This is a genomic window from Pedobacter sp. 05T44 (assembly GCF_056395985.1).
The window spans coordinates 114047-158904 of the sequence record NZ_JBFTKO010000013.1; the positions used below are offsets into that span (position 1 = coordinate 114047).

A 44858-nucleotide genomic window follows, 5' to 3' on the forward strand; every position below is an offset into this window, starting at 1 on the left:
TGTTGAATTTCTGTATTTCATTGTTAACTCCCAGCCTTTTGTGTCAATGGTTGCCGAATTTCTGGTTGGCGATGAAGCACCCAGAACAGAAGGATATTTTAAGCCATCAATTAAAATGTCAGAAGTCCTTCTTCTGTACCAATCAAAATTGACTTCAAAGTTTTTAAATGCTGTCAAATCAAATCCAAAATCAATTGTAGTTGCTGTTTCCCAGGTTAAATCCGGATCAACCAGGCCCGGAGGTGTAACCCCCACAGGTCTTACACCATTTAATAGGTATTGAAGCTGACTATTCGTTCCATAGTTTAAGATGTATATGTAATTGGCTACGTTCTGATTACCCAAACTACCATATGAAGCTCTTAACTTAAAATCATTGATATATGGTTTTATGCCTTTCGCAAAAGATTCCTCGCTTACGCGCCATCCCGCAGAAAATGAAGGAAAAAACTTATAACGTATGTCAGAAGGGAACTTAGAAGTACCATCATAGCGACCATTTGATTCAAATAAATATTTGCCATCATAGTTATATGTAAAACGATAAAACAGACCACGAACTGCCCATTCCTGTTCACTATCGCCTACTGTTCTTTCTCCTTGTGCCTGCCCAAGAACCGGAACATTTGAATTGATCATGTTTCTTTGGGCCGATACGCTTTGGTCGGTATACCATTCCTGGTTAAAACCCACTGTTCCATGAAAATTATGCTTATCCGCTATTGTCTTGGCATAATCGGTAAAGATATTTATGGTGTACTTATTAGAATTTAAATTATACCGGTAAACATAATCAGGATCAGTATGAACTGCAGTAAATGAACCTACTGTACTTTCCAGGCGCTCTAAACGTGGCAAAATTGTTTTTTGAATGTTGCTATTGCTTAGATAAGAAAAGTCTCCTTTTAAAGACCATTCCTTTGTAAGTGTAAAAGTTGGTGCAGCTGCTAATAAAATATTCGATTTAGTTTCCTTGTCAGACGAACCATACTCCATAAAAGACAATATATTATCTGTATATTTTTGTGGCAGATTTAAAGATGAGGGAACATGTATCGGCATATTCACATTTCGGTTAGGCTCCTGCGACATTGCTGTCCACCAGCCCCCTTTGCCCGATGGGCTAACCGGTTCTATATAAGTTGAACTGTTATAGGCTGTTCTGAAATCCATTTTAAACCACTGGTTTACTTTTGAACTTACATTTAACAAGGCGTTATAACGTTTAAAATTATCTGTATTAATCTTGTATAATCCGTCCTGGTCCTGATAACCAATAGAGCCATAAAATGATGTTCTATCGTTTCCACCCGACAATGACAAGTTATGCTTTTGCATAGGCGAAGACTTTAACAAGGCTTCCTTGTATGGATTTACATTGCCTCTCCATAGAATATTGGTTTTATTTACGTCGGCATCTGCAAAATAATAAGGTTCATTATTTATAGGGTCATCCATATACTCCTTAATCTTCTGCAGTTTCAATATTTCATTTGAACCGGCCGAAATACCTTCCAGCTCCGAAGCTTTAATACTTGCCTCCTGAATGGTATAGGCATCCAATATGTCCGGAACAGCTGTAGGTGAGCTCCATTGAAAGGAATTAGAATAATTCACTTTTGTTTGTCCGCTTTTGCCAGATTTGGTCTTTATCAAAAGTACACCAAATGCTCCTCTGGCTCCATAAATAGCGGCAGAGGCTGCATCCTTTAACAAGGTAACAGACTCTATATCTTCCGGATTTAATTGGTTAGGATCCATCTCAATCCCATCCACCAGTGTAAAAGGCTGCCCAGATGAAAACTTAATCTTATTACCATCATTCTTATCCTTATAAAAGGAAGTAGCTCCCCTGATATTGTAAGATGCAGAAGTATTAGGACTGCCATTAGAAATACTAACATTAAAATTAGGCATCACTCCTTGCAGCGCCTGACCAAGGTTCGCCGTTGGCCTGTTTTCAAGCATCTTTGAATCGATCTGACTAACTGCACCTGTTAAATTTGCCTTCTTCTGTACGCCATATCCCACTACCACTACTTCATTAAGTTTATTGTTCTCCTCCTGCAGGGCAACTTTTAAACTTGTATGCTCATTTTCAATAACAATACGTTTAGTGGTAAAACCAATGGCAGTAAATACCAATACGTCATTAACATTAGCTGTAATCTGGAAATTCCCGTTTACATCACTTGCGGTGGTGGTATTAGATTTTTCTACCTTAATGTTCACACCTGGTACCGGAAGGTTACTGGCGTCAACAACCTGGCCTTTTATTAAAGCTTTCTGCTGGCTCTTTTTAAAAGGAATTGTCTTTGGTAATGACAATTTAAGCGGGTCAGTCTTTCTTTCCGCGTGTGCGTCTAAAACTATGCTATTACTGAAAGTCAGCCAACAGATAAGTCCAGTCGCATAGAAGCGTAGATTTTTTGATTTCATGAATTCATTGTTTAGGTTTAAAGATTAGTTTGATGTTTTGGTTATAGTGGTTCATTCTGCAAACGTTTTCATATCACCTCCCTCAGTTGATAATGTTTGCATTTAATGGAATCAAAACTGGCTGTTAATTCTTTCAAAAAAGATGAAAATTCTAAATCATATGGTAGAAAATTCAAAACTAAAGGAGTATTTTCACACCTTTAATTGATTATGAAGGCATTTTGTCTCTTCTTCCTTCTACTTTTACCATTTCATAACTATGCCCAAAAGGGAGCTGCCTTCAGCAATCTTAGCATGGAAAATGGTCTGTCTCAAAGTTCCGTTATAAGTATCGCTCAGGACCAAAAACATTTTCTATGGTTTGGTACCAGACGAGGGTTGAACAGATACGACGGTTTTCAGTTTAGGATTTATACCAACAATCCAAAAGACAGTAAAAGCATACCTCATAATGTAATCGATTGCCTGTTGGCCGACTCCTTTGGTCAGTTGTGGATCGGTACAATTAATGGGCTAAGCCGATACGATAATAAGAACGACAACTTTATCAAAGTCAAAATTCTAAACGACACCATAAATTGCATCTATGAGGATCCTCAGAAAAATCTGTGGGTAGGTACTTACAACGGGCTTGGTTTACTAGACAGGAAAAGCGGCAAATTCAAAATATTCCGTTTTAATAAACTTGATAAAAACCAACGGATAAATAACATATATAGTCTGTTTAAAGATCATGAGCAGAACCTGTGGGTTGGAACAGGCTATGGATTAATACGAATGACCATAAATAACGGCCAGTCCAGGGCAGTCCTCTTCAAAAATTCAGCTCACTCCTCTACCAGCATCAGTGCTAACTATATCACCAGTATCACCAGCGATAAAGCCAACAACATCTGGATTGGTACCGACAAGGGTTTAAACTTATACCAAACAAGGGGTACATTCGCGCACTACACCCATAACTCAAACAACATCCACACCCTTGTTCATAACGACATACGCGACATCATCTGCAATAAGGACGGAACACTATGGATAGGAACACAAGAAGGCTTAAGCATATTAAACCCCAAAACAAAAATATTCACCAATTACAAACACAATCCTGATCAGAATGGAGGTCTTACCCAGAATTCACTACACAGCATTTTTCAGGATGTTAGTAACACCGTCTGGATTGGAAGCTTTTACGGTGGGGTCGATGCCCTTTTCCCCTATTCTACTGGTTTTAAAACTTATAGAGCAAGTGGACTGATTTCCAGCCTGAGCAGCAACATCGTCAGCACAATTGTTGAAGATGACCGCCACAATCTCTGGATCGGAACAGAAGGCGGTGGGCTCAACCATTTTAATCGTAGCAATAATACCTACACTCATTATAAATCCATTCCCGGTAACAACAATACATTACCCTCTAATCTGGTTAAAACGGTCCTGCGGCAAAAGAACGGCAACCTGATTATTGGCATGCACGAAGGTCTCATTAGCATTTTTAATCCGGCAACTAAGGCCTTTACCCGGCAAATAACCAATGTAAAAGACACCAGTAACAATCGGGGCAGTGCAGATATTATGACCATACTTGAAGATAGTAATGGTATGATCTGGGTCGGCTCCAGAGACGGGCTCAATAATATAAGTAGCTCTAGTGATCACACATTAAAAAGCCCCATTGAGAAAAAACTACTTTCCAGATATGTCCAAACACTCTTTGAAGACGCCGACAAAAACATTTGGATAGGCACAACCAAAGGGTTGCATCTTTACTATCCAAAAACGGGAAAGCTAGCGTATTTCACAAAAAAAGAAGGAAATGCCGATAGTTTGCAGTCAGATTACATCAACTGTATCATACAAACCTCAAATGGAAAATTTTGTCTTGGAACCTATTTTGGCGGGGTTTCCTTATTTGATTCCCGAACAGGGAAATTTAAAACCTATACACAAAAAGATGGTTTGTGCAACAACAATGTACTTGGCATTATTGAAGATAAAGAGGGTAATTTATGGATCAGCACGGATAATGGACTGTCAATACTCAATCCGATAACCGGAAAATTCAAAAATTACACTAAAAGCGATGGCCTTGCAGGAAACGACTTTAATATGAGGTCCTTTTTTAAGGACCATAACAATGAATTCTTTTTTGGAGGTTATAATGGTCTTACTTCGTTCTTTCCCAACCAGATAGAGATCAATACTCATATCGATCCTATTGTATTTACAGAGTTAAAGCTTTTCAACCAACCTGTCGCTGTAAATGGCCCGGATCAATTGCTAAAAGAAAATATTAATACTACCAAAAACCTTAGGTTCAAACATAATCACAATAATTTTAGTCTGGGTTTTGCCCTGCTAAATTACATCAGACCAGACAAAAATAAATATACTTATAAGTTAGCAGGGTACGACAAAGACTGGATCAATTCAGACATTCCAAACGCCAGCTATGCTAATCTTCCATCCGGAGAATATACATTTGTAGTTAAAGGAGTTAACAACGACGGCACACCAGGCCAGGCATCAGCAAGCATTAATATCACCATATTACCTCCTCTATGGGCTACCTGGTGGGCATATTTATGCTACCTGCTCCTATTTTCAGTCATACTCTTCCTTACCGTGAGGTATCTTTTTATACGTGCATTATTAAAACGATCAGAAGATGTGCAAAAGATGAAGTTAAACTTCTTCACCTATATCGCCCATGAGATTCGAACTCCGTTAACATTAATTCTTGCACCATTAGAAAACCTTGCTAAAACATCACAGGATAATCTGGAAATTCATCAACAGGTTATTCCAATAAAAAACAATGCCGACAGGCTAATGAGGCTTATAACGGAATTAATGGATTTTAGAAAGGCTGAAACCGGTCATCTGAAATTACACGTAACTAAGGGTAACATTGTCGCATATGCAAATGAGATGTTCCTCGCATTTCGGCACAATGCAATTACTCGTAACATTCAATACGATTTTCTCCATCAATATGACCAAACCATAGTATATTTTGATAAAGCACAGATGGAAAAAGTACTCTTCAACCTGCTTTCTAATGCATTTAAGTTTAGCAACAACGGCGGAAAGATTACATTATCTATAAATGAATATGACCAATTCGTAGAAATTAAAGTTGTAGACAATGGAAAGGGCATTCCGTATGAAAGCCAAAACAAACTTTTTAGTGATTACTTCCAGGTAGACGAGCAAGAATCTAACCATATTGGTTCTGGGATAGGTCTGGCCTTGTCCAAAAGCATCATTGAAGCTCATCATGGCAAAATAGAAATCCTAAGTAATCCAGCCACCACTCAAGAGCCTGGCTATACTTGCTTTATTGTTAAGCTTAAAAAAGGAAATTCGCACTTTAAGCCAAGCGAACTTAGTGAAGTTAAAAGTGCAGACTTCCCGTCCAAACTGTACGTACAACAATTTGTTGAAGAGGAAGCCGCTGAGCAAAATAAACACCCCAAAGCCCAGGAAACCATTCTGATCGTAGAAGATAATGCAGAGATTATGCAACTCATAGCCGGTGCTATTGGCAAACAATATCACACAAGGGAGTCTGTTGATGGGCTTAAGGGATGGGAAACAGCAATTGAATTGCTACCTGATCTGATCATCTGCGATGTAATGATGCCAATAATGGATGGATTAGCCTTATGCAGTAAGTTAAAAACAGATGAACGTACCAGCCATATTCCCGTAATTCTCCTTACTGCCAGGTCATCGCACATCCATCAGTTAAGCGGACTGGAAACCGGAGCCGATGCTTATATCACTAAGCCTTTCAGCATGGATCTGTTGCTGCTAAACGTGCGTAACTTATTGCAATCAAGAGCAACAATGCGCCAAAAATTTGTTCAGCAGGTAAACCTACAGCCTCAAGACATAACCATCAACTCTACAGACCATGCATTTATGACTAAAATCCTGGGTTATATTGAAAGTCATCTGTCTGATGAAAATTTTGGCGTACCCGAATTGGCCCAAAAAATTGGAATGAGTCAGCCCGTACTTTACAAGAAAATCCGGACAATGACAACCCTTTCTGTAAATGATTTTATCAAAACAATTCGATTGAAAAAGGCCGCTCAACTGTTAGCTGAGCATAGGTATACCATATCAGAAATTTCTTATCTGGTAGGTTTTAACGATCCAAAATATTTTAGCAGAGAATTTAGAAAACAATATGGTCATACGCCACGAGAATATATAAAGAACCTCTAATCCCAGTACTTAAATTTCAATTCCGTTAATGTCAGTGGTCAATATCTCACTCATATAATCAAAAAATGGGCGCATATTTTTAAAGGTTAGCGTTGCCTGCGCTAAAAAGCGCTCATTTAAAACCTCTTCATCAGAAAACCTTCTAATGAGCAAAAACTGCTTGTATCGTAATAAATCAATGTTTTCATGATCGGCATTGAAACCCTTAGGCGAGGTTTTCAATTGCTCTCCTTTCAATGTTTCGAATGTTGAAATAAAGGAGCCACTCTGTATGATCTCTCTTAATGGCGTGGCATCAAAACCAATATGTTCCCTTATTTGTTTTAAATCCTGTGCCGATGGCCCCCAGAATCCGCCTGCAATAAAACTATTCCCCTTCTCTATATGAAAATAGTATCCTCCCCTGCGGTACTTGGTGGCGCGCCTGAAACTACCACTCCAGTGGGTTTTGAATGGGGTTTTATCTTTAGAAAACCGGGTATCCCTATAAATACGATACACGCTTTTTCGTCCGGAAGGAGTTTCTATTACATCGTCTACATTTAGGTCCTGTAACAAGCCGTCAGCAAAGACTTCTATAAGCGCTTGCTCTTTTAGAAATTCTTCTTTATGCTCGTTAAACCACTCTCTATTGTTGTTTTCTTTTAATTGATCTAAAAAATTTAAGCTGGAAGAATGTATCTGAGGTTTTGAATGAAGCTTTGCCATATGCAAAACTAAATAAAACGATCGCCAAAACGAATATCGGCTGAACACTTTTGCGCAAATACTACATACTTAAACTTAGAATAACGGCAAGGCAACTTAGAATCAGGATAATAAAAACAGCTTTAAATAAGATATAGGTACTCATGAGATGTAATTTAAATTCATATTATTTTATTACCCGAAATTAAATCTTCAGCTAAATACGTGCATAGTAAAAATCGACCGAATTTAAATAATTCTATTTCTGCTTTTTCTCTGTAATAGCCTTAAAGCCCGTTTCAAGTACCTCCTTTAGCAATTCTCTACTATAGCTGTTTACGTATAGGCAGATATAAGGATAGTCTTTATAGTGCGGCGTAATGAAACAGCTTTCCGGATATTCCTCCAGGAATCTTTCTCTGCTTTCAAAATCCGTCCTTACAGCAAGCCATTCCCCATTCTCGTGCAGCCTGCAAAGCAAATTCTTTTTGATTTTTATTGAAGGGGTATCATAATGCGACAAGCTATCCGAAGCGTCAGGAAATTGTAGCGCAATTTGCCTTACAGGTTCAAAATCAACTGGATTGAAATTTATAGCCTTCATACCTATTAAAGATAGGAGATCAATTACAAACAACAACTGATTGTATAAAAATTGTAAGTTTTCAATGTTTAAACCAGCGTAATTAGGTAATACATTAATTTTATGTCAGCAATGACAGAAAGGATATATTTCATCAGTGGCTTGGGGGCCGACAGGCGCGCATTTAAAAAGCTTGTTTTCCCACCTAATTTCGAACTGGTTTATCTGGATTGGATTCCTGCATTAAAAAATGAATCGCTCGAGGCATACGCGCTCCGATTGGCAGCTAAAATAGATGCCTCTTCTCCATTTTACTTAGTTGGCCTATCCTTTGGTGGCATGCTGGCTACTGAAATTTCTAAGCAATTGAAGCCGTCACATACTTTTCTCATTTCCAGTACACCCGTTTTTAAGGAATTACCATGGTATTATCGGATGGCAGGTAGTTTAAGCTTACAAAAAGCAATCCCTGTCAGCCTTTTAAAACGAGGGAACAACATTGGTTTGAAGTTCCTTGGCGCTAAAACACATGAAGAAATTAAACTACTGAAACAACTTGTGATAGATAGTGACCCTATTTTTATGAAATGGGCGTTAACTTGTATCTTAAGCTGGCGGAATAAAGAAAGGCCAATAAATTTAACCCATATTCATGGAACGGCCGATAATATATTGCCATTCAGATATAACAAACCTGATATACGGATTGAAGGCGGTGGACATTTTATGGTTTATGCCAATGCAGATGTCATCTCTAAATTAATACTAAAACAAATTGCAGATTTATAAATATAATATGTTAAAAGAATCCCTAAAAACCCTCTTTACAAGAGATTTGAATAAAGTAAAGCTTGAAATTGAACAATATCAGAACGATAAAAACATTTGGCGAACTGAAAATGCGATAAGCAATTCTGCAGGTAATTTATGCTTGCACTTAGTGGGAAACCTGAATACTTTCATTGGTGCAGAACTTGGTAAAACCGGATATATCAGAAATAGAGAACTTGAGTTTTCACTAAAGGATGTTCCAAGAAATGAATTGATTAAACAAATTGAGGATACCATTAAAGTAGTTACAGACTCCATCGACCAGTTAACCGAACAAGACCTGAAAAATGAATATCCGGAGGTAAAAGTTTTAGAGAATGACAGATCAGTAAAGTACATGTTGATTTACCTCAGCTCACATTTAGCTTATCACCTTGGTCAAATCAACTACCACAGACGCCTGTTAGATGTCTAGCTCAAGAGAGCTTTCTAATACTGAACAAATTGAATAAACATACCAATTTGAATAATGGTTAAATTAGTTCTAGTGCTTTTTAAAGCATCAGGCATACCCTGAAAGGCCTTTAACGAGTAAGGAAATTTATCTTATTGTAAACAAGTATGAAAAAGTTAGAACTAAACAATTTAGGTGTTCAAGAAATGAACTCTGTTGAAATGACAAAAACTGATGGTGGCGGCATAGTATGGAGCTCTTTAGGTGCTTTATTAGGTAATGTTACTACTACTGTAAACGCTGTTCTTGGTGATACAACACAATTTTTATCTAAGCAACTAGCAACTGTTTTCAGTTTTATCCGTACTCTATAGGGGAGTTAGATTTGAAGGCCGGATGATTGAATGTACTCATTGAATTGTCCGGTCTTTTTTTTGCCCATAAATATCTAAATATTATTGCTGAACTGTAGAATTAAAGTAACTCATTTTAGTTATATTAGTAATGCAATACTTATGAGGACTTTATCTTTTCTGATCCTTCTGTTGGTCATTACCGGCTGCGACTTTAAAAATAAGTCTGCTGATACGCACACGATAGCCCCTATTGAAGGCAGCAAAAATCAATATATAACCACAAAGGAATATACAGGTGTAATCTTTGCTCCAGATACTTCGGCCAATGCCGATGAGGGCAGTGTCCAGTTTATGCCAACTGCTGAGGATATTGAAAACGCAGAGCGCATCTTCAAAATGTGCCTAAAAACAAGTAAAATCGATAAAGATGGTGTCATTGTAGATTCTACCAGAATCCAGGCACCGTCAGGGTATTTCAGACAATATCTTGGATACAAAAATAAAAACGGCGAAAAGGTTATTCTTTTAAACTGTTTTATTAAAAGTGCTGTGAGTAAAGATGAAACCTGGAAGAAAGAAATCATCGCATTTAAAGATGGTGGAAACAATTATTTCAGCGTACATATTAACCTTGCTACAAATGATTGCTTCAACTTCTTTGTTAACGGAGGTGCCTGATTATACTGTCGTTACGTTTGCGAAGCCCTCACCCACTTTTGATCAATATATTCAATTAAAAAGAAGCTAAGCACAATAAAACCCAGTATGTACCTGCCAAGTTTAATCATAGCAAGTAAGCTTACGGTTAGTTGCGGATTAAACAGCGACAATAAAGTAAGCGAAAGTGCTACAATACCGAGAATAGCCATAAAAACAAGCGCATAAGTTTTAATACCGAATGGCTTAACTTTTTGGGCAAAAACTTTCCTGGTAACCATTGTTGCAAAACCATAAGGCAAACTGCTTACAGGTTCACTTTTCAGTGCAGTTGCCAATAATTCATCCAGCTTCTGATCCCTTTTGTCCTCTCTGTTCTCATTCGCTTCCATATCATTCATTTATTAAATAAATTTCCAGTTTTTCTTTCAATAATTTCTTTGCTCTGAACAAATAATTTTTGATGGTTCCTTCAGGCATTCCTGTGATCTCTTGTATTTCGAGGTAACTAAACTCCTCCAAATGAAACAAGGTAAGTACTGAGCGGTATTGCAAAGGCAGCTGTAACAACAAATGCTGCACATAAGCTGCAACATCCTTTTTAATCATAAGTCGCTCTGGTGTCTCCTCGCTAAAGTGGTAGTTATCTATTTCATCATTATCTGCCTCACTCTTATTTTGCAGTTCCTGTTTATATTTCCTCAGGTGGTTAATAGACGTCAGGTAAGCAATTCGGGCAATCCAGGTGCTTAGTTTAGATTGAAAGCCAAATTTATTCAGTCCCTGATATACCTTTATAAAAACCTCCTGACAAATATCAGTCGCATCCTCATCATTTTTTATTAGTCTGCTTGTTACATGAAATACAAGTTTCTCATACTGCTTAACCAGAGCTTCAAATGCTCTTGCATCACCTCGCAATATTTTGGCAACTAGTTCCTTTTCATTTAACATCGTATAGTAGACACCCGGATGCTGTGTAATGTTGCAGTTTCCACAAAAAAAATAATAATTTTAAAAAGATGTATTTTTCTGCAACCTTTTTATTGGCAGGCGTGTCTACTTGGGCAATAAATCACATTTAAAAACAGACATCATGGACCACATAGAAAGTATAACCATCTCAATATCATTATTCATTATTACAGCAATCGTTGTAATTGCCATTCTCAACTTCATTTTAAAGAATCGTCTAATCAACTCAGGGCTTACAAATCCCGAAATACTAAACTCACTGGGCCAATCATTTAACCATAAGATTGCAGTACTTAAATGGGGTCTTATTCTTTTCTTTGGCGGAATAGGTTTAGTGGTTATCAATTACATTCCCGATGCCCAGGTTGATTCTCCCCTGCCTTATGGAATTGAAATGATCTTTATTGCCGCCGGTTTCCTTTCTTATTATTTCCTCGTGAGGAAATCTGAAAAAGACCAGGGCTAAAACAACCCAACCCTACTTCTTTAATTTACTGAACACAAAAAGGTCTTCAAGGGCAATGGCAGCGCTATGCGCTGTCCAAACCCTAAGGCGCTCCAAAAATCAAAACTCATGAAAAACCTTCAACTACGTTTATTTCTTATCATAGGCTTTTTCGCCATCATAACAAGTTATAATCAATCGGCTGCACAAACCAGAATACCCAACTTTTCTGTGAACGGGAAGGTTATGGATTCCGTCAGCAAAAAACCGGCCGGCTGGGCTACAATCAACATCATTAGTTCAACAAATGCAATTGTTAAGACAGGGATAAGCGACAGCACCGGTATATTTACATTAAGTCAAATACCGTCTGGAACATACAAACTTGAAATAGTGAGTATCGGCTATAAGGCCAAAACATTTGCAATATCTCTTCAGGATACTACAAAACTGCACGTTGATCAGGGTTTGGTCCTATTATCTCCAGACACCAAACAATTGAAAGGGGTAAACATTACCGGCAGCAAACCAATAGTCACTCAAGAGATAGACAGGCTTGTGTACGATCTACAAGCCGATCCGGATAGTAAAGGGAACAGCGTTCTGGAAATGATGCGTAAAATTCCTTTTGTTTCACTAGATGCAGAGCAAAACATCAGACTTAAAAATAGCACTAGTTTTAAGATCTTTATCAATGGCAGGCCATCTGGTATGATCGAGAATAACCCTAAGGAAGTTTTGCGCAGCATGCCTGCATCAACTATTGAAAAGATCGAAGTAATTACCAATCCACCAGCAAAATATGATGCAGAAGGATTCGCAGGAATCATCAATATCGTAACTAACAAAAAACCCGCCGATGGATACAATGGCTCTTTAAATCTCAATGAAAGTTTTCCTGCAGGTGGCCCGGGCGCTGGTGGATCTTTTAATTTTAAATCTGGTAAACTTATCGCTTCGGTATTCACCGGTGGCTCGCTTTCTAAAACCCCTGTCACAACAAATAATTTGATTAGAAATGCCATCGGCGATAACCCTCAAACCTTAACTCAAGATGGCGATAATAAATCTGACGGCAGAACCGGATATCTTGGAACCGATGTGAGCTATGAAATCACCCCACTACAGCTCATCTCAGCTCAGATCAATCTTAATGGCAACAAAAACGCCCAACTCAGCAACCAGGTCTCGTCGCTCACTCAAAACGGAGAATTACTACAAGGCTATCACATACAAAATACCTACGATGGCAATAGCGACTATATAGATGCCTCAGTTAACTATCAGATCTCTTCTAAATCAAAGAAAACAAGGGCGTTAACCCTATCCTATCGCTATACAAATTTTAATAGTGATGGCCAAAACGGCCTCATTCTTAGTCAAATTACAAACTATCCCTATTCCGGATTTCTGCAAAATAATCACGCCGGTTCCAATGAGCATACTGCACAAGCTGACTACTCCGATAAGTTTAAAAACTGGGGACTGGAATCGGGCATTAAGGCTATCCTTAGAAACAACAGCAGCAATTTTGATTACTCTGCAGCTCAGTTTCAGGCTAACGATTTTGAGATTTCTCAGGATGTGTTTTCTGCCTACACTTCAATAGCATACAATTATGGAAAGAACATTGGGATAAAGGCTGGATTGCGTGCTGAGCAAACCATTGTAGATGGTGATATTTCTCAGGATTATTTAAACCTGATTCCCTCTTTATCAATCGCTTATCAGTTAAAGGGCGGCGATAACATTAGTTTTGGGTTTTCACAACGGTTAAGACGCCCTGGCATCAACAGGCTTAACCCTTTTGTAGACAGAAGTAACCCAAATACAGAATCAACCGGCAACCCTAACCTTATGCCCTCGTCTGTGAATAACATACTTGCAGGATATAACCACAATGGTAAAGTTTCTATTAATCTTGGATTAGCTTATTCATTATTTGATAATCTGGATTTCAGAATTTTCACTTATGATCCGACGTCCGGAATTACCAGAAATACATTTGCTAACATTGGAAAAGGCGCTGTTCTGGCAGCAGATCTCAATTTGGGATATACGGTAACCAAGAGTCTGAACTTTAATTTTAATGGGAGCTTTAATTATTTGGATATTAAAACTGAAGGAAATGTGATACCACATTCTAAAGATTTGTTTTACAATTTTACCTTAACAGGCGGATATCGTCCAACACCAAAATGGAGATTGGGCGCAAACCTCAGTGTAATTGGAAAAAACCCTGCTTCCAAAACATTTCAGTCTATAACACAAGGACAAGTAAATACCAGTTTCAGCAGCAGCCATGAACTCATCAAAGGAAAATTAAGCTTAACAGCAGCATTAAATAATCCCTTTTATAAGTTCAGAACCCTTAAAACAACCACCACCGGGTTCGATTTTACAGAGCTAAGCCACAACCAATCTTATCTCCGTTCATACAGAATCAGTCTGAACTATAATTTTGGAAGGCTAAAAGATGAGGTAAGGAAAACCAGGAGAGGAATTAAAAATGACGATGTTTCTAATTGAGAATTAACATTTGATATTCCGTATTACTTTATTCCTTATGACTTTGTCAATGCTACCTTAATTCCCAGAATAATAAATACAGCTCCCGAGATTTTGTTCAGCCAATTTTCAGTGTTAGGACTTCGGTTAAATAACTTAGCTACATTCCCACCCATCAGCGCCAGAAAAACACACCATGCGAGCGTGATCAAAAAGATAACTACCCCAAGAATAAGGTATGGAAATGGGCTATTTATTGCCGAAGTTAAAACAAACTGGGGAAGGAAAGCCAGGAAAAACATGGCTATTTTCGGATTTAGAACATCACTTAAAAAAGCGGTCCAAAACATTTTTTCCATTCTTATATATTGAACTGGTATTGATTTTAACGCTGTACGATCACCCTTGCTGGAAAGTGCCTTATAGCCCATATAAATTAAATAGGCTGCACCTAAATATTTAACAATCATAAACGCTAAAGCAGATTTCGCGAGAATAAGTGATAATCCAAAAGCAGCTGCGCAGGTATGTACCAGTAAGCCCGTGCTTACACCTAATGCTGAGTACATACCGGCTTTTTTCCCGCTTGAAATACTTCTTGTTAAAACCAGTATGGTATCAATACCCGGGGTAATAACTACAATTATTGCTGACAATATAAAAGCACTGAAATTATCGATTCCGGTCATAGTCAAAGAGATTTAGTATTTCTGAAAATATTTTTGCTAAAATAAAGTAACAAACTGAAACTGCTAAGAAAAAACCGTCCTTTCTGTGCACCTTTGCACTTGCAAAAACGAGCGATGAGTTTATCAAACACAACAACTTCCCCTAATCATACCGTTCCCTTTGGCTGGATAGTCGGAATAACAAGTCTGGCCTTTGTAGTTGCACAGCTAGATGTTTCTATTGTAAATATTGCGTTGCCTCCTATTGCCAAAACCTATCATGCCAGTATTACTACCTTACAATGGGTAATAGATGCCTATACCCTTGCCTTTGCAGTGCTTATGCTATCTGCCGGCAATTTAAGCGATCTTTTAGGTGCAAAACGTATATTTCAACTTGGCATCTGTATTTTTGGGATCGCTTCTATAGGTTGTGGATTTGCCGGAAGCGCAGCTACCCTCATTGCATTTAGAGTACTGCAGGGAGTTGGTGCGGCCACCATGATCCCTAGTTCTCTTGCCATACTTAATCAGGCTTTTGCTCATGATCCTGCAAAGCGCGTACGTGCAGTAGGTTTGTGGACCGCGGCAGGAAGTGCCGCCATAGCTGCCGGTCCTATCGTTGGGGGCTTACTCATCCAGATTAGCAACTGGCGTTATATCTTTTTTGTGAATGTACCGCTTTGTCTCGCTGGTTTCCTGTTCAGTTTTCGTCTGGCACAAAATAAGACCTCGGTTAACAAAGGATTTGATATCGCCGGACAAATTACCTGGATGCTCTCCATTACAGCACTGATTGCGGTAATTATAGAATGGCCTAACTTTGGATTTAAAGATCCGGTAATATTTGGAGGCCTGCTTTTTAGTGCCGCTACGCTTGTGGCATTTTTAACTATCGAAAAAAGAGTGAATCACCCGATGCTGCCGCTTCATCTTTTTGACGCTCCTACGTTTAACGTACTGCTTTTACTTGGTGCCGTTTTAAATGGCGCTTACTATGGAACTGTTTTTACACTCAGTCTTTATCTGCAAAACGTACTCCATTATTCATCGCTCAACGCTGGCCTGGCTTTTCTACCTTTAACTGTAGGGTTCGTTATTTCCAATCTCATCAGCGGTCGTGTAATCAATAAATTTGGTATACGGAAACCAATTATAATAGGTCTCGCAATGTTTGCTGTTGGGTTTGCAGGGCTATTTATAGCTAAAGATAATACACCTTACTGGCAGTTATTCCTGCCATTTCTAATTATACCGATGGGTATGGGACTTGCCGTTCCCGCCATGACTAACGGTATTTTATCCAGCGTAGATAAATCATTGTCAGGTACTGCTTCTGCTGCATTAAATACCGTAAGGCAAGCTGCCGGAGCTATTGGGGTCGCAGTTTTTGGAGCTATTGGCGTAGGCGGAAGTGCCGCAATCCTACATTCTATCTCTGTTAGCGCCACAATAACAATAATAAGCACACTAGCAATAATTGGTTTAAACTTAAAATATTTAAAGTAGAATACACTTTTATGTAGGAACCTGATTATTTGGATATACATATACAAATCCAAGCGTTCTTAAGGTGTCTCTGTTATTGAGTTTCTGGTTCCTCACATTAAAACCGGAGTTGTTTCCATTAGTCATGTCATTTGCAGAAGTATTCCCTTCAACAGTCCGCATTTGCCCCCCTCCAAGCAGCTCATAACACTCCATGGCATGACCCCTTGTTGGATTGTTTATATATTGTGCTAAAGCCAAAGTGCCAATCGTTGGTACCGATGTGGTTAAGCCGGCCACCTTTTCAGATCCCTTCCAGCAATCCACACAATTAGCAGTAGCAGGAACCGGCGATTCCTTTTGATAGAAATCTTCAATTATTGCCACCTTCATCTGGGCAAAATCCAAACACCATGCATCTCCATTTCCGCCCGGCGTAAACCCCCCGGTAGTACCTTGCACTTCGCCAACGTCAGTTCCATAGTTGTTTCTCCCGTTTTCCTTAACACCCAGTTCTGCCAATGCTTCCTGTACTGCAATGCAAACCGAGCTTAGTTTTTTATTCGTCCAGAAATCCGGAATATTCCCGTTTGCAAAAAGATATGCCTCTAATCGCTGGCGCATGTTTGGATGAAGATGCCTGTCTTTCTTGTTCTTAATATCCTTGGTAATCAACGGACTATCCGTTATTACTGAAATATCAGATACAACCAGTTTTAACAAGCCTAAAGTTTTAGGGCCTATAACCCCCGATCCTTGTAACTTATTTTTTAGCTGTAATGAGATCACAGCTTGCTGGGTATTCATTCCATAAATTCCATCTGCACCTTTCGGATCAAACCCAAGCTCAATTAATCTTTCTTGTAAGATTTTTACGTCTTTTGAAAAACTGCCATAGGCAGGAATTTTAGAAATTACTAGCGTTTTCATAGAAGTCTAATTAGTGAAAGCTATCACTAATATAGACATGAGCAGAAACTTGATAAATAGTCATTTCTAATCATTTTTAGTATCCCATATACCATACTAAATCCGTATCGTATGCAGATGATGCGTTTTTGGAGGGTAGTTTAAAATAACTACAATATGTTTGTTGAAACGGCTTTTAATAGCACTATTTGCCATTCCTATCAGTTTATTTAATTTATCTGTAAGCTCCCTAAAATGCTCTTTATCATCCGGGCTTTCAGAATCATCTATTATAGGCTCAAAGTAGATCACCTCTCTCTTCCGATATATTTTCATTAAATCCTCAGCCGGATTATGATCTATCAAAAAACGCACAATACTATCAACCAGTTTATCATAATGATAATTAATGATACGGTTTTTAGTCATTAAGGAAGGCACACTAAAGTTAGTGTGTGTATTTACCTTAATCTTATTCTCAGGAACAACTACATTATTAAAATCCAAGGTGTACAAACCTTGTTTATTGTCTATTTCCTTTATAAAAGTATAGACTTCGTCATGTTCAGGTGTAATATAAATGACGCTGGTTGATAGTTCGAAACTCATAACACTTGGCCCTTAGTTCAGTATAAAAATACTTTAAAAATTTAAATAATTTACTACCCCTGTTGCTTTTTCATAATGAGGCTCGTTCTATGGGTAATAACGTTAATGGCCATTAACATTACACTATTTTATTTCACAAAAACTTAAAAATGAAAACAACAAAAAACTACCTATCGCCAGTTGCCAAAACTTTAGTGTTTGCCTTAACGTTAACAAGTATCTTTAGTTCATGTAAAAAGGATAAAGATCCTAATCCACAAACACCTAAGCCAGCAAATTTATCAATAATCCATGCCGCGCCAGGAACGCCTGAGCTTTCTTTCTTTGTAGATAAAGTAAAAAAGAATACGAAAGCATTAACGTACAACACGGTAATCGAATACCAATCAATCAGTTCAGGCAAACGGGAATTAAGCGTTACTAAAAAAGATGTATCCGATATTCTTGTAAAAGCCGATGTAACCCTGGCCGCAGATAAATCTTACTCGGTATTTGTTGCAGATAAAACAGGCAATGCACTTGTATTTGTTGCTGATGACCTAACTGCTCCAGCTGCTGATAAAGCAAAAATCCGTTTCATTAACTTAAGTCCTGATGCAGGCTCACTTGATTTGGCTGTTACCGGAAAAACAGAAGTACTTCTGGCTAAAAAAGCATTTAAAGAATCAACCGATTTCACCAATACCACAGAGGTGGGCGCCGAGATCAACTTTGAGATCAGAGAAAATGGCAAGACAACTGTACTTGCTACACTTCCAAAAGTTAAAATTGAAAAAGGAAAAGTATATACGATCTATGCAAAAGGCCTTAAAGCCGCAACAGACGACACCAAACTTGGTTTAACGGTTCTTACCAACAAATAACCTCCTATTATTTCTGGGGCTACACTTTCTTATTTATAAAAGCATTTGTGTAGCCCCATTTATGAATACCAGTTGGCGTAGAATATATAAATCCTGGAAGAGTGCTAAGAAAACTCCCGAAGCTTAAGGAAATTATTGCAGGCGTTGCTGATCAAAAAAACGCTTCAAAGGAAGTCATGTATAAAACCTACTATGGGTATTTAATGGCAGTTACCATGCGTTACATCAACAACAGAAGTGATTCGGAAGAACTTGTAAATGATACGTTTATCAAGATATTTAATCATATCACACAATTTCAGCTATTAGAATCTGCAATAGACCCCGAAAAAACATTTCGAGGTTGGATGGCAAAGATAGCCTCACGCAATTGCATAGATTACCTCCGTAAAAGGAGAACCATCAACGAGGAATTTGACGATATAGGCGAAGAAAAGCATCCACAGATCTATAGTCGTGCATTAGATCAGCTGTATGTTGAGGACATCTTAAAATTACTTAATACACTTCCTGAGTCGCAAAGGATAATCTTTAATATGTTCGAAATCGAGGGATTCTCTCATGATGAGATCTCAAAAACTTTAGGTATACCCGAAAATATCTGCAGAGTATACTTAGGCAGGGCTAAGCAAAAATTAAGAAAACTTTATAATGAATCTTTAATTGTTGAAGATGGAACATACGGATAGAGGGCTTGAAGTGATTAAATCACTTCTACAAAACAACGAAGAAGCCTACAAAGAAGGCTCATGGGAATCATTTTCAAAACAACAGCCGGCAAAAACTAAAACAAGCGGGTGGTATTGGTTTTCAGGAATTGCTGCGTCACTCCTGCTAATTTGCCTTGCTTTTTTATTCAGTTACAATCCCGATCCTAAACCGATACCATTAGTGAAGTTCAAAACTAAACCGGTGCAAAAAGAAATCATACAAGAAGTCCAGGTTAAAAAGCTCAATACAACCAATCATCACCCCGTTCAAATTAACAAAAAGCAAGCTAAAATTAGGCTTGTAAACAGTACGATTCCGGAACAAGATAAACCCATACCTGAAAATACCATGGTAGCGCAGGCAAAACCAAATGAAGAGCAGATTGATGCAGCTCGTGCACCTCGAAGCAAAAAAATAATTCCTTACACAACATACCAGGAAACCGAAAGCGCTAAAAAAACCAAAAAAGAACCTAATTGGATAGTTGGATTGGGCATGGCTACCGACTTTAGCAATTCAAAGAAATTGGGATTAGCATTTGAAGCCGTAGTAGGTTATGCCTTACATCCAAAAATCACGATAATGTTAGGCGCAGGCTATCGGGAATCCTCTGCTTTTAAAGATAATGATGGGCAGACCCTGAGCGCTACAGACGAAAAACAATTAGAATCGGCCACCGTTCGGTTATCAGGGGTCGAAATTCCATTAGGACTAAGATATAACGTTAACCAACGTCTATATGCCAAAGTTGGCGTTTCGGCCTTTGCAACTATAAAACAAAGGGGTGAGCTAACTTATGTCAGTACAGTTTCCCACACGCAAAGTATTGTAGATCCAAATGGAGAAGTATACGATAAAACCTTTACCAGTGAAGAAAGATCCGTGGTAGACATTGAAGATCAACCTCAGAATAAAGAAAAATACAAAAGCTTTATCAATATCTCTTTCGGGTACAAGTATCCTTTCTTAAAAAACAGAACCATTACGCTTGAACCTTTCTTTAAATTACCCATGCAAAGTTCTAAAATAGAAAATGTAAAGTTTTCGTCTGCCGGATTAAGGCTTGGTATCGATTTTTAGAGCCCTAGAACATAATATTCTTCAAAACAATAGGTAAATTGCATCTATAAGATTTTATTTACCATGGAAACTATAGAAATCAACCACGACATTCCAGTAATTTATGTAACGGCCTCTTCTTTTCCAGACGGAGTAATGGCCGCTCACCAAAAATTGCATTCACTTGTATCATTTAACGAAAACCGACAATATTTCGGTCTTTCACGTCCCGAGAACGATGGAGGCATTATTTATAAAGCCGCAGCCGAAGAATTGCAACCTGGTGAAGCCAAAGCCCTTGGGTTGGAAACAATATCCATAAAGGCCGGTAGATACAGCTGTATCACCATTACTGATTTCATGAAAGATATACCAGCCATAGGCAAAGCCTTTGACCAATTAACCGATCTGCCGGGAATTGATATGGAAGGATACTGTGTTGAACTCTACCCCAATCAAACAGATGTAAAGTGCATGATAAGGATGCAAGATTAGAATACCAACAGTACATTTTCTATTTTTGCCCGCTGATCCTTAATACTTTTTTTCATCACCTCCAACGCATGATCCGAGATTTGCCAGCCTAATGGCAGCACAGGCCAGTTGCCCGCAATCATCTCCCGTGTGGGCTGAATTTTGTTATAGCTCCACCCTTTCATTTTTTGTCGCGCTGCCATCACCTTATTAATCGTATCAGCCTTAAGTGCATTACTACTAATGGTCTCCAAAATCCCCAATGCCGGAGCTACTACCTCATACAAATTCTTATCCTGAGTTGGATACTCAACAGATAGAATGCTATTAGAAATCGAAAGCACATTTATCGTAACATTCAGCCCCGCAAACTCATCTTCTGCAAGCACCCGCTCAAATACAGCAATCACCTGCCTCGAGGTCTCTGCGCCAGAATTTTCCAGTGTTCCGCCATCAGTAAAATGATGCTTCTCATCAAACTTACCTGTCGGACATACATACGGAAAACGCGCACTCAGGAAAGCGGCTGCAGAAAGTGGCAGGTCAAGTTTTTTTGCCCTCATCAAATCCTGTATAAAAACACAGCTTGGAAAATCATCCTTCTCTAACAACACAGGAGCAACAATTCCCTTCTTACCCGTATTAATATCATAGGTATTGGAAAAAAGCAAGGGCAAGTCCATATTATCCTTCTTCCAGGCCTCTCTTAATGTGATATCATAGTCCATTCCAAACTTATCCTTCAGTATCCCCTCAAAACCTCGTTCCTGCAGGCGCGAACGATCGTCATACCAATTCCCTCCAATCATGGTCATAAACAGGTCCCTTCCAAAAACCCCCACTACATTCGCTGTCAGGTAATCGTACTCATATACCTTGGTGTTATTAGGGTAAAACCTTCCGGAAGAGATACTATCTTTTGCCTTAACTCTGTCTGCCGTCAAAAGAGAAAAGCCTATAGTCCCGCCAGATGCGCCTGAAAAGGAAAATACATGATGCTGGAAATCATCACTTATCTGCTTACTGCCACGTGAGGCAAGTACCAGGGAATCCAGTTCACTCACTACCATAGTGGCCCATACGGAGGCCCTGATCCCGCCGCCATAAGAATTTAAAAAAAATACAGGGTAAGGCTTATTGTGCTCAGCCTGGTATGTCGCAATTTCTCCTCGTCTATGCTCCAGCCAACTACGGATATGAGTAGATAATGCCACTGGCTCCTCTCCTTTGGCCACAACGGTATTCACCTTATGAAAATCACTTATCTTTACATAAGAGACCAAAAACCCTATTAACAGAAGCAGCGTAATCCATTGCACTTTAGTCCGTTTACCTAATACAAGCAGATAAGAGAATATCAGCGCATAACAGATCAATGCAGCAATAACAATGGAAAGTGTAAAGAACCTAAACTTAGCAATAAGCGCAAAGAGTATCGGGGGAATATTAAACAGAATAAACACCACAGCCAGCAGCAAGCCAACAATCAGTACAACAGGTGCAACCTCTATATTTTGGACAAACGAAATCTTAGTCCGGTAAGTGGTAGTAATCAGAAAAGCAAAAGATAATAAAAACAGATCCAGAGAAAGGTATGAAAGCCGGCCATACTGTTCCACTTCCATATCCCTGATGAAATAGAAGGCGATCATCAAGAGAAAAAACAGCACCATTACCATCATATAGCGCAAAGCGGAAAACACCCCACGTGGCGCAAAAAAAGAGTCCAGCGTATTGTATTTTAACATTTGCTTGTAGCCCACCAAGGCAACCAGCAATATCACCATCACAGGCACATCATCCAAAAGATAAGGCATATGGTACTGCTGCATGGTCTTTAGAATACCCACAGCCGGGATCAAAAAAGTAAGCGCACCTAACAACCGGGCATAATTTACCGAGTTCTTTCCAGCCATCACAAAACCTTTTGGCACCGTCAACATTAAATCCGTAAACCCGCCAGCATATAGCTTGGGCAGATACCAGTTTATCGTCGCTAAAACCGAGATAGAAAAAAGAAAGATTATGGTTCCCCAAAAGGAGGTATTAATCGTAATCAGCAGATCCTGGCCCTGATCAGAAAAGATCAAAAATCCAAACAGCACAAAAAGTACAATCAGCACAATACGAAACATCCATCCCAAACGTAATCCAAATAAAAAGTTATCGGATAGCCCCGAAAGCCAGCCAGTAAGCCGTTTAAAAATACTGATAGACCAACCAAATGAGTACAGCGTTATAAACAGGAGAATAAACTTAAACAAGGCGGGATAGAAAACATAAGCTGCCACTCCGGATTTCACAAAATCACTCAGCCTATCTGGCGAGGGATCTTCCGGATTTAGCCTTTTAAAAAGATCAACAGATTCCAGGATATAGTAGTTTTCGACAAGATCCAGAATACCAATCGCTATTACCGTTCCCGAAAACAGCCAAAACTGTCTGCTTGTAATTCTGTCTTTTGAAGGATAAACATTCCGGTAATAATGCCAAAACAACAAAATCAATCCAAACACATAAAAAAGTATAAACCAATAGTCGGCATGCGTTTGGCGTTCTACCGCATCCACACCCCTAATCTTTTCCCCCGGCTCACTATACTTAATCTTTTTACCCGGCGACACAGTGCTATCCATTGTCACCGAGTCAGCCGGGTTTGTCCAGTCCCGTTCAAAAACATAATTTTCAGGGCGGTTCCATTCCGAAAAAATCCGGTATTGAATACTATTAGACCTGGTAAGTTCCAGTGAAAGAATCCCCGAAGGCGCACTGTCCGAGAAAAGAAGATGATGATTTCTGCTGGTCATACTTCCGGTAACCAACAAACCGGCAATTGCTGCAAGGGATAGCAGTTTGAATAGTTTCATACTGAGAGATTAAGATGATTTAAAATAAATCTACTTCATAATAGGCTGGTAACCAACCTGCTCATCGTCAAACAACTATTGCAAATGTCCAAATATGCATTGGTAACTACAACTAAAATATTTTCACCAGCGACTTTAGCTGTGTTAAATCACTTTCCAGGGGTCTTGGAGCAAAAATACTTTTTACAAAATGGTTTTTATCTATCAGTAAATATCTTGGAATACTCGTGATCCCCATAAATTTAGAGAGCTCTGATGAGAACTCATTCTCTACCAGGTACTGATCGTTTTCTATTTTATCACTTACAGTCACTTTCATCCAGGCTGCTTTGTCTTTGTCAAGTGAAAAGTAAACTACTGCAACACCATTTTCCGTCATCCATTTCTTTGCATCGGCAGATTCGGCAATATCTACTCGGCAAGCGCCACACCAGCTCGCCCACAAATCTATATATACAGCCTTTCCAGGATAAACGGCTAATACTTCTCTTAAACTCTTCTTCATTCCATTTGAATAAGTGGTCAACAAAGTGCCATCTAATACCTTATCTGTCAATGGCTTGTTCAACAAGAAATAATTTAATTCAGATTCCCTGATGTACGCTAAATAGCTGGGATCCTTTACCTCAGTATAAGCAGACCGGATCATGGATGATAAAGCGCTGTCATCTATTGGAATTTTTCTCTGCGCACAGGCACCAATTAAACTTGCAATTGCATAATCTTTACTTTTACCTTTTAACTCACTCTTTATTTTCTTTTCAATCTCCTTCAAATTCACCGTGCCTTCAATTTCTTTAAACCTTACATATCGATTATACACTGCATACTTGTACTCATTAGCGCTTAACAAGCGGTCATCGTTAAATCCGATTTTTTTCAATTCGTTAAGATATTCCTTTGGAACGCTGTCTGCAGCCATGTCTGAAACCGGTGAATACAAGGAATTCGCATAATAATACCCAATCTTACTTCTAGCAATATGAGTAAGTGATTTAGAAATAGGGTAAAGTTTTAAAAGCGATTCCAATTGTTCGTTTTTATCTTTATACCATTTATCAAGGGTTATTTTATAATTCAGTAAATTGTTTTTATTGTGCCGCAGCTCTTTACTGATAATATATCTTGGTGGCTTTTGCGGACCTCCCGTAAAATCAGTTATGTTTGCAAACACCTGGTAATTAGCTGCATGTTTCCCAAAAAACTTAATCTTTGCATCCAGACCTGCGCCATCAATCGTAAATCTTATGGTGTCTCCTGGCATTACATATACCTGCCAATTCCTCAACATTATACTCAAATAAACAAACTGGGGTTTGTTTATGCCAAAAGCGCCCTTAAGCTGATTGTTTTGTGTATAACACGTCAATAGATTTTTAGGCTCCTGTGTGTAAAATAACAAAGGCTCATTGATAAAAATATGGTCAATCTTTTCGTGGGTGGCCGTACCTGAGAGGGTTACTTTGTCATGGCTTTGTGCCATTGCAGATGAGAATACAATCAGGAATGCTAAGAGGAGCGTTATTTTCATGCGATTTACATTGGTTACTAAATATAGCGAAAATAGATTCTCAATTTAAATTGACTAAAAACAGACCCCTTTTATTATCTAGTTGTCTCCTTTTTTACATTTAATTAAAAAGAACGGCTGGTTCTCGCTGATTTCTGTAATTTCAAATAAACCTGCTTGGTCAAACTCTGCATGGATCGATTCCCTATCATAAAAATACATGTTTACACCATCATATATTTCATAGCGATCCTTGCTAATAAACTTGCCCTGTCCGTAGGTGTGCGCTTCTTTTGAAATACCCGTAAATACCATATAACCATTCTCTGATAGCTGATTATAGCAATCGAAAACTAGCTTTTCCCTTTCACTACTATCTAATAAATGAATTAAACCATAACAGAATATCCCGTCATATTGGTTTTTATCAAATGGCATATCAGTTACAGAGCCATGATGAATAATCATATCTGTTCCATAATGTTTTCTCGCCATTTCAATGGCAGTCTTTGAAATCTCGATCCCTGTTACCGTGATCCCGTTTTCTTTAAAAATTTGTGCATTCCTTCCGTAACCAATTCCAGGTATCAAAATATTTTTCAGAGATTTCTGAACAAAAAAATCCTTTGTCAGTACAGCAGATTTTGCCGGCTCAAAGCCCCACATCTCCTGTTTTTCGCCAAATGCTGATTCCCAGAACTCTGGTTTTCCGGATTCATTAACCATAATCTTTATATGCTATTGAGTATGCAATTTACCAAGAATACTCAACAGCTCACCACACGAGGCTCAATGCAATAGTAATTAAACAATCAAATGACTATGGCCTTCGTTCAACCTGATTTAAATAGAGTCAATTTTATTTTCAACTCTTTTCCAGACTTCTGTGAATCCAAGACTTTCAGCCCCGTCTTTACCTTCTACCATTCCATTCAAAACGAGCAGTTTTTTATCATCGCTAAACTTATATCTTAGTTTATACGTCTTTCCGGCTAAGGCATAGGTAGCGCCCTGGGTTTCGCTCTTAATAATTTCAGAATAGGTCTCATTATCGTTTATTACATAATTACCCTGATGAGTAATAATAGATCCGTTTTGAGTGATCCGCATGTTAAAAAACTTACCATCTGCATCAAAGAATTTCAACAAACCTGGAATTGCCACCCTGCTTTCAGAACCATTAGTTGCCAATCGCGTTAGCTCCCATGCGCCATTAAATAAAGCGGAATTCGATTCTTGTGCAGAAAGTTTGGTAAAAGAGACAAATAGTAATAAAACGATTGTAATACCTTTGAGCGTTAATTTTTTCATGTTATTTGGTTATAACACTAATATAAGAAATCAAACTAAAATCTAGAATTTTTCATAAGTCTGCTGTCATATTACCTCACAGTAGAAATATTTGATTGCAGATTTAGCGGAAGTTACTATTGACTTTGTTAAAAATGTCCGCGCACAGATTACAAAATAGCGGATACATTTCACTTCTCATTCAACCCTTTTCACATTTACATAAAAGTCACTATCAATACTTAACGATGAATTGCTGGTTGGCGTTATACGCAGTTCCTTCCAATCTTTAGTCGGATTAAGCCATTTATCACTTGTAAGATTGGTTTTAATAGGCATTACAAAATCCGACAAACAATTGCTAAAGCGATACCTCAATATGTTGTCACGTATGCTGTACTCAAAAGTAGGAATATCTTTCTCCCGCAAGTACTGATTAAAGAATGGCTGCAGATTCTTACCTAAAGTTTTTCCGATAAACCTTTCAACCTCAATTGAGTTCACTGTTTTATGATAAAACTCGCGGTTAACAGCCCTTAACATCTTACGGAACTGCTCATCATTATCAACAATAGCCCGAAGCATATGCGCAATTGTCCAGCCTTTTAAATACATGTGTCCACCAGCATCCTCATAAATTCCATAGCGTCTTATGATTGGTTCAGTATTCTTAATCCGGCAAATAGTTCTAGCTTCAAAGAACTCTTTGGCTGCCTTTTTACCATATTGACTTTCAATAAAAAGCTCTTCGGCATACCCTGCAAATCCTTCCTGCAGCCATCTGTCAGTAATATCTTTTGTTGTAATGCTGTTTCCGAACCACTCATGCGCGACTTCGTGAACCACCAGCCTATCGGTCTTTAAATCCCACGTACTTAAGTATTTTGCATTTATCCTGCCCAACTTAAATCCATTACCATAGGCTATAGCGCTTTGATGTTCCATGCCCGGATATGGTGCTTCCACCATTTTAAAACTATCTTCATAAAAAGGATATGGCCCAAACCAGTATTCAAAAGTTTTCAGCGTTTTGTCAACCTCATTTTTGAGGTAAGAATGAACCTTTTCTCTGTTGTAATCAATTACCCAATAGTCAGTACTTAAATTGCCTTTCTCGCCTTTATACATTTCTGGAACCCGCACATACTTTCCCACATAAAAAGCCAAACCATAATTGTTTATTGGATTTACTACATGCCATTTATAAGTAACGGTTCCATTACTATTTACTATTCGGCTTTTTAACCTGCCGTTACCAACAGCAACCAAGGTATCAGGAACGCTGATGGCCAATGAAGCACCATTATCGGGCTCGTCGCCTTGATGTAGTTTGCATGGGAACCAAACGCTGGCACCAATTAACTGAGATCCCAGGGTGATCCATGGCCTCCCTAACGAGTCAAGTTTCCATGATATACCACCATCCCATGGCGGATTGGTAGATTCTTTAGGCGCTCCTGAATAAAAGATGTCAATAGTAGCCTGCGATTTAACTTTTAAATCAGGAACTTTAAGAAACCATACATTTCCTTCCTTTTCGACGGCGATCTTTTGCTGTTTAAACAGTACGCTATCGATCTCTAGCGGTTCTTGCAAATCAATCTGCATAAACCTATTATGGTTACTTTTTATTACCTCAAAGGTGATACTATTTTTACCCTGAATTGTTTTTTTTCCAAAATCAGGTTCAATAGCCAATGCGTAATATTTTATATCCCACCATTCTCTATCTTTAGTTATACTACCCTTAAGTGTATCTTGTCGGGAAGGGACACTCACAGACTGAGCAAATAACCCGGCTTGATGGCAAATTAAAATCAGCAGAAACAAAAGAAATCTTAAAGGCATATAGTTAGCTTACAATAAACAACCAATATATGGATATTGAAACATATTCTGTATGTCGTATTTTCCCCCTAATATTGTCGCATACTCACAGCAACGGTACAGCATTTGGTCCCTAGATTTGTATTGTAACAAAACCTTACAATATGAAAAAGCATATTATAATCAATCTCTCAATTGCTATTGTTGTGGCAGTAATGGCTTCCTGCCAACCGCGTAATAAGGATACACAAGCCGTTTCAACCGAACAAAAAGAAACGGCAAACAACCAACCCATACAGCCAGCCGACAGTGGCTATGCTGATGTAAACGGGCTAAAAATGTACTATGAAGTTTATGGCGAAGGTAAACCCATTGTACTGCTACATGGTTCCTTTATGAATATACCTTTAAACTGGTCGCACATCATACCTGTTTTTGCCAAAAACCGGAAAATAATTGTTGCAGAGATGCAGGGCCATGGCCGCACAAAGGATATCCCTCGTGAATTTAGCTACGAAAATATGGCCGACGATGTGTCTGGCTTGCTTAAGCACCTCAAAATAGATAGTGCAGACATTTTAGGATATAGTATGGGCGGCGGAGTAGCTTTTCAGTTTGCAGTGCGCCACCCTGAGCAGTTACGAAGACTCGTGATACTCTCTGGTACCTATAAACACGACGGGTGGTGGCCGGATGTAGAGGCCAGTTTTGCTACAATGAATGCAGACATGTTCAAGGGCTCTCCTATCGAAAAACAATACGACAGTCTTGGAAACGATCCTAAAAATTTCCCTGCGTATGTAAAAAAGGTTCTTAGTATAGACGTAAAGCCTTATGACTGGTCTAAGGAAGTAAAAAATATAAAAGCTCCAGTATTTATAGCCATAGGTGATGCCGACGGAGTACAATATGAGCACGCGCTTGAGCTGTTTCGTGCTAAAGGCGGAGGCAAAATGGGCGATATACATGGGCTGCCTAAATCCCGGTTAGCTATAATTCCCGGCACAACGCATATTGGTATGATGCAGCATATGGATTGGATAATTCCGATGGTCAATGATTTTCTGGATTCTGATCTAAAACCAACGCCTCCTACATTTTAAGGCGGGCATTTCGATCACCGCCGTCATTCCGAAGAACTGAGGGATCTCTTGGTTATGCTACTCCAAGAGATCTCTCCTATCGTGACGGCGATTGTAATAACGGCAGCTGCCACAACAACGCCTTTCTTTTCATTGTAACCTTCATTTAGCTATATTCGTTAAAGGTTTCTCCTTATCGAAATCATTTAATTTGACAACTATGAAAAGTCTTTGTTTGGGTCTGCTTTTCTCTTTAAGTATTTTTACACTTAAAGCACAGTCAGATACTGCCGTTTTTCGCAGTGTTGCGGCTACCATTCAAAAAAAATATGCACCAGATAAGCGTTCAGTTTATTTTAACCTGGAGCTTACTGGTGATTCGGCCAAATTGGAAAGCACCTCTCAGGAAGCGCTGAAAGAATTTGATAAACTAAAGCCAAACACACCTTCAATTAAATTCAGCGGCGTATTGCTGCCAGAGCCCTCCTTACACGGGATGGAATACGGGGTAGCCAATCTCTCGGTTTGCAACAACAGAGCCTACCCGAAAAATGCGGCAGAGATGATGACGCAAATGTTGCTGGGCACACCAATTAAAGTATTTAAAAAACACGGAGGGTTCTATTTAGTGCAAACTCCTGATGGTTATATATCGTGGACAGATGTGGGTGCCATAACCCCCATGAACAAATCAGGTTTTGAAACCTGGCAAAGGGCAAAAAAGGTCGTATTTACTGCAGACTATGGCCATAGCTTCAACACACCCGATGAAAATGCGCAGCGAGTATCTGACCTGGTTGGCGGCAATATCCTCCAGTTACTTGGTGAAGAGAAAAAGTTCTACAAAGTAGGCTATCCTGACGGCAGAACAGCATATTTACCTAAAAGACAAGCCAGCCTGTACCAAGCCTGGGTTACCAGACCCGATCCAAATGCCGAAAAAATTTTAACCACAGCACAAAGCCTGTTGGGCGTTCCTTACCTCTGGGGCGGCACGTCCGGCAAGGGTGTCGACTGCAGTGGCTTCACCAAAATGTCCTTTTTTCTAAATGGCGTGATTATCCCGCGTGATGCCTCTCAACAAGCCTTAATTGGTCAGCCAGTTGATGTTCTAGAAAACGACAGCATTAGCGTAGATAAGTGTTTAAGAAATCTGCAACCCGGAGATCTGTTGTTCTTTTCGGCAGCCAAACGCAGAGGATTCAATGATGGAAGGGTAACTCACACTGCCATTTATATGGGCAAGGGCGAGTTTATCCAGGCGGCTGGAATGGTCAGAATAAACAGTCTTGTACCCTCTGCCGACAATTATGATGGCAGGCAAAGCGCTACACTTGTCGGCGCAAGAAGAATATTAACCGATATAGGCAAACCCGGGATCACCAGAATAGACCAACATTATTGGTATAAATAAATTACTCTATTTTATTGAACCGCAAATGCATAATCCTGCCATCATTAACTTCAAAACCTATGATCTGATTTTTATTGTCACGTAGCATTTTTAGATGACCCATCCACCAATAGTCAGTACCAGCATGATTCTTTCCTATAAGCTTTAATTTACTATCCTCGTATTTGCTATTCGTTAATATCAAATCATGCCCTTTTAAAACAATGCCGTATTTACAGTCCAGTTCCGGACAATAATACGTTCCTGCATATGCCTGCAACTGCTTATCTGTTTGATTGCTAACTGCGTACTTAATCAAAGAACGTTTCCCATCAGGCCACCATTGCTTAACAACGGTATCTCCCTTTGCTGTGCTGAACTGAAATTTAACATCAGGTGAAGAAGCAACCATAAAAGTACCCTTTTCGGCTTCTAATAAAACGTCAGACCGGCCATACCTGTCCCAATACAATTTTTGGTTCTTCAATTTAAAACCAAACTGTGCCCCATCATCAGCAATATAATTACCCTCGAATTTTTTAGCAGCTGTAATGTCTTTTAATACGGCTTTATTGGTATCAACTGGCTTGGCCTCTGGCTTAGTTGCTTTTGCGGTGGTATCTTTAATAAAAAGATCAGCTATTTCGTAACCTTTACCACCAGGATTAAAATCCCCAACGTTGCTAAAAACAATAAAACCCATTTTTAGATCAGGAAAAGTAACAACCGATGTTCTGTAACCAGCGTCGGCGCCGTTATGCGAATACTGCCTCCACCCTTTGTAGGTATTGTTAACAATTCCCAATGCATAGTCAGATTCTTTGCCGTTATTAAATTTCCCCTTTTGCGTTAATAGTCTAATGTCCTCTGCCGTACCCACCGTAGGTTTGTAAAAGTTCATTACCCATTTAGCCATATCGTCAACATTGGTAAACAGACTGGTTGCTCCTGCGTTTGAGTACGATAAAATACTATTGTTAAAACCACCGCCTTCCCGCGGGTAATACGAGTAAGACCGGTTCTTTACCACCTCCGTATAATCATCATGAAAGTGTGTACTGTTCATTCCCAGAGGCTTGAAAATAACAGAATCTGTAAACTGTCTAAGCGTTTTGCCTGTAACAGATTTTACAATTTCAGCTAGCATGGTAAAACCACTGTTAGAGTAACTATACTCTTCACCCGGTTTAAAATTCAGTGCCTGTTGCTTGCTCAGCACTTTAACAATGTGCTCCTGTGTAATTACATCATCGAGTCTGGTGCCCGATATGGCCAGCAATTGCCATTGATCTCTTATGCCACTGGTATGATTCAGTAAGTTCCGGATCGTAATTTTTTCTTTCAGATCCGGGAACCAGGGAAGATGTTTATGGATGTCGTCATCTAGCTTAAGTTTCCCCTGTTGGGCAAGCAAAACAATTGCATAAGCCGTAAACTGCTTAGAAACAGATGCCATATGGTAAATGGTTTCTGGAGTATTGGGCACACCATATTCCATATTGGCCAGGCCATAACCTTTAGCATAAATCAACGAATCATTGCGTACAATCCCAATCACACAGCCGGGTGTATTCGGCGTATTCCATTTCGTAAATAAACCATCTATCTTTTTTGTAATAGCGTCTGGCAACGTTTGTGCACATAACCTTACTACGGGTATAAGAGCGCATAAAAGCAGGATGAAAAGTCTCTTTTTGTGGATTTGCATGAGCGTGTGTGATTAGTAACTCCTAATATACAGATTGTATTCTACTTTCCTTTTTGGTATAATTTTTTATCGTTTAGTCTTTCCATAATTAAGGATGAAAAACTTCTGACACCAATTTTTATACTTTCTTCATCAACATTAAAATTAGGTGCATGATTCATTGCTACAATTCCTTTTTCAATATTAGAACCACCTAAGAAAAAATAAACACCTGGTACTTTTTGCTGAAAGTAAGCAAAGTCATCATTAAAATAAGGAGCTTGTCCGTAATCAGGCACAACTAAATTGGATCCATAGATTCCGTTTAGTGTTTTTATTGCGCTTTTGGTCAATTTCTCATCATTAACTACAGTTGGATTTTCCTGTATAAATGAAATAGAAAGCAGTTTATCTTTATATCTTTCTTCTCCAATTAACTGTTCAATTTTAGGTATGATTTTTTGGAGGTTCGATTGATTTGTCTCGTATAAATATGTTTCTAAAAAAAGCTCGTCTTTCTCTGAGTAGATATTAAATTTATCATCCACAATCATGTAGTCCTTAAAGATTGTATTCGGATTCATCAATCCTATTTTAGGGTCACTCATATGTTGTATTTCCCAGGGCTTACTGTTAAGTTGTGAGCGAGATAATGAACTGTACATTTTCCTGGTAAGCCCTTTAACTTCCTCTTTGGATAGCTCATTTTTTAGTTTAATTCTTATTCGTTTTTGGTAGGCAAACATTTCATTTGGTTTAACCATAATTTGCCCCACAGGCAATGCTGTTACATGTAAACTATAAATTTCATCGGGGTTGATTATCGAAAACAAGCCTTGTTCAATCATTTTTTTTGCGCCAACAAATGTTTCTTCTTCTGGTTGAAATATAAAATATACCGTTCCATTTATTGACTCTTTATTTTTTGCAAGTATTTCTGCTATTCCTAATCCAATTGCCATATGTACATCGTGGCCACAACCATGCTGCCCATTTGGTAAAGCATCCATTTCAGCTCTCCATGCTATCTTCTTTCCTTTTTTTTCTCCGTTTAAAATACCTATAATGCTATGCCCGTAAGTATCTGTTTTAACTTCGATGCCTAAATCCAGTAAATATTTCTTTATGATCTCCTGAGTACGTTTTTCATTCCCTGCCAATTCAGGGTTTGCATAAATATCTCTTCTGATTTTCACCAGCTTTTCATAAATCCTATCAGTCTCAGCGCTAACCAATTCACGAGTTAAAGCCTCTTTTTTGTTTTGTGAGTACCCGCTAAGGGTTATTAATAATAAGAACAACAGAAGCTGTATTTTCATGTTTAAATGTTTGGTTTTACAAATTAGATATAATATCGATCTATTAGTTACCGATATATCATAGTTTATTTCCCTCTTCATTGTGAGTTGTATAGACGCATATTTTTAACAAACTTTGCATTACTATGGAATACGTTTTTAGAAAAGCAACATTAAATGATTTGCCCCAAATATGGGTGATTCTGCAAAAAGCAATCCTGCGCAGAAAAGAAGATGGCAGTAACCAATGGCAGGATGGTTATCCAAACCCTACAGTAATTGAAAATGACATAGCTAAGGGAGCTGGTTTTGTAATGGCCGATGGAGATACCATTACTGGCTATTGTGCAATTCTAATTAACGACGAACCTGCCTATGCAGAAATAAAAGGAAAATGGTTAACGGATGGTGATTTTGTTGTCTTTCACAGAGTCGCAATTTCCGAAGACTATCTTGGCAAAGGCTTATCGGGAAAGATGTTGAACTTCATTGAAGATTTTGCGCAAAGAAACAACATACACAGCGTTAAAGCCGATACCAACTTTGATAACGGAGCCATGAAGCATGTTTTTGAAAAGGCAGGTTACATTTACTGTGGCGAAGTATTCTTTAGGGGCAGTTCAAGATTGGCTTTCGAAAAAGAGCTCTGAGCATCTCCTATCCATTTGTATTTATAAATGGTGCTCTGCTCCTGTCCGTCTTCGCTTTTTTTATTGTGCGAAATATAAAACAACCCATCGTCTAAAGGACATAAACCAGTGGCTCCCCATTCAAAGCGCCAACCGCTTATACCCGTATTTGCATCTTTTGGCCCTGCCTGCAACAAAGAAAGAGTTTGAACTTTTATCGTTTCATTACCCGATGATATTTGACCTTTACCCGGCTTTTGATGTGCATCAATTACAAACAAGTCGTAATTTGGAAACTGCGTTTTAGCACCATGATATACTGCGGCAAAAAACTTCCCGGTATAAGCATCATAAGCCAGATTTTGAATGCCATAACGGGTGCTGCCAGTTTTTACAAAGTATTTATCCAAAGGCTTTTCAGGTCCCGAATGGTGCAATTTATCCTGCGATAACTGCTGCCCATATTTATCCCAGTTGGCGATATCGTACTTTAATAAAACCTGATGGTCATTATCATCTCTGTCGGTATCACCATAAACACCGTACGCAACGTACAAGTATTTTTTATTGGTATCAGCACTTCCTATTGCCGGGGCAAAAGCAACACCATCTATTCCGGAACAGGCAAACCTGTGTGGCTTTTTACCATTGGCAGTCTGTACGCTGTCCTGGTAATCTTTTACCGCTTCCTTTATGTAAACAGTGCGTAGCAAATCTTCTTTCTCTGCACTCATATCAGGGCGCACAATGCGGGAACCATCAAATATCACGATATAGAAACCGTTTTCATTGTTGTTTTGTACACCCAATGATTTCCTGATCCCCTTACCAATAGCATCATTCTTATATTCCAGCGAACCATATATCTTCCCGTCGGCTGCATTAAAATCCAAATCGCCAAGGTGCCCTACAAAACCGGTTACACTGCCTATCAGTTTGCCCGAAAGATCCATCTTAATGAGCCTATCTGTAAAAGAAAAATAAACATATCCATTGGCTTTATCTACAGCAACGCCTTGCACATGCATCTTGCCCTGTTCTCCTGAATAAATTGAATCTGGTAAGCTTGTTACATTTTGAGATCGAGCGCTCAATGCCAGGATTATAAAAAAGATGGGTAGCAGGAATATTTTTTTCATTTGAACCGAAGATATTATAGAATTTATAATTTTCCAATCTCTTCAAGAGATCTCTCCTCAAGTCGAGATGATGGCATTGAAGTTTTTCTACTATAAAAGTGAATTTCAAATCACTAAATTGCATTACACAAAATTAATGTTTCTCTCATGCGTCTTATCCTAGCTTGCATACTATTCGCTTTTTTTAATGCATCAACAGCATTTGCCCAAACCGACCTTAATGATGAGTGGACGAACATTGAAAATTCCATAAGAACAAGAACTCAACTCGAAGAAACGCTTAAAACCGTCAACTCAAAAAAAGAGGAATCTATCAGAATCAACAATGATATTGCTTTAGCGCGATGCTTGTATTACGCTATGCTAATAAAAGACTTAAAAACTGAGGACAGTTTATATTTCAGGAACAGCGCTTTTATTGATAGTTTGCTCATCAACAAAAAATCATCAACCTTACTAAAAACTGCAATGCACCTGATGCAGGCGCGCAGAGTACTTTTCTTTGCGCACAAGCACTTAAAGTTTAGGCCCAGCACCTACGAAACTAAGAACCTCCAACCTAACTATGGTGCCATGAATTTATTACAGCGCGACAGCATTGTTAGGTTTCATTTCAAAGAGGCTTTACGGCTCAGTGGCTCGGCCATACCAGGTAAAAGTATAGATATCTCGTGGCTCTCATCCAATGCCGATAAGTTACTGTTTAAAGCCGACCTTGCAGACATAGCGCTTACCGAGCGCATTGGCTTCGAAACAGGAAAAACCACCGATCTAAACCTGTCCGATCAAGATATTCAGACACTTATAGTATCTGAACCCAAAGGCTTTCAGCAAGCCTTACAATCGTCATTAGACACCGCCAAAATCCATTCACATTTGATGGACACCTATACATTATGGATGCGCAAACACAATTCGAAACCCGAAGAACTGCAATACATTCAGATGCTTATCAAATATTATTTCTATTCCCGGATGCCCAATATCTTGTCGAACGCATGGACTACTTACCTCAAAAAAAACCTCTCCTCTCCATTAAACACCATTCAAGCCACAGCTACTTTCTATTTGTTTCAGTATCAATATTACAAGGGAATCAAATACGGACTAAAGTTTGAAGCTCAATACAAAGGATACCTTAGACAAGCTGTCCAATTGTATGAGCAGCACCAGAGCGTTGTAAATGAGTTTTCAGCGTATAAAAAAACACTGGAAACCTTGCTTAAAAAGATTAAAAATCAAGAGATCAATGTTCAAGTGACAGACCGCCAGATGACGGAAGCGCCAATCATGCTTACAGCAAGATATAGGGGTATACAAAAAATCTATTACCGAATCGTTAAAATTGGTATCAAAGAGAAATTTCCGAACTTAAAAACAGAACGAATAGAAGTACTGCTCAACCGCCCCGCTATCCGCGATTCCAGCTTCCTCTTACCTGCCGGAACTGATGATTTCGACAAACATGCACTCTACCTAAAGCTCGAAAGTTTGCCAGTGGGCACCTATAATGTAATTTTCTCGCCTTCCGAGATTAAAACTGCAGCCAACCTTAGCCACATGGAATACATTCATTTTCAGGTGTCTGATCTGGCTGTTGTGAATACCGGAGATCATTTTATAGTGTTGAACAGAAAAACGGGCTTCCCCATAAGTGGCGTAAAAGTAGTAGCAACGGAACAGGTCAGCACCAATTTAAAGGGTTTTACATCCATAAAAAAAACCTACACCTCAAAAGAATTCATGTTCGTTTCTGGCAAAGATACCCTAATGCACGATTTTAATAGGCCCAAGAGGAACTTACCACGGGAGATATACAATACTGAGGCTTATGATGACCTGGAAGAATTTTATGACGCCCAGACAAAATTGCAAATTTATACCGACAGAGGAATTTACCGCCCGGGGCAGCGCGTACAATATAAAGTTATTATGCTTACCAGAGATCCTTCAACAGGTCAAAACATCGTCTTCAGTAAAGCAAATAAGTATTTTAAAAGCTGGATGGCAGACAATGAACCCCTATTGGAATTAAAAGACCCTAACTATAGAACCGTTGATTCCATAAAGCTTGTTCCTGATGATTATGGAAGTTTTTCGGGTTCTTTTGTTATTCCAAAAAATGCAATGACCGGGCAATGGTCTATTGATGGCGATGTAATTGATGGCGATAATGGTTATTTTAAGGTCGAGGAATACAAACGGCCAACAATGGAAATAACTATGGAAAAACCTGCCGAAGGGCCATTACCCGGCGAACCTTTTGAGCTAAAGCTTAAAGTGAAGTCGCTCAGCGGTGCAGATCTTAACCGTGTAAAAATTACTTACCAGATAATAAGAGAATCTAACTATTTTGGAAATGCCCCATATATCAATCCCATAGTAACAGATACAATCGGTTATACTGATGAAAAGGGCTTGTTAGTGATAAAAGTAAATGATGTAAACCTGCCGAAAAAAAATCCTGATCCCGATAAGGAATGGGCTATCACTTACAGGTTATCAGCCACGGCCACAGAAGCCACTGGCGAAACCACCAGCCAGGATAACACATTCAGCGTATCTTCATGGCCGGTCAAGATCAACATTCCGGCAGTAGATCAGTACGACAGAAAAGGCCTCCCAAAGCTAAACATCAATGCAAAAACAGAAAATAGCAAGTTTAAACCTAAGGAAATTCATATCAGCATTTTTCAGAATATTATAGTGCCCGATACCACTCGTAGTGAAATTGTAGATCAATGGCAATACACTAAAGATCAATTAAAAGTATGGTTTCCAAACGAGGAAATCCTTAACAGGACAAGCCTCGAAAAGAAATCAATCTTTGAAAAAACAATACCAATAGATAGTACTATTCAGTTTCAATTAGACAAAACATTACTTCAAGCCGGCAAGTACGAACTTGCAGTAACTACAACCCAATCGGAAAAAACATCGGGCCATGCCAGCATCAATTTTGATGTATTTGATACTGAGCAAAGCGCCACTCCCGGTAATTTAGAAGACTTTAACTACCTGTCCATCAATACTGCCAAACCCGGCGATAAAATAGATTATTACACTGCTACCATAGACAGTGCCTATGTGGTGTATGGGTTAACTTATTATGTGCGCCAAAAGCAGAGCATTGCCGTAAAAACCACCTACCACACACAATACCAGGGTAAGGGAATGCAAGCATATACTTTTACCGTACCAAAAGATGCATTAGAATCGCTTGTACTCACAAAAGCTTATGTACTAAACAATAAACTGTATATAAATGACCAAAACGTTTATCTAGCCCCACCTACCTCGGCAAAACCAGAAATTATCATAGAAAAATACAGGAAGGTTCTGGCTCCTGGTACAAAAGAAACTTTTACCGTATCGGTAAAAACAGCAAAAGAAAATATCGCGGCGCAACTCATGACGGGAATGTACGACGCCGCATTAGACAAACTTGCTTCACACCAGTGGAACATCCCCAACAATCCTTACTTCAGTGGTTACCTGTATGGGGGCTGGAGTCAAACAATTAATAACAGCAGGCCCTATTATCACTATTGGCCCGGTAATAACGAATACAATAATCAAAGCGAATTCATAAATGAATATGAAGGCGATATTATGTTGCAGCAACTAAGAGGCCGAGTACCTGGATTGGCAGTACCTTCAGCGAGCTTTCTAAGCTTAGAAGATGGTCAGCTGAATGAGGTTGTAGTAAGGGGCTATAACACAGCCGACGTAGTGAGGTATGCCACTACGGGCAGCGCGATTTACATAAGGGGTACAAATTCTCTTGTTCAGAATGCGCAGCCTCTAATTATAGTAGATGGTGTTCCATTTTCCGGCTCATTAAATGATTTTAATGCAGCCTCCATAACTGAAGCTATGGTATTAAAAGGTGCCGATGCCACTGCTATCTATGGCTCAAAAGCCGCAAATGGCGTGCTGATTATTAGCACCAAAGGAAAGATCATATTACCGGGAACTCCTGAACCGCAACCAATGGTGCGTAAAGATTTTAGCGAAACAGCATTCTTTTATCCAAAACTATACGCCGATAAAAACGGACTATATACCTTTAATTTTACCATGCCCCAAACAGCAACCGCATGGAACTGGAAGTTAATGGCACATACAAAAAGCGGTCTATTTGCATATGCAGAGCGAAAACTAAATACACGCCTTGACCTGATGGTTCAGCCTAACATGCCACGCCTGCTCTATCAGGGTGATGAAATTGTATTGAATAGCAGGATTAGCAATCTGGATAGTGCAGCTATGGACGTAAAACTTAGCTGTAAGATAGAAGATGCCGTTACTGGTGAAGACCTGACTGCAAAAGTACTGAAAGAACCTGCCTTTAAAATAGTTAAAGTAGCCGGAAAGTTAACTGAAACAGCAGGTTTTGCTTTTAAAGTGCCCGAAGGACAGCTGAATCCACTAACAATTGTAACCACTGTAAATGGAGGCGCCCTGGCAGATGCTGAAGAGCACACGTTGCCGATACTGCCCAAAAAAGTGTTTATGCGTAAGCAAGTGCCCCTTGTATTTTCAAAGAAAGACAGTTTGGTACAGGCTCCTAAGCTACCAGACGACGCAGATTTGTATGGCCTTAGTCTCTATGCAGATGCTAAGCCACAAGCAGCCTTAATCAACTCATTACCATTTTTAGCCAATTATTCCTTTAATTGTTCTGAACAGGTATTTAATAAACTCTATGCCAGAGTAACCGCAAATCAGCTGATGCGTAATCAGCCTGAGCTTGCAAAATCATTTAAAATGCGTTCGCCGGATGCCATTTCAGATACTACGGAACGCAAACTTCCGGATGAACTTGCAGAAGCGGCCATGCCTTGGTTAAACCTGGCAAACCAAACTGCTAAGCAGCAAAAACAATTGTATCAGGTTCTAGATACCATAAGCAACAGGTCCATAATTTCCGACCATTTAAATAAGTTGTATTCCATGCAAGATTTCTACGGCGCGCTCCCCTGGTTTGAGGGTGGAAAAAGCAATATTTGGATATCTAATTATGTACTAAGAGGATTTGGAAAGTTAAATCAGCAAGGATGGCAAGCGAACGACTATCAAAGGCATTCAATTTTCATCAAGAGGTTAATTACATATACCGATTCTTTATACGCTACAAACGGTACAGATGGTAATCTTTTTGGTGCCTACTCCCGGTCATTTTGGAAAAACGAGTATCCCCTTAATCCTGGTGTCATCAAAAAAATAAATACCACTCTTGAACTTGCCGAAAAAGACATCAACAATAAGCGCTTATATGATCAGGCTTTATGGATCATTGTTTCATTAAAATATACAACTCCAGATCACCAAGTCTATAAAAAGGCCCTTGCCCAACTGAGTAACATACAACAACGGGCAATAAACGACGACCTAAATGGAATGCGATGGAAAGAAATTTCAGATGGCGATGATTTGAGCCATTCAAAAGAAGAAACCATTGCAATGCTTTATGAGGCCTTTACACAAGCCGGGCAAAATACAAAGATTGCAGATGGGTTAAGCAAATGGATGCTGTCGGCCAAGCAAGATTACAGTTGGCGCACAACCACGGGTACTGCTGCAGCTATCGACATGCTTAAGGAGTCGGCAACAATAAAGACCAGTTTTGTGCCAGATTCTGTTTCTGCTCAGGTTGGTAATCAGCAGATGAACAGTTCAAATGGTCTTTTGGCTGGGCAGCGCAACCAATTCATCAGTCTTAACAAGGTATCTCCGGTAACGGTCTCAGCAAATAATACGGTTAGTGGTGGCATTACATGGCATTACTTCAGCGCTGAAGCGCAGGCCGATGATGCTAATAATAAGGTAAAACTGAAGAAAACTTTATTTAATTATGATCAACAGAAGAATGCCTGGGGGCCACTTTCAGATAAAACTGTTTTAAAAATAGGCGAAAAGATAAAAATTGTGTTAACGGTAGAAACAACGGTAAGCTTACGTTTTGTACAACTTGAAGATAAACGTGCAGGTGTATTCGAACCTTTGGACGGCAGTAGTGGTCAACAATACCAGGACGGTACATATTATTACAGGTCTGTAAGAGATGCTGGTCAGCAGCTATTTATAGATTTACTGCCCTCAGGCAAAACTGAATTTAACTATGAAGTGACTGTTACGCAAGAAGGAACTTTTAAAAACGGAGCAGCTATGCTTCAATGTCTTTATAATCCGGGGGTAACAGCTTACAGTAATGCAATGACAATTATTTCCAAACCCTAATACACACTATGGCATCAGATCAGAAATTTGTTGATTTTATTGTTGATCAAATACAAGGAGCGGGAACGATCAGCAGCAAGAAAATGTTTGGAGAGTACGGCCTTTATGCAGACCAAAAGATCTTTGCTTTGGTTTGTGACAACAAGCTGTTTATTAAAGCCACAGAAGCTGGAAAGCAGTTTATAAGAAGCGTGGTAGAGGCTTCTCCGTATCCTGGAGCAAAACCTAGCTTTCTGATCGAAGAACAAATTGAAGACCGGGAATGGATTAGTGAGTTGGTAAGGATTACAGCGGCAGCACTTCCAGAACCTAAGCCTAAAAAGCCCAGGAGTAAAAAGAACTAAGTAATTGATAATATTGCTATTTTACAATCATCAAATCATACCGCTCTACCATGTACTTTAAAACCGTTCATTTTCCATCAAACCTAAATCACGCTCAAGTAGAAACTGCCCTAAGGAAGGCATCCATGAAAGAAACCATGTCTCTTGATTTTAAATTTAAGAGTGTCGACATCGGTACCGACAAGATATTTTGGGGACTTGAAGACAAAAAGGATTTAAAATTTACCAGAATCAAAACATCCTTTGAGTTCTTTCTGCCTAAACTTATTATTAGCCTTTCAAAAGATCCTTATGTAAATCATTACAGAATTAGACCTGGTGCACTACCAATTGCAATCATTGGCCTGCTGGCATTTGGAACCTTTATTGGTCTCATCGGAATACTAAGAGGCAAAACTAATATTGAATCATTTATACCTTTCATATTGATGATTACTATTTATGTATTAATATTTCTATTTGAGCTCAAACTAACTACTTCCAGAGTAGTAAAGGCATTAAATCAGATATAATATATTTTAAACGCTGCCCGCCGCAATTGGACAGCGTTTAAATACTATTTCAGCGAATGAAAACCAATCTGGTTGCCTTCAGTATCTTCAGCGACACCACAGAAACCATATTCTCCAAGGGACATTTTTTCGGCAATCACCTTACCTCCTGCTGCTGTCACTCTTGAAAGCTCAACTGCACAGTCATCGGCATAAAAATACACCATTGTACCTCCTACTCCCGGTTTTCCCATTTCAGATTTACACAATGTGCCACTACTGCCCGGTCCCATCATATCTGCGGGGAATGCGAGCATCTCAAAGTAATTAGGATCGTCTTTCTCTACTTTCATATTATCAGGAGGTGCCATTTCAGATAGTTGAATCTGCAATACCTCCTCATAGAATTTCTTAGCTCTGGCCAGATCGTTTACACTGATTTCGGTCCAGACAAATGGGTTTTTAACTGTCATGATTCTAAGTTTTATAATGGGTTATTTCCATTAACACTAAGATCCTAAAATATAGCTACTAAGATGAGGGGCAACTATGACAAATGAGCGGGTAAATTGTGTCAATATCTGAATCTGTCCTATATGCGTCTTACTCATACCAGACAATAATTTCACCAATTTCTTTTGCTCTATAACATTGCGCTATTAAGGAAGCCACCTCTTCTTTGCTTAGACGACTTCCGCGACCCCAATTTAAAAGAATTAGGTCTCTAAGGTTTGGATTTTCTACCTGCATTTTCCTATGCATTGACTTTATTAAGCACATTATGAACATTATCATTGAGGTTAGATTTAGGTAAATTCTACTTATCTATTTCCCCAGTTCACAAAAAATCTAAAAGATCCTTTCATTTAAGTAGACATATCAAAACTTAGAATAAGTATTCGTATTTCCTTTACTTTCATGTTTCTTGATCACAATAATATCAGTCATCCTCTTTAAAGCGATCTGGATGGAATTCCCACTAAAAACCCAACCTTTATCAGCAAAAAATTTAGTTATTTGCCTTATTTCCTTAGGCTCTTTTAAGAATTGGCTATTCAATAAACTATATTTAATGCAGTACACTAAAGTCGGTTGCTGATTTAAAATAACACCGACAGTTACGTCCTCCTCATACACTCTAATGAGCTTGTCTCTATAATTATCGGGTAACGAAAAATTCATTTTACTTAACTCTGATAGATTAAATTTAGTAAAATCAATAATTCCATCTAATAGATTTAAGCGATATCCTGTAGAACCTGCCTCAATTTTAATCAGACTTGCACGTGATACGCCTACTAGAATCGAAAAGTCCTTTTGTGACAATCCAATTGATTCGCGAATTGACTTGATATTTTTGCCAACGATTGCTGTAGATACTTTTGCCATCCGACAAATTGAAACTTACAAATCGTAACATTTTGACTTTTTTATTTGTTATTTTGATACAATTTATGTAAAATTGTATATTGAGTTACTAACTCAAGTGATTTTAAATTAAGGCATTAGATAAAGAGTCTCGACTACAAATTCCGACAATTTGCATTCAAAACGAGACGATAGATTAATGCCCGTAGTAATATGCGTACTTTTGTACCGCTATAGTGCTATGGGCTCTGTCGTTATTCCGTTTTTGAAGGTGTCGGAACCTTGTAGTGCGGAAGATAGAGCCCGCTATAGCATAGCTCTAAAAATACCCGCGAAGACTCGTATAAAATACGAGCTATGAAATACAATAGATTAACTGAAAGCCAACATTATTTCGACAAATTCAGTCAGGGTGATGAAAAGGGCCTGGAGTACTTCTACAACCGCCTCTACCCTTCTTTATTCTATAAAAGAAGTCGGTACATTAAAGATGACACCAATGCAGCCAGCATCGTCAGCGAGGCATTTCTACGCCTCTGGCTAATTCGGAACAGCATCACAGACCCCAACCACATTGAAACCTTCTTGAGTAACACCACCATCGAAGCCTGCAAATCCTATTACAAAACTTCAAGTCACAATTTCCAGCGGAATATGCTCCGGCTTGATGAGATCGAAAACTACCAGGAATTCATGGGAGGCCATGATCCTGAAGAGGAATTGGATCCCGATGACATTTTCTATCAGGAAGAACTTGATGAACGCTTAAAACTGCAGTGGCAGCAAGTTGAGGCGGTCATC

The 44858-nt window shown here is 38.9% G+C and carries 37 protein-coding genes (1 of these 37 cut by a window edge); 19 read left to right on the forward strand and 18 right to left on the reverse strand.

The window, feature by feature from the left end:
- On the reverse strand, positions 1–2439 hold the 5' portion of the coding sequence (locus AC1DDK_RS19120; protein WP_337715959.1) for a SusC/RagA family TonB-linked outer membrane protein. Its footprint begins 783 nt before the window's first position; the window shows 2439 of its 3222 coding nt (coding positions 1–2439); the start codon lies at positions 2437–2439; the stop codon falls past the left edge of the window.
- A gap of 210 nt (positions 2440–2649) precedes the next feature.
- Here AC1DDK_RS19120 and AC1DDK_RS19125 point away from each other — a divergent pair, with 210 nt between their 5' ends.
- A complete protein-coding gene (locus AC1DDK_RS19125; protein WP_337715957.1) occupies positions 2650–6672 on the forward strand; it encodes a hybrid sensor histidine kinase/response regulator transcription factor in 4023 nt (1340 codons plus the stop codon).
- A gap of 9 nt (positions 6673–6681) precedes the next feature.
- Here the strand turns inward: AC1DDK_RS19125 and AC1DDK_RS19130 are convergent, their stop codons facing one another.
- Together AC1DDK_RS19130 and AC1DDK_RS19135 are read right to left on the reverse strand one after the other, a co-directional pair.
- Entirely contained in the window at positions 6682–7380 is a 699-nt protein-coding gene (locus tag AC1DDK_RS19130; protein WP_337715955.1) for a DUF2461 domain-containing protein, read from the reverse strand.
- Positions 7381–7618: 238 nt separating this feature from the next.
- Entirely contained in the window at positions 7619–7963 is a 345-nt protein-coding gene (locus AC1DDK_RS19135) for a hypothetical protein (RefSeq protein WP_288884061.1), read from the reverse strand.
- 102 nt (positions 7964–8065) lie between these two features.
- Between AC1DDK_RS19135 and AC1DDK_RS19140 the strand changes: the two genes are divergently transcribed.
- The 4 genes from AC1DDK_RS19140 to AC1DDK_RS19155 all read left to right on the forward strand — a co-directional run bounded on the left by AC1DDK_RS19140 (position 8066) and on the right by AC1DDK_RS19155 (position 10201).
- On the forward strand, positions 8066–8731 hold the full coding sequence (locus tag AC1DDK_RS19140; RefSeq protein ID WP_337715953.1) for an alpha/beta hydrolase: 666 nt from the start codon (positions 8066–8068) through the stop codon (positions 8729–8731).
- Positions 8732–8738: 7 nt separating this feature from the next.
- Complete coding sequence (locus AC1DDK_RS19145; RefSeq protein WP_337715951.1) at positions 8739–9188, forward strand: DUF1572 family protein; 450 nt, start codon at positions 8739–8741, stop codon at positions 9186–9188.
- Between the two features lie 146 nt (positions 9189–9334).
- Positions 9335–9541, forward strand: coding sequence for a hypothetical protein (locus AC1DDK_RS19150; RefSeq protein WP_048905896.1), 207 nt, complete (start codon positions 9335–9337; stop codon positions 9539–9541).
- Positions 9542–9682: 141 nt separating this feature from the next.
- Positions 9683–10201, forward strand: coding sequence for a hypothetical protein (locus AC1DDK_RS19155; protein ID WP_337715950.1), 519 nt, complete (start codon positions 9683–9685; stop codon positions 10199–10201).
- 11 nt (positions 10202–10212) lie between these two features.
- On the opposite strand, the gene AC1DDK_RS19160 is transcribed toward AC1DDK_RS19155, so the two are convergent.
- Both AC1DDK_RS19160 and AC1DDK_RS19165 read right to left on the reverse strand, forming a co-directional pair.
- Positions 10213–10572, reverse strand: coding sequence for a hypothetical protein (locus tag AC1DDK_RS19160; RefSeq protein WP_172662575.1), 360 nt, complete (start codon positions 10570–10572; stop codon positions 10213–10215).
- A 1-nt stretch (position 10573) separates the two neighbouring features.
- A complete protein-coding gene (locus AC1DDK_RS19165) occupies positions 10574–11134 on the reverse strand; it encodes an RNA polymerase sigma factor (RefSeq protein WP_172662574.1) in 561 nt (186 codons plus the stop codon).
- A gap of 142 nt (positions 11135–11276) precedes the next feature.
- On the opposite strand from AC1DDK_RS19165, the gene AC1DDK_RS19170 reads away from it, so the two are divergent.
- Entirely contained in the window at positions 11277–11621 is a 345-nt protein-coding gene (locus AC1DDK_RS19170) for a hypothetical protein (RefSeq protein ID WP_288884067.1), read from the forward strand.
- 108 nt (positions 11622–11729) lie between these two features.
- A complete protein-coding gene (locus AC1DDK_RS19175; RefSeq protein ID WP_337715949.1) occupies positions 11730–14129 on the forward strand; it encodes an outer membrane beta-barrel protein in 2400 nt (799 codons plus the stop codon).
- Between the two features lie 35 nt (positions 14130–14164).
- Here AC1DDK_RS19175 and AC1DDK_RS19180 read toward each other — a convergent pair whose 3' ends face one another.
- A complete protein-coding gene (locus AC1DDK_RS19180) occupies positions 14165–14797 on the reverse strand; it encodes a LysE family translocator (protein ID WP_288884071.1) in 633 nt (210 codons plus the stop codon).
- A gap of 114 nt (positions 14798–14911) precedes the next feature.
- Here AC1DDK_RS19180 and AC1DDK_RS19185 point away from each other — a divergent pair, with 114 nt between their 5' ends.
- On the forward strand, positions 14912–16285 hold the full coding sequence (locus tag AC1DDK_RS19185) for an MFS transporter (RefSeq protein ID WP_288884073.1): 1374 nt from the start codon (positions 14912–14914) through the stop codon (positions 16283–16285).
- Positions 16286–16294: 9 nt separating this feature from the next.
- Here the strand turns inward: AC1DDK_RS19185 and AC1DDK_RS19190 are convergent, their stop codons facing one another.
- Entirely contained in the window at positions 16295–17194 is a 900-nt protein-coding gene (locus tag AC1DDK_RS19190; RefSeq protein ID WP_172662569.1) for a peptidoglycan-binding domain-containing protein, read from the reverse strand.
- A 96-nt stretch (positions 17195–17290) separates the two neighbouring features.
- Positions 17291–17782, reverse strand: coding sequence for a hypothetical protein (locus tag AC1DDK_RS19195; protein WP_172662568.1), 492 nt, complete (start codon positions 17780–17782; stop codon positions 17291–17293).
- 149 nt (positions 17783–17931) lie between these two features.
- Here AC1DDK_RS19195 and AC1DDK_RS19200 point away from each other — a divergent pair, with 149 nt between their 5' ends.
- The 4 genes from AC1DDK_RS19200 (at position 17932) to AC1DDK_RS19215 (ending at position 20910) form a co-directional block, all read left to right on the forward strand.
- Positions 17932–18645: a DUF4397 domain-containing protein gene (locus tag AC1DDK_RS19200; protein WP_172662567.1), complete on the forward strand. Its 714-nt coding sequence runs from the start codon at positions 17932–17934 to the stop codon at positions 18643–18645.
- A 101-nt stretch (positions 18646–18746) separates the two neighbouring features.
- The gene (locus AC1DDK_RS19205) at positions 18747–19334 is read left to right on the forward strand and encodes an RNA polymerase sigma factor (protein ID WP_172662566.1); all 588 of its coding nucleotides are present in this window, start codon (positions 18747–18749) and stop codon (positions 19332–19334) included.
- Positions 19318–20436 (forward strand): outer membrane beta-barrel protein, encoded by a 1119-nt coding sequence (locus AC1DDK_RS19210; protein ID WP_337715947.1) that lies wholly within the window; start codon positions 19318–19320, stop codon positions 20434–20436. The genes AC1DDK_RS19205 and AC1DDK_RS19210 overlap by 17 nt, the downstream gene beginning before the upstream one ends.
- Positions 20437–20499: 63 nt before the next feature.
- Positions 20500–20910: a transcriptional regulator gene (locus tag AC1DDK_RS19215; RefSeq protein WP_172662564.1), complete on the forward strand. Its 411-nt coding sequence runs from the start codon at positions 20500–20502 to the stop codon at positions 20908–20910.
- On the opposite strand, the gene AC1DDK_RS19220 is transcribed toward AC1DDK_RS19215, so the two are convergent.
- The 5 genes from AC1DDK_RS19220 to AC1DDK_RS19240 form a co-directional block, all read right to left on the reverse strand.
- Positions 20907–23756 (reverse strand): hypothetical protein, encoded by a 2850-nt coding sequence (locus AC1DDK_RS19220; RefSeq protein WP_337715946.1) that lies wholly within the window; start codon positions 23754–23756, stop codon positions 20907–20909. The two genes, AC1DDK_RS19215 and AC1DDK_RS19220, sit on opposite strands and share 4 nt — an antisense overlap.
- Positions 23757–23868: 112 nt before the next feature.
- Positions 23869–25287 carry a TlpA family protein disulfide reductase gene (locus AC1DDK_RS19225; RefSeq protein WP_337715945.1) on the reverse strand — a complete coding sequence of 473 codons (1419 nt, stop codon included), beginning with the start codon at positions 25285–25287 and terminating at the stop codon, positions 23869–23871.
- Between the two features lie 78 nt (positions 25288–25365).
- The gene (locus AC1DDK_RS19230; protein ID WP_337715943.1) at positions 25366–25992 is read right to left on the reverse strand and encodes a class I SAM-dependent methyltransferase; all 627 of its coding nucleotides are present in this window, start codon (positions 25990–25992) and stop codon (positions 25366–25368) included.
- Positions 25993–26109: 117 nt separating this feature from the next.
- Complete coding sequence (locus AC1DDK_RS19235) at positions 26110–26577, reverse strand: DUF4488 domain-containing protein (RefSeq protein WP_048905914.1); 468 nt, start codon at positions 26575–26577, stop codon at positions 26110–26112.
- Positions 26578–26754: 177 nt separating this feature from the next.
- A complete protein-coding gene (locus AC1DDK_RS19240) occupies positions 26755–28404 on the reverse strand; it encodes a M1 family metallopeptidase (protein WP_337715941.1) in 1650 nt (549 codons plus the stop codon).
- Positions 28405–28547: 143 nt separating this feature from the next.
- Here AC1DDK_RS19240 and AC1DDK_RS19245 point away from each other — a divergent pair, with 143 nt between their 5' ends.
- Positions 28548–29486 carry an alpha/beta fold hydrolase gene (locus tag AC1DDK_RS19245; protein ID WP_337715939.1) on the forward strand — a complete coding sequence of 313 codons (939 nt, stop codon included), beginning with the start codon at positions 28548–28550 and terminating at the stop codon, positions 29484–29486.
- Positions 29487–29685: 199 nt separating this feature from the next.
- Positions 29686–30879, forward strand: coding sequence for a C40 family peptidase (locus AC1DDK_RS19250; RefSeq protein WP_337715937.1), 1194 nt, complete (start codon positions 29686–29688; stop codon positions 30877–30879).
- A 1-nt stretch (position 30880) separates the two neighbouring features.
- Here the strand turns inward: AC1DDK_RS19250 and AC1DDK_RS19255 are convergent, their stop codons facing one another.
- Together AC1DDK_RS19255 and AC1DDK_RS19260 are read right to left on the reverse strand one after the other, a co-directional pair.
- Entirely contained in the window at positions 30881–32566 is a 1686-nt protein-coding gene (locus AC1DDK_RS19255; protein ID WP_288884183.1) for a serine hydrolase domain-containing protein, read from the reverse strand.
- A 41-nt stretch (positions 32567–32607) separates the two neighbouring features.
- The gene (locus AC1DDK_RS19260) at positions 32608–33864 is read right to left on the reverse strand and encodes a M20 metallopeptidase family protein (RefSeq protein WP_337715935.1); all 1257 of its coding nucleotides are present in this window, start codon (positions 33862–33864) and stop codon (positions 32608–32610) included.
- A gap of 125 nt (positions 33865–33989) precedes the next feature.
- Between AC1DDK_RS19260 and AC1DDK_RS19265 the strand changes: the two genes are divergently transcribed.
- On the forward strand, positions 33990–34493 hold the full coding sequence (locus tag AC1DDK_RS19265; RefSeq protein ID WP_337715933.1) for a GNAT family N-acetyltransferase: 504 nt from the start codon (positions 33990–33992) through the stop codon (positions 34491–34493).
- On the opposite strand, the gene AC1DDK_RS19270 is transcribed toward AC1DDK_RS19265, so the two are convergent.
- Complete coding sequence (locus AC1DDK_RS19270; RefSeq protein WP_477623117.1) at positions 34433–35611, reverse strand: hypothetical protein; 1179 nt, start codon at positions 35609–35611, stop codon at positions 34433–34435. The two genes, AC1DDK_RS19265 and AC1DDK_RS19270, sit on opposite strands and share 61 nt — an antisense overlap.
- A gap of 147 nt (positions 35612–35758) precedes the next feature.
- Between AC1DDK_RS19270 and AC1DDK_RS19275 the strand changes: the two genes are divergently transcribed.
- Genes AC1DDK_RS19275 through AC1DDK_RS19285 form a run of 3 tightly spaced genes read left to right on the forward strand, consistent with a single transcriptional unit; the run spans position 35759 to position 42710 of the window.
- On the forward strand, positions 35759–41854 hold the full coding sequence (locus tag AC1DDK_RS19275; RefSeq protein WP_337715930.1) for an alpha-2-macroglobulin family protein: 6096 nt from the start codon (positions 35759–35761) through the stop codon (positions 41852–41854).
- Positions 41855–41862: 8 nt separating this feature from the next.
- Entirely contained in the window at positions 41863–42198 is a 336-nt protein-coding gene (locus AC1DDK_RS19280; protein ID WP_337715928.1) for a TfoX/Sxy family protein, read from the forward strand.
- Between the two features lie 50 nt (positions 42199–42248).
- Complete coding sequence (locus AC1DDK_RS19285) at positions 42249–42710, forward strand: hypothetical protein (RefSeq protein WP_337715926.1); 462 nt, start codon at positions 42249–42251, stop codon at positions 42708–42710.
- A 44-nt stretch (positions 42711–42754) separates the two neighbouring features.
- Here the strand turns inward: AC1DDK_RS19285 and AC1DDK_RS19290 are convergent, their stop codons facing one another.
- Both AC1DDK_RS19290 and AC1DDK_RS19295 read right to left on the reverse strand, forming a co-directional pair.
- Positions 42755–43162, reverse strand: a complete 408-nt coding sequence (locus AC1DDK_RS19290; RefSeq protein ID WP_337715924.1) for a VOC family protein — start codon at positions 43160–43162, stop codon at positions 42755–42757.
- Positions 43163–43568: 406 nt separating this feature from the next.
- On the reverse strand, positions 43569–44078 hold the full coding sequence (locus tag AC1DDK_RS19295; RefSeq protein WP_337715920.1) for a helix-turn-helix domain-containing protein: 510 nt from the start codon (positions 44076–44078) through the stop codon (positions 43569–43571).
- A 336-nt stretch (positions 44079–44414) separates the two neighbouring features.
- Between AC1DDK_RS19295 and AC1DDK_RS19300 the strand changes: the two genes are divergently transcribed.
- On the forward strand, positions 44415–44858 hold a 444-nt coding region (locus AC1DDK_RS19300; protein WP_477634019.1), incomplete at its 3' end, for an RNA polymerase sigma factor.

Coding starts and splice junctions, on each gene's coding strand:
- AC1DDK_RS19125 (WP_337715957.1), top strand. CDS start 2,650: ATGAAGGCATTTTGTCTCTTCTTCCTTCTACTTTTACCATTTCATAAC.
- AC1DDK_RS19130 (WP_337715955.1), bottom strand. CDS start 7,380: ATGGCAAAGCTTCATTCAAAACCTCAGATACATTCTTCCAGCTTAAAT.
- AC1DDK_RS19135 (WP_288884061.1), bottom strand. CDS start 7,963: ATGAAGGCTATAAATTTCAATCCAGTTGATTTTGAACCTGTAAGGCAA.
- AC1DDK_RS19140 (WP_337715953.1), top strand. CDS start 8,066: ATGTCAGCAATGACAGAAAGGATATATTTCATCAGTGGCTTGGGGGCC.
- AC1DDK_RS19145 (WP_337715951.1), top strand. CDS start 8,739: ATGTTAAAAGAATCCCTAAAAACCCTCTTTACAAGAGATTTGAATAAA.
- AC1DDK_RS19150 (WP_048905896.1), top strand. CDS start 9,335: ATGAAAAAGTTAGAACTAAACAATTTAGGTGTTCAAGAAATGAACTCT.
- AC1DDK_RS19155 (WP_337715950.1), top strand. CDS start 9,683: ATGAGGACTTTATCTTTTCTGATCCTTCTGTTGGTCATTACCGGCTGC.
- AC1DDK_RS19160 (WP_172662575.1), bottom strand. CDS start 10,572: ATGGAAGCGAATGAGAACAGAGAGGACAAAAGGGATCAGAAGCTGGAT.
- AC1DDK_RS19165 (WP_172662574.1), bottom strand. CDS start 11,134: ATGTTAAATGAAAAGGAACTAGTTGCCAAAATATTGCGAGGTGATGCA.
- AC1DDK_RS19170 (WP_288884067.1), top strand. CDS start 11,277: ATGGACCACATAGAAAGTATAACCATCTCAATATCATTATTCATTATT.
- AC1DDK_RS19175 (WP_337715949.1), top strand. CDS start 11,730: ATGAAAAACCTTCAACTACGTTTATTTCTTATCATAGGCTTTTTCGCC.
- AC1DDK_RS19180 (WP_288884071.1), bottom strand. CDS start 14,797: ATGACCGGAATCGATAATTTCAGTGCTTTTATATTGTCAGCAATAATT.
- AC1DDK_RS19185 (WP_288884073.1), top strand. CDS start 14,912: ATGAGTTTATCAAACACAACAACTTCCCCTAATCATACCGTTCCCTTT.
- AC1DDK_RS19190 (WP_172662569.1), bottom strand. CDS start 17,194: ATGAAAACGCTAGTAATTTCTAAAATTCCTGCCTATGGCAGTTTTTCA.
- AC1DDK_RS19195 (WP_172662568.1), bottom strand. CDS start 17,782: ATGAGTTTCGAACTATCAACCAGCGTCATTTATATTACACCTGAACAT.
- AC1DDK_RS19200 (WP_172662567.1), top strand. CDS start 17,932: ATGAAAACAACAAAAAACTACCTATCGCCAGTTGCCAAAACTTTAGTG.
- AC1DDK_RS19210 (WP_337715947.1), top strand. CDS start 19,318: ATGGAACATACGGATAGAGGGCTTGAAGTGATTAAATCACTTCTACAA.
- AC1DDK_RS19215 (WP_172662564.1), top strand. CDS start 20,500: ATGGAAACTATAGAAATCAACCACGACATTCCAGTAATTTATGTAACG.
- AC1DDK_RS19220 (WP_337715946.1), bottom strand. CDS start 23,756: ATGAAACTATTCAAACTGCTATCCCTTGCAGCAATTGCCGGTTTGTTG.
- AC1DDK_RS19225 (WP_337715945.1), bottom strand. CDS start 25,287: ATGAAAATAACGCTCCTCTTAGCATTCCTGATTGTATTCTCATCTGCA.
- AC1DDK_RS19230 (WP_337715943.1), bottom strand. CDS start 25,992: ATGGTTAATGAATCCGGAAAACCAGAGTTCTGGGAATCAGCATTTGGC.
- AC1DDK_RS19235 (WP_048905914.1), bottom strand. CDS start 26,577: ATGAAAAAATTAACGCTCAAAGGTATTACAATCGTTTTATTACTATTT.
- AC1DDK_RS19240 (WP_337715941.1), bottom strand. CDS start 28,404: ATGCCTTTAAGATTTCTTTTGTTTCTGCTGATTTTAATTTGCCATCAA.
- AC1DDK_RS19245 (WP_337715939.1), top strand. CDS start 28,548: ATGAAAAAGCATATTATAATCAATCTCTCAATTGCTATTGTTGTGGCA.
- AC1DDK_RS19250 (WP_337715937.1), top strand. CDS start 29,686: ATGAAAAGTCTTTGTTTGGGTCTGCTTTTCTCTTTAAGTATTTTTACA.
- AC1DDK_RS19255 (WP_288884183.1), bottom strand. CDS start 32,566: ATGCAAATCCACAAAAAGAGACTTTTCATCCTGCTTTTATGCGCTCTT.
- AC1DDK_RS19260 (WP_337715935.1), bottom strand. CDS start 33,864: ATGAAAATACAGCTTCTGTTGTTCTTATTATTAATAACCCTTAGCGGG.
- AC1DDK_RS19265 (WP_337715933.1), top strand. CDS start 33,990: ATGGAATACGTTTTTAGAAAAGCAACATTAAATGATTTGCCCCAAATA.
- AC1DDK_RS19270 (WP_477623117.1), bottom strand. CDS start 35,611: ATGAAAAAAATATTCCTGCTACCCATCTTTTTTATAATCCTGGCATTG.
- AC1DDK_RS19275 (WP_337715930.1), top strand. CDS start 35,759: ATGCGTCTTATCCTAGCTTGCATACTATTCGCTTTTTTTAATGCATCA.
- AC1DDK_RS19280 (WP_337715928.1), top strand. CDS start 41,863: ATGGCATCAGATCAGAAATTTGTTGATTTTATTGTTGATCAAATACAA.
- AC1DDK_RS19285 (WP_337715926.1), top strand. CDS start 42,249: ATGTACTTTAAAACCGTTCATTTTCCATCAAACCTAAATCACGCTCAA.
- AC1DDK_RS19290 (WP_337715924.1), bottom strand. CDS start 43,162: ATGACAGTTAAAAACCCATTTGTCTGGACCGAAATCAGTGTAAACGAT.
- AC1DDK_RS19295 (WP_337715920.1), bottom strand. CDS start 44,078: ATGGCAAAAGTATCTACAGCAATCGTTGGCAAAAATATCAAGTCAATT.